This is a genomic window from Paenibacillus oceani (genome assembly GCF_014705615.1).
Classification (GTDB): Bacteria; Bacillota; Bacilli; order Paenibacillales; family NBRC-103111; genus Paenibacillus_AB; species Paenibacillus_AB oceani.
The window spans coordinates 1-57,671 of record NZ_JACXJA010000040.1; the positions used below are offsets into that span (position 1 = coordinate 1).

55 protein-coding genes and 2 pseudogenes (1 of these 57 running past the window's edge) are annotated in these 57,671 nt (G+C 55.9%); 17 read left to right on the forward strand and 40 right to left on the reverse strand.

Annotated elements, in window-relative coordinates:
* The 4 genes from IDH45_RS34295 to IDH45_RS25015 all read left to right on the forward strand — a co-directional run.
* Positions 1–243: hypothetical protein (locus IDH45_RS34295; protein ID WP_223836947.1), on the forward strand; the 243-nt coding region annotated here is incomplete at its 5' end.
* A 273-nt stretch (positions 244–516) separates the two neighbouring features.
* Complete coding sequence (locus IDH45_RS25005) at positions 517–675, forward strand: hypothetical protein (RefSeq protein WP_190930873.1); 159 nt, start codon at positions 517–519, stop codon at positions 673–675.
* Positions 676–1,491, forward strand: coding sequence for a phosphotransferase enzyme family protein (locus tag IDH45_RS25010; protein WP_190930874.1), 816 nt, complete (start codon positions 676–678; stop codon positions 1,489–1,491). It abuts the gene before it with no gap.
* Positions 1,492–1,702: 211 nt separating this feature from the next.
* Positions 1,703–2,473, forward strand: a complete 771-nt coding sequence (locus tag IDH45_RS25015; RefSeq protein WP_317891286.1) for a prohibitin family protein — start codon at positions 1,703–1,705, stop codon at positions 2,471–2,473.
* Between the two features lie 274 nt (positions 2,474–2,747).
* On the opposite strand, the gene IDH45_RS25020 is transcribed toward IDH45_RS25015, so the two are convergent.
* From IDH45_RS25020 to IDH45_RS25050, 7 genes are all read right to left on the reverse strand, one after another.
* A complete protein-coding gene (locus IDH45_RS25020) occupies positions 2,748–3,206 on the reverse strand; it encodes a hypothetical protein (protein WP_190930876.1) in 459 nt (152 codons plus the stop codon).
* Positions 3,207–3,299: 93 nt separating this feature from the next.
* The gene (locus tag IDH45_RS25025) at positions 3,300–3,965 is read right to left on the reverse strand and encodes an SGNH/GDSL hydrolase family protein (protein ID WP_190930877.1); all 666 of its coding nucleotides are present in this window, start codon (positions 3,963–3,965) and stop codon (positions 3,300–3,302) included.
* A 263-nt stretch (positions 3,966–4,228) separates the two neighbouring features.
* Positions 4,229–4,975 carry a 6-phosphogluconolactonase gene (locus IDH45_RS25030; RefSeq protein ID WP_190930878.1) on the reverse strand — a complete coding sequence of 249 codons (747 nt, stop codon included), beginning with the start codon at positions 4,973–4,975 and terminating at the stop codon, positions 4,229–4,231.
* Between the two features lie 48 nt (positions 4,976–5,023).
* Positions 5,024–6,256 carry a Gfo/Idh/MocA family protein gene (locus IDH45_RS25035; protein WP_190930879.1) on the reverse strand — a complete coding sequence of 411 codons (1,233 nt, stop codon included), beginning with the start codon at positions 6,254–6,256 and terminating at the stop codon, positions 5,024–5,026.
* A gap of 364 nt (positions 6,257–6,620) precedes the next feature.
* On the reverse strand, positions 6,621–7,451 hold the full coding sequence (locus IDH45_RS25040) for a carbohydrate ABC transporter permease (protein WP_190930880.1): 831 nt from the start codon (positions 7,449–7,451) through the stop codon (positions 6,621–6,623).
* Complete coding sequence (locus IDH45_RS25045; protein WP_190930881.1) at positions 7,444–8,325, reverse strand: carbohydrate ABC transporter permease; 882 nt, start codon at positions 8,323–8,325, stop codon at positions 7,444–7,446. The genes IDH45_RS25040 and IDH45_RS25045 overlap by 8 nt, the downstream gene beginning before the upstream one ends.
* Positions 8,326–8,450: 125 nt before the next feature.
* On the reverse strand, positions 8,451–9,755 hold the full coding sequence (locus IDH45_RS25050) for an ABC transporter substrate-binding protein (RefSeq protein ID WP_317891283.1): 1,305 nt from the start codon (positions 9,753–9,755) through the stop codon (positions 8,451–8,453).
* 482 nt (positions 9,756–10,237) lie between these two features.
* Here IDH45_RS25050 and IDH45_RS25055 point away from each other — a divergent pair, with 482 nt between their 5' ends.
* On the forward strand, positions 10,238–11,221 hold the full coding sequence (locus IDH45_RS25055) for a LacI family DNA-binding transcriptional regulator (RefSeq protein ID WP_190930883.1): 984 nt from the start codon (positions 10,238–10,240) through the stop codon (positions 11,219–11,221).
* 772 nt (positions 11,222–11,993) lie between these two features.
* Here IDH45_RS25055 and IDH45_RS25060 read toward each other — a convergent pair.
* The 3 genes from IDH45_RS25060 to IDH45_RS25070 form a co-directional block, all read right to left on the reverse strand.
* Positions 11,994–13,022, reverse strand: a complete 1,029-nt coding sequence (locus IDH45_RS25060; protein WP_190930884.1) for a LacI family DNA-binding transcriptional regulator — start codon at positions 13,020–13,022, stop codon at positions 11,994–11,996.
* A gap of 99 nt (positions 13,023–13,121) precedes the next feature.
* Positions 13,122–14,090, reverse strand: a complete 969-nt coding sequence (locus IDH45_RS25065; RefSeq protein WP_190930885.1) for an ROK family protein — start codon at positions 14,088–14,090, stop codon at positions 13,122–13,124.
* Between the two features lie 171 nt (positions 14,091–14,261).
* A complete protein-coding gene (locus tag IDH45_RS25070; RefSeq protein ID WP_190930886.1) occupies positions 14,262–14,819 on the reverse strand; it encodes a superoxide dismutase family protein in 558 nt (185 codons plus the stop codon).
* Between the two features lie 175 nt (positions 14,820–14,994).
* Here IDH45_RS25070 and IDH45_RS25075 point away from each other — a divergent pair, with 175 nt between their 5' ends.
* Positions 14,995–16,083 carry a YheC/YheD family endospore coat-associated protein gene (locus IDH45_RS25075; protein ID WP_190930887.1) on the forward strand — a complete coding sequence of 363 codons (1,089 nt, stop codon included), beginning with the start codon at positions 14,995–14,997 and terminating at the stop codon, positions 16,081–16,083.
* Positions 16,084–16,401: 318 nt separating this feature from the next.
* Here the strand turns inward: IDH45_RS25075 and IDH45_RS25080 are convergent, their stop codons facing one another.
* A complete protein-coding gene (locus IDH45_RS25080; protein ID WP_190930888.1) occupies positions 16,402–17,211 on the reverse strand; it encodes a YheC/YheD family protein in 810 nt (269 codons plus the stop codon).
* Between the two features lie 199 nt (positions 17,212–17,410).
* Positions 17,411–19,201 carry a peptidoglycan D,D-transpeptidase FtsI family protein gene (locus IDH45_RS25085; RefSeq protein WP_190930889.1) on the reverse strand — a complete coding sequence of 597 codons (1,791 nt, stop codon included), beginning with the start codon at positions 19,199–19,201 and terminating at the stop codon, positions 17,411–17,413.
* Positions 19,202–19,383: 182 nt separating this feature from the next.
* Between IDH45_RS25085 and IDH45_RS25090 the strand changes: the two genes are divergently transcribed.
* The gene (locus tag IDH45_RS25090) at positions 19,384–19,767 is read left to right on the forward strand and encodes a hypothetical protein (RefSeq protein ID WP_190930890.1); all 384 of its coding nucleotides are present in this window, start codon (positions 19,384–19,386) and stop codon (positions 19,765–19,767) included.
* A gap of 334 nt (positions 19,768–20,101) precedes the next feature.
* Here IDH45_RS25090 and IDH45_RS25095 read toward each other — a convergent pair whose 3' ends face one another.
* From IDH45_RS25095 to IDH45_RS25135, 9 genes are all read right to left on the reverse strand, one after another.
* On the reverse strand, positions 20,102–21,427 hold the full coding sequence (locus IDH45_RS25095; RefSeq protein ID WP_190930891.1) for a peptidase U32 family protein: 1,326 nt from the start codon (positions 21,425–21,427) through the stop codon (positions 20,102–20,104).
* A 52-nt stretch (positions 21,428–21,479) separates the two neighbouring features.
* Complete coding sequence (locus tag IDH45_RS25100; RefSeq protein ID WP_190930892.1) at positions 21,480–22,457, reverse strand: peptidase U32 family protein; 978 nt, start codon at positions 22,455–22,457, stop codon at positions 21,480–21,482.
* A gap of 10 nt (positions 22,458–22,467) precedes the next feature.
* Positions 22,468–23,517: an endolytic transglycosylase MltG gene (gene mltG / locus IDH45_RS25105; RefSeq protein ID WP_190930893.1), complete on the reverse strand. Its 1,050-nt coding sequence runs from the start codon at positions 23,515–23,517 to the stop codon at positions 22,468–22,470.
* A 106-nt stretch (positions 23,518–23,623) separates the two neighbouring features.
* Positions 23,624–23,938, reverse strand: a complete 315-nt coding sequence (locus IDH45_RS25110) for a DUF1292 domain-containing protein (protein WP_190930894.1) — start codon at positions 23,936–23,938, stop codon at positions 23,624–23,626.
* A complete protein-coding gene (locus tag IDH45_RS25115; protein WP_190930895.1) occupies positions 23,935–24,252 on the reverse strand; it encodes a DUF1292 domain-containing protein in 318 nt (105 codons plus the stop codon). The genes IDH45_RS25110 and IDH45_RS25115 overlap by 4 nt, the downstream gene beginning before the upstream one ends.
* A 10-nt stretch (positions 24,253–24,262) precedes the next feature.
* Positions 24,263–24,682, reverse strand: a complete 420-nt coding sequence (gene ruvX / locus IDH45_RS25120) for a Holliday junction resolvase RuvX (RefSeq protein WP_190930896.1) — start codon at positions 24,680–24,682, stop codon at positions 24,263–24,265.
* A gap of 139 nt (positions 24,683–24,821) precedes the next feature.
* The gene (locus IDH45_RS25125) at positions 24,822–25,082 is read right to left on the reverse strand and encodes an IreB family regulatory phosphoprotein (protein WP_110841271.1); all 261 of its coding nucleotides are present in this window, start codon (positions 25,080–25,082) and stop codon (positions 24,822–24,824) included.
* 172 nt (positions 25,083–25,254) lie between these two features.
* A complete protein-coding gene (gene alaS, locus IDH45_RS25130) occupies positions 25,255–27,885 on the reverse strand; it encodes an alanine--tRNA ligase (RefSeq protein ID WP_190930897.1) in 2,631 nt (876 codons plus the stop codon).
* A 469-nt stretch (positions 27,886–28,354) separates the two neighbouring features.
* Positions 28,355–29,188, reverse strand: coding sequence for a YitT family protein (locus tag IDH45_RS25135; RefSeq protein ID WP_223836951.1), 834 nt, complete (start codon positions 29,186–29,188; stop codon positions 28,355–28,357).
* Between the two features lie 354 nt (positions 29,189–29,542).
* Between IDH45_RS25135 and IDH45_RS34300 the strand changes: the two are divergent.
* Together IDH45_RS34300 and IDH45_RS34305 are read left to right on the forward strand one after the other, a co-directional pair.
* Positions 29,543–29,737, forward strand: a pseudogene (locus IDH45_RS34300) (YiaA/YiaB family inner membrane protein); the annotation flags it as partial.
* Between the two features lie 45 nt (positions 29,738–29,782).
* Positions 29,783–29,983, forward strand: a pseudogene (locus IDH45_RS34305) (YiaA/YiaB family inner membrane protein); the annotation flags it as partial.
* A gap of 155 nt (positions 29,984–30,138) precedes the next feature.
* On the opposite strand, the gene IDH45_RS25145 reads toward IDH45_RS34305, so the two are convergent.
* Both IDH45_RS25145 and IDH45_RS25150 read right to left on the reverse strand, forming a co-directional pair.
* Positions 30,139–31,131, reverse strand: a complete 993-nt coding sequence (locus IDH45_RS25145) for a Gfo/Idh/MocA family protein (RefSeq protein WP_190930899.1) — start codon at positions 31,129–31,131, stop codon at positions 30,139–30,141.
* On the reverse strand, positions 31,128–32,126 hold the full coding sequence (locus tag IDH45_RS25150) for a Gfo/Idh/MocA family protein (protein ID WP_190930900.1): 999 nt from the start codon (positions 32,124–32,126) through the stop codon (positions 31,128–31,130). Before IDH45_RS25150 ends, IDH45_RS25145 begins: the two co-directional genes overlap by 4 nt.
* A 173-nt stretch (positions 32,127–32,299) precedes the next feature.
* Here IDH45_RS25150 and IDH45_RS25155 point away from each other — a divergent pair, with 173 nt between their 5' ends.
* Positions 32,300–33,211: a helix-turn-helix domain-containing protein gene (locus IDH45_RS25155; RefSeq protein ID WP_190930901.1), complete on the forward strand. Its 912-nt coding sequence runs from the start codon at positions 32,300–32,302 to the stop codon at positions 33,209–33,211.
* Positions 33,212–33,255: 44 nt separating this feature from the next.
* On the opposite strand, the gene IDH45_RS25160 is transcribed toward IDH45_RS25155, so the two are convergent.
* From IDH45_RS25160 to IDH45_RS25170, 3 genes are all read right to left on the reverse strand, one after another.
* Entirely contained in the window at positions 33,256–33,597 is a 342-nt protein-coding gene (locus tag IDH45_RS25160) for a hypothetical protein (protein WP_190930902.1), read from the reverse strand.
* Positions 33,598–33,724: 127 nt separating this feature from the next.
* A complete protein-coding gene (locus IDH45_RS25165; protein ID WP_317891284.1) occupies positions 33,725–35,260 on the reverse strand; it encodes a flotillin family protein in 1,536 nt (511 codons plus the stop codon).
* A gap of 25 nt (positions 35,261–35,285) precedes the next feature.
* Positions 35,286–35,828 carry a protease gene (locus IDH45_RS25170; protein ID WP_190930903.1) on the reverse strand — a complete coding sequence of 181 codons (543 nt, stop codon included), beginning with the start codon at positions 35,826–35,828 and terminating at the stop codon, positions 35,286–35,288.
* Between the two features lie 256 nt (positions 35,829–36,084).
* Between IDH45_RS25170 and IDH45_RS25175 the strand changes: the two genes are divergently transcribed.
* The 3 genes from IDH45_RS25175 to IDH45_RS25185 are packed head-to-tail and all read left to right on the forward strand — an operon-like array spanning position 36,085 to position 38,281.
* Complete coding sequence (locus tag IDH45_RS25175; RefSeq protein ID WP_190930904.1) at positions 36,085–36,711, forward strand: YdcF family protein; 627 nt, start codon at positions 36,085–36,087, stop codon at positions 36,709–36,711.
* Between the two features lie 36 nt (positions 36,712–36,747).
* On the forward strand, positions 36,748–37,371 hold the full coding sequence (locus IDH45_RS25180; protein WP_190930905.1) for a GNAT family N-acetyltransferase: 624 nt from the start codon (positions 36,748–36,750) through the stop codon (positions 37,369–37,371).
* 10 nt (positions 37,372–37,381) lie between these two features.
* Positions 37,382–38,281: a carbon-nitrogen hydrolase family protein gene (locus tag IDH45_RS25185; RefSeq protein ID WP_190930906.1), complete on the forward strand. Its 900-nt coding sequence runs from the start codon at positions 37,382–37,384 to the stop codon at positions 38,279–38,281.
* Between the two features lie 47 nt (positions 38,282–38,328).
* On the opposite strand, the gene IDH45_RS25190 is transcribed toward IDH45_RS25185, so the two are convergent.
* The 5 genes from IDH45_RS25190 to cymR all read right to left on the reverse strand — a co-directional run bounded on the left by IDH45_RS25190 (position 38,329) and on the right by cymR (position 42,149).
* Positions 38,329–39,402 carry an AI-2E family transporter gene (locus IDH45_RS25190; protein WP_190930907.1) on the reverse strand — a complete coding sequence of 358 codons (1,074 nt, stop codon included), beginning with the start codon at positions 39,400–39,402 and terminating at the stop codon, positions 38,329–38,331.
* Positions 39,403–39,555: 153 nt separating this feature from the next.
* Complete coding sequence (locus tag IDH45_RS25195; protein WP_190930908.1) at positions 39,556–39,753, reverse strand: hypothetical protein; 198 nt, start codon at positions 39,751–39,753, stop codon at positions 39,556–39,558.
* A gap of 5 nt (positions 39,754–39,758) precedes the next feature.
* Positions 39,759–40,280 (reverse strand): PRC-barrel domain-containing protein, encoded by a 522-nt coding sequence (locus IDH45_RS25200; protein WP_190930909.1) that lies wholly within the window; start codon positions 40,278–40,280, stop codon positions 39,759–39,761.
* Positions 40,281–40,563: 283 nt separating this feature from the next.
* The gene (locus IDH45_RS25205; RefSeq protein WP_190930910.1) at positions 40,564–41,715 is read right to left on the reverse strand and encodes a cysteine desulfurase family protein; all 1,152 of its coding nucleotides are present in this window, start codon (positions 41,713–41,715) and stop codon (positions 40,564–40,566) included.
* A 14-nt stretch (positions 41,716–41,729) separates the two neighbouring features.
* Positions 41,730–42,149: a cysteine metabolism transcriptional regulator CymR gene (gene cymR / locus IDH45_RS25210; protein ID WP_190930911.1), complete on the reverse strand. Its 420-nt coding sequence runs from the start codon at positions 42,147–42,149 to the stop codon at positions 41,730–41,732.
* 560 nt (positions 42,150–42,709) lie between these two features.
* On the opposite strand from cymR, the gene mnmA reads away from it, so the two are divergent.
* Complete coding sequence (mnmA, locus tag IDH45_RS25215; RefSeq protein WP_190930912.1) at positions 42,710–43,807, forward strand: tRNA 2-thiouridine(34) synthase MnmA; 1,098 nt, start codon at positions 42,710–42,712, stop codon at positions 43,805–43,807.
* A 158-nt stretch (positions 43,808–43,965) separates the two neighbouring features.
* Here the strand turns inward: mnmA and IDH45_RS25220 are convergent, their stop codons facing one another.
* From IDH45_RS25220 to IDH45_RS25245, 6 genes are all read right to left on the reverse strand, one after another.
* On the reverse strand, positions 43,966–44,760 hold the full coding sequence (locus IDH45_RS25220; RefSeq protein WP_190930913.1) for an IclR family transcriptional regulator: 795 nt from the start codon (positions 44,758–44,760) through the stop codon (positions 43,966–43,968).
* Between the two features lie 316 nt (positions 44,761–45,076).
* The gene (locus IDH45_RS25225; protein WP_190930914.1) at positions 45,077–46,012 is read right to left on the reverse strand and encodes an aldo/keto reductase; all 936 of its coding nucleotides are present in this window, start codon (positions 46,010–46,012) and stop codon (positions 45,077–45,079) included.
* Between the two features lie 102 nt (positions 46,013–46,114).
* A complete protein-coding gene (locus IDH45_RS25230) occupies positions 46,115–46,897 on the reverse strand; it encodes an SDR family oxidoreductase (protein ID WP_190930915.1) in 783 nt (260 codons plus the stop codon).
* Positions 46,894–47,733, reverse strand: a complete 840-nt coding sequence (locus tag IDH45_RS25235; RefSeq protein ID WP_223836948.1) for an HpcH/HpaI aldolase family protein — start codon at positions 47,731–47,733, stop codon at positions 46,894–46,896. Before IDH45_RS25235 ends, IDH45_RS25230 begins: the two co-directional genes overlap by 4 nt.
* On the reverse strand, positions 47,721–48,827 hold the full coding sequence (locus IDH45_RS25240; RefSeq protein ID WP_190930916.1) for a Gfo/Idh/MocA family oxidoreductase: 1,107 nt from the start codon (positions 48,825–48,827) through the stop codon (positions 47,721–47,723). Before IDH45_RS25240 ends, IDH45_RS25235 begins: the two co-directional genes overlap by 13 nt.
* A 1,466-nt stretch (positions 48,828–50,293) precedes the next feature.
* On the reverse strand, positions 50,294–50,518 hold the full coding sequence (locus IDH45_RS25245) for a hypothetical protein (RefSeq protein WP_190930917.1): 225 nt from the start codon (positions 50,516–50,518) through the stop codon (positions 50,294–50,296).
* 184 nt (positions 50,519–50,702) lie between these two features.
* Here IDH45_RS25245 and IDH45_RS25250 point away from each other — a divergent pair, with 184 nt between their 5' ends.
* From IDH45_RS25250 to IDH45_RS25260, 3 genes are all read left to right on the forward strand, one after another.
* Positions 50,703–50,996 carry a phasin family protein gene (locus IDH45_RS25250; RefSeq protein WP_190930918.1) on the forward strand — a complete coding sequence of 98 codons (294 nt, stop codon included), beginning with the start codon at positions 50,703–50,705 and terminating at the stop codon, positions 50,994–50,996.
* A gap of 193 nt (positions 50,997–51,189) precedes the next feature.
* Positions 51,190–52,863 (forward strand): ABC1 kinase family protein, encoded by a 1,674-nt coding sequence (locus tag IDH45_RS25255; protein ID WP_190930919.1) that lies wholly within the window; start codon positions 51,190–51,192, stop codon positions 52,861–52,863.
* A 38-nt stretch (positions 52,864–52,901) separates the two neighbouring features.
* A complete protein-coding gene (locus IDH45_RS25260; protein ID WP_190930920.1) occupies positions 52,902–53,429 on the forward strand; it encodes a YhcH/YjgK/YiaL family protein in 528 nt (175 codons plus the stop codon).
* Between the two features lie 184 nt (positions 53,430–53,613).
* On the opposite strand, the gene IDH45_RS25265 is transcribed toward IDH45_RS25260, so the two are convergent.
* From IDH45_RS25265 to IDH45_RS25275, 3 genes are all read right to left on the reverse strand, one after another.
* On the reverse strand, positions 53,614–54,768 hold the full coding sequence (locus tag IDH45_RS25265; RefSeq protein WP_190930921.1) for an N-acetylglucosamine-6-phosphate deacetylase: 1,155 nt from the start codon (positions 54,766–54,768) through the stop codon (positions 53,614–53,616).
* A gap of 118 nt (positions 54,769–54,886) precedes the next feature.
* Complete coding sequence (locus IDH45_RS25270; protein WP_190930922.1) at positions 54,887–55,657, reverse strand: SDR family oxidoreductase; 771 nt, start codon at positions 55,655–55,657, stop codon at positions 54,887–54,889.
* An 890-nt stretch (positions 55,658–56,547) separates the two neighbouring features.
* Positions 56,548–57,671 carry the 3' portion of an NAD-dependent malic enzyme gene (locus IDH45_RS25275; RefSeq protein WP_317891285.1) on the reverse strand. It continues 292 nt past the right edge of the window, so 1,124 of the gene's 1,416 nt are visible here — the last part of the coding sequence; its start codon lies beyond the right edge, outside the window; it ends in the stop codon at positions 56,548–56,550.

Here is a 57,671-nt window from a genome sequence, read left to right on the forward strand (position 1 = left end):
ACCGGAGCTCCCCCGGCACAAATTCCGCAAAAACCGCTGTCGGCCGGAACCTTTGCCTTAGACCCCGGCGCTATTGCGCATTGCCGATTTAAGTTCACTTACATCTGGCAAAGGAACGGAGCCGAATACTGGATGTTTATTACGTTCGTCGGCCGTACCTCGATTTCCGGCTGGCGCTGGATGGGCGGCAGGTGGATGAGATTTTCCGTCGATCTCCATTCGATCGAAGCGTCCGCCTGCTGAGAGGACTATCCCTTCGCCTCCGAGTCGAGCCGTCCCTCGTCCCCGGCCTTTTGCCGGGATGCCGGTTGCCGGTTTTCGGCAACCACGCCCAATGCCTGCGTACCCGCAGGCATTCTCTTTTAACGGCACACGTTCGATGAGTATCCCGCTATGCAATCGGAGGGTATGCTGGTAAATCTTAACTATAGCCAAACTATCGAGTCCCTTTCCCACGCAAATCGTGTACGATTAGGGCTGTAGTCCTTCCTACTGGACGGAGAGGAAGAGGATGGAATGGTTATAGCCCCCGCAGCGCATACTGTGCTTCATAAGGACCGGCTGGCTCATGAAGCCGCCCGCTTGTACGAGATCGGGACTCCCCGTTCGAGCCGTTTTGTCAGCAACGGACTAAACGATACGTACTCGATCGCGACAAATACTGGCATCTATTAAGTGCGAATCTACAAATTCAACTGGCGCTCCGAATCCGACATTCGTTATGAGCTCGTATTGCTGCTTCATCTTCACCGGTTCGGCATTCCCGTTTCCATACCGCTGCCGAGACGGGACGGGGAATGGCTGACCGCGTTGGATGCGCCCGAAGGCAAACGCTACATGGCGTTGTTTACCGAAGCAGCCGGCAAGGAAAAGCGGGATGTGGAGGCGAGTGTCGCGTACGGAGCCGCCATAGCGGAACTGCACCGGGCGGCCGGTTTTTTTGCTCCACGCAGCGGCAGATTCGAGCTGGATTTGCACCATTTGCTCGACGAACCGCTTCAGCAGCTCCTGCCGTTTCTTTCACACCGACCGGAAGAACGCCGGTTTGTTCTGGATGCGGCCGACAAGCTCAAACGGCGGGTTGCAAGCCTGCAGGACGAGGGGCTGGACTCGGGAGTTTGCCACGGGGACCTGCACGGCTCCAACGTTCACTTTTCCGGGGACGGCGAACTTACGCACTTCGATTTCGACTGTTGCGGCATGGGCTGGCGCGCCTACGATCTGTCGGTCTTTTGGTGGGACAGGGTCCAGTCCAAGGTCGATAGCTTTGATCATGAACAGTGGAACGCTTTTCTAAATGCGTACTTGAGCAGCCGGCCTTTGAACCGGCCCGATCTCGAAGCAATCCCGGCGTTCGTTGCGATCCGGCATATTTGGCTTCTGGGGCTTCATACGGGGAACAGCGCGGTATGGGGAGCCTGGCAGGACGACGATTATTTCGACCGGAAGCTGAAATTCCTTCGCGCCTGGATGGAAACTCACGACCTCTAGCCACCGGACGCGGCAACCGCTGCAGCAGGCAAGCATCGAGCGACAACCGGCGGTGCTTGTTGTTTTTTTAAAAAAACTATTTTTCTTGAAACCAAAAACGTTTTTTTTCGTATGAAAAGGGTATGCCATTCTTCCTATACAGAAAGGGGTCCAAACATTGTCAGAACCGAGAGCTGTCCGTCCGCCGAATCCAAGTACCGTATCGAAAGGGATTATCGGACTTGTTATTGTAGTCCTTGTAGCCGTTCTCGCCATCCAGTCCTTCACAATCGTTCAAGCGGGACATCGCGGCGTCGTGCTGCAGTTGGGTGCCGTCCAGCCGAAAGTGCTGGAAGAGGGGTTGCATTTTAAAATTCCGTTCATCCAGACCGTCCTGCCGATCGAGGTTCGCGTTCAGAAAGCCGAGTCCAGTCAAGTATCGGCCAGCCGCGACTTGCAGACCGTTACGACTACGCTTGCCGTGAACTATCATCTGGACGGGGCGACAATTAATAACTTGTATCAGAATGTAGGGATGGAGTACAGAGCCCGGATCGTCGACCCGGCGATCGGAGAATCGCTCAAAGCGGTCACCGCTCAATATACAGCCGAAGAGCTGATCTCCAAACGCTCGGAAGTCAGCGCCAAGGTGAAGGAAGTTTTGGCGACCAAGCTGAGCTTGTACAATGTCGTTCTCGACGATATCAATATTACCGAATTCAAGTTCTCCGAAGAGTTCAACCGCGCGATCGAGCAGAAACAGATCGCCGAGCAGCAGGCGCTCAAGTCGAAGCTGGACCTCGACCGGATCAAGATCGAGAAGGAGCAGGAGATTACCCGCGCTCAGGCGCAAGCGGAAGCGCTGCGGCTGCAGAAGCAGGAAGTCACTCAAGAACTGATCGAATTGCGGCAGATCGAAGCCCAGTTGAAAGCAATCGAAAAGTGGGACGGCAAGCTGCCGAACGTAACCGGAGGCGCGACACCGTTCATCAACGTGCAGTAACACAGAATAAGACCGGAATGGGACTTTCGTTGTCCCTGTCCGGTCTTTTCATTTGATCGATCTAGCTGGAGAAGAACCGAACCGAATAAGAGCGGTTTGTACCCGTTATTTTGTTCGAAACCCGCTTGGATGGGGAAATAAGATCGGTTTGAGGCTGCATTATCCGCGAAACGGGTGCAGACCCGACCAACTGGTTGAAATAAGCGGTGCAAACCGCCTTTATTCGTTTCTGTTATCCCCATTTGCCAAAAATAGAAGGTACCAGAGACTGTTATTATGTTGAGCCTTCACTCTCATCCACGCTAACGATCAGGACGAGCCCGCACGACGGGCACTCCCTCGCATCCGATACGACCCGGTGTTCACAGCCGGGACACAGCTCATACGACTGCGACTGCGACTGGTCTTCCGCGCTCGCTGCCTGACCGCGGCTTGGATGAGAGGGCAAGCCTCCTTCGTCCGCTTCCCGCTCCGTGACTGGTTCAGCCTTTTGCTCCAGCCAGACATGAGGCGGCTGTCCATCCACTTCCGCAACAACCAGTTCGTCGGTAAAAATCCACTCGATGTTCCCTGCCTTGTCGCTTACGGCGGCTAGCGGAATCTCGCCCGTTTCCTCACGGGGAAACACGCTTCCTCCGAATACGCCGGGCAGCTGTGATTTGTAGGCTCCGTATCCGGTTCCGATCAGAACATATCTGATGCCGCTTCGTTTATGAACGACGATCGTCGCCATCCGATTCCCTCCTCCGGTTATTCGCAGGCCGTATGCGTCCAAGGCGGGTTCGATCATCTGCGGGATAAGGGCTTCCGGCCGCGATTCCTATAATCAGGCGTCGCCGCCTAAGCGTAGATGCAATGGCTCCAGCACTTTGCCGATACATTCGGCGAACAGATCCAGCCCGGCCGGCGTCGGATGAACGCCGTCGTCCGTCCCGCTGTTCTCTTCCGTGCGGAGCAGATCACCCAATGAACCGCCCTGCGCCAGATAACGTTCCCAGCGTCCGGCGACATCGGCGAGCGGCACCTCCAGCGAAGCGGCGACTTCGCGGACAATCCGATTGTACGAATCGATCCAGGCCTGCGCCCCTTCCGGGTTTGTGTACCATTCCTGCGGGTGACGCCGGTAATAATAACGCCCCGCGTCTCCTTCGACAATCGGGTTCATCGTACATAAAACAGGGATGACACGAAGCGCTTTTAACCGCTCTATGATCGTAATCAGATTGTCCCGATACGCTTCGGGCGGAACTTTCGCCGTGCCCGGCGCCGTGTGAACATGGTCGTTCATGCCGAACGCCACGATGCATACGTCATGCCGGTGCGCCAAGACGTCCCGCTCGAACCGGGCCAGCCCTTGCGCCGTCGTATTACCGGGTACGCCCGCATTGATCGTCTCGCACCCGAAGCGGACTTGCAGCTTATATAAGTACGTCTCCTGCTCCGCTACATATTGTCCTGCAGTTATGCTGTCCCCAAATGCGGCAAGTTTCATTTTTAATTCCCACCCTTTGACGATATTCGGTGTATGTGCGCGTGTTGGTTGTACGTTGCTCTGCACCCGCATCATACGCTCTTAAGCCGGCCTGCGTCAACATTAAATGTTGCTGCGCCGGCCATTTTCCGCCGGCTCTCCCATCCATAACGGGACCGCTCAAGGCCAGCCCGCGTCCGGATCGCTCGGCGCACACGGAAAACGGCGCCCGAAGGCGCCGCTCGTCATACAATAAGTTAAGAAGTAAAAAGTAGAGCTTTATTTTACGCTTTCAGTGCCGCCGCATCAATCATCGAGGCCGACTCGCGGTCCAGATACAACGTCCAGTCGGCATGTGTCTTCAGCATCGTGGAAGGGACGGTATTCGTCACATCGTTGTCCATCGTTTGCTTGATCGCATTAGCCTTCACTTTGTGCGGAACGCAGGAAATAATCGTTTTGGCCTGCATGATCTGATGCACGGTCATCGTGATCGCCTGCTTCGGCACGTCATCAACCGTCGCGAACCAGCCTTCTCCGACCTGCTGCCGCTTGCACGCTTCATCAAGGTCGACGACCATGTACGCTTCCTTCGTATCGAAATTGGCCGGAGGATCGTTGAAGGCGATATGGCTGTTCTCGCCGATCCCGATCAGCGCTACGTCGATCGGCTGTTTGCGGATCTCTTCGGTAAGCGCCGCGATATTCGCCGCTACGTCACCTTCGCCATTCACGTAATAAGCACGGCCGAGCGGGATCAGATCGGCGAACCGCTCCTTCAAATATTTGCGGAAGCTGGCGATGTGGCTCTCCGGCAATGCTACATATTCGTCCAGGTGAAACATTTCGATTTTGTCCCACTCGAGCTGTTCTTTAATAAACGCTTGGAAAAATCCGAACTGGGACGCTCCGGTGGACAAAACGATACGCGCCTTCCCGTTCGCCGTGATCGCGCGCCGTATGGCGTCCGCAGCCTGCACAGCCGCAGCCGCGCCCAGCTGTTCCGGGGTATCCGAAATATGAATGTTCATTGTGTCATCCTCCTCATGATTCTATAGTTGTCGTACCGGACTAAAGGTTCAGCCCCGCACGGTCTCTGTCTCTTTCAGCAAATCTTCGATGACGATCCGCTCTCCGCTCGCGATCGACAAGTTGGCGGCCGCTCCGATCAGAAGCGACATCGCTCCGGCTCTCGATCCTGCCATTTGACCGAGCGGGTCCGCCACGTCTCCGACGAAAATCATCCGGCGAAGCCGCGCGTCGCCTCCGCCGTGAGCGCCTCCCGCCTTACGGCTTTGAAGCGTCATCAGTTCGTTGCGGCGATTGTAGATCCGGATCGTATTGTTCGGCTCGTCGTGTCCCGGACCGCTGTGGCTGTCTTCCGCTTCGATCCGCCCTTTCGTGCCGACGAAGGTCGCTTTCCAGCCTTCATACGGGCTGTAGGCGTTAAGCGAGTACGTAAGCAGTGTGTTTTTCTTGTATTTGACATTCAGCGACATCGTGTCATAGATGTCGATATCTTCACCGAATACGCATTGATCGCGGAAATATCCGTCATGCTTCTCCGCTTCTTTATAGAACGAGTTCGTGAAAGAGTTGGCCGTGACGTCGTAATAAAAATCGCAGCTTTTCGTATGGTCGCAGGTCGAGCACGTGCGGCCGCGCTGCTCACGGGTTGCACCGTAGAACAACCGGGAGCCGTTCGCATACACTGTCTCGGGTTCGTCGTCCAGCCACCAGTTGACCATATCGAAATGATGAGTCGATTTGTGAATAAGCAGGCCGCCGCTGTTCTTCATCTGGCGGTGCCAACGCCGGAAATAATCAGCGCCGTGGCTCGTATCGAGCGACCAGTTCAGCGAGACGTGAAGAATGTCGCCGATCGTTCCTTCCTTGATGAGCTCCTTGATCCGAACGACGTAGGGCATGAACCGGCAGTTGAACGTAACGATGACCTTTCGGCCCGTCCGCTTCTCCGCCTCGAAGATCGCTCTCGTCTTCTCCGCATCCGTCGTCATCGGTTTCTCGGAGATCGCATCGCACCCGGCCTCCAGAGCCCGGATAATGTAATGATCGTGCAGATTGTCCGGCGTCGTCACGATAACGGCATCGGGCTTCACTTCCCGAATCATCGTATCAAAATCGCTGAATACCGGAATGTTACCCGATTGCTCGCTTAAAATGTTCGCCCGGATCGGATTGATGTCGCATACCCCGACGAGCTCCGCCGCACCCTTCAGTTCAGTCGCAAGCGGCTTGGCAAACATACCGAGCGCCCTTCCCCCGGCGCCGACGATGGCGTACTTTTTCATAAGTGTTCTCTCCCTTGTGGAAATTCGGCCTATAGCACTCGATTCCTGTGCCGGTTCCGACCGATATCGACTGTCTGTCACCACTGGCTCTCCCTGTATGCTGAACAGATATCGATTTACATACCCACCTGTAAAATCAATGAAAGGCAAAGAAAAAAACTACTTTATAGAAATCGATTACTGCCTCAGTTTACCATACCTTTTGCGATTTGCCAACGGGGAAAATTACGGACCCCGCCTCCAATTTAATACTGGCGCTGCGATGTCCGAGGATTGAACCGCCCTGTCCGAATAAGGGGAATCCGCTTTGCCTGAGGACAGCGGCGATTCAATCCCGCTTGCGTCTAGGTTGCTTGGCACCAAACTAACCTTTAAGCCCCGTGGAAGCGATCCCTTGAACGAACTGCTTCTGGGCGATCAAATAGACGATAACTACCGGGATCGTAACGATAACAGCGCCGGCCATCAGCAGAGCCGTGCTGACCTCGGTATCGTTTTTGAGATAAAGCAGTCCGACCGGCAGCGTATACAGCTTCTTATCCTGCAAATAAATGAGCGGGCCGAGCGTATTGTTCCAGGCGCCCATAAACGTAAACACGCCCAGTGCGGCAAGCGCCGGTTTGCACAGCGGAATGTAGATCCGCCAGAAAATGCCTAACGGGTTGTAGCCGTCGACGACCGCCGCTTCGTACAGCTCCTTCGGAAGTCCTTTAATAAACTGATGAAGCAAAAAGATGCCGAACGCTCCTCCGAGAAAACTCGGGATGATAAGCGGATAATACGAGTCCAGCATGCCGAACGTCTTCCAGATAAAGTAGCTCGGAATGAGCGTGACCTGGAACGGGATCATCAAGGTCGCCAGCATGGCGATATAAAGCGGTTTGCGCAGCTTGAAATCGAACATCGCGAGGCCGAATGCGATCAGCGCGCACGACAGCAGCGAACCGATCATCTCGATCGTAACAAGCAGCATGCTGTTGAATGTGTACCGGCCGAAGTTTACTTTCTCCCAGACGATTTTGTAATTTTCCCAGCTGATCGGATTCGGAATCAGCTGAGGCGGCAGCTGGCCTACCGCGCCGGTCGTCTTCAGCGAGGTGGACAACATCCAGATAAACGGAAACAGCATCGTCAGGGCGCCGACTACGAGTACAATGTAAGTGAACATTCTGCCGATTGAGCTGAAATTAATCATAGTGCACCCACCTTTTCTCAAAATATCTTTGGAAAAGCGTGATGCCCAAAATGATTACGAAGAGCGCCCAGGCAGCTGCCGAAGCCGGTCCCATTTTGAACAGCTGGAACGCATCCCGGTAGATGAGCATATTGGTTACCATATTCCGCTCCGGCACATTGCTCATCTGCGAGCCGAACATGCTGAGGAATACGTCAAACGCTTGGAAAGCTGCGATCGTAGACAAAATCATGACCATATAAATCATCGGAGAAACGAGCGGGAAAACGATCCGCGAGAAGTACATCCAGTTCGAAGCTCCGTCAATTTGCGACGCCTCCTTCATCTCCTTCGATATGTTCTGCATGCCAGCAAGCAGCAAAATCATCGATGAGCCTACCCCTTTCCAGACGTTGACAAGCGCGACGCTGCCGACGACGACCCACCAGTGCTTGCTGTCCAGCCATTTGACCGCAGGCAGATTGATCGTCTCGAGCAGCCAGTTTATCAGGCCGTACTTCGTATTAAACAGCCACGCCCACAGCACCCCGCCTGCGATCCAGGGCGTTACGACCGGCAGGAAGTAAAACAGCCTCAGCAGCGTCTGTCCACGAATCGCCTGGTTGAGCAAATGGGCGATAATAAGTGCGGCGATCGTTTGCAGCGGGACGAACACGAGCGCGAAATAAAATACGTTGCGAACGGAGATCCAGAACACCTTTTGCTCGAACAGCTGCTGCCAGTTTTGCAGTCCGACCCATTCCGGCGGGTTGAACAAGTCCCATTTGACAAACGAGACATAAGCCGAGAATACGACCGGGAACGCTACGAATACGAGAATATTGATCGTAAAGGGAAGCGTGAACAAATATCCCCAGTGACCTTGCTTGTGCATCCTAACACCACCCTTCTACCGAATGCGGCTCTCTTATGCGTATTGGCCGAAGCGACCCGGGAAAGCGGGCCGGCGATTCACCGCCCCGCCTCCTCCGGCCGTCCGGCACCCGGAATAGCCGCGAGTTACTTGTTGTTGTCCAGTACGGTTTGCACTTTTTCGTGAATCTGCTTGACGCCTTCCTCGGCGCTGATGTTGAAATTCACAACGATGTCGTTGATGATCGGCTGAGCCGCTCCGCGCCACTCGTTCCAGCTTGCGTTCTCGTCGAGCGTTACGCCGCCTTCGGCGATGCCGTCGGTGAACGCTTTTTTGTTAGCCGGCTTGCCGCTCATCTTCTCTACAGCCTGCATGGCCGATTTCTTAACCGGAAGCGCTGCGCCGCTGTTGGCCAGAATCGTTTGCGCTTCCTCGCCCAGATAGTACTTGAGGAACTCCCACGCCGCATCCTTCACTTCCTGCTTCGCCTTGGAGGAGATCAGCCACGAGTTCGTTACCATCGGCACGTAACGTTTGCCGTCTACCCCTTTCGGGATTTTGACTACGTCCCAATCGGCGTCCGGGAAGCTTTTGTTCATCGTCACCTGGTTGCTGTATTGCAGGAAGTACATGGCCGCTTTGCCTGTCGCGAACGTCTGTACCTCGCCGCCGTTCGCTTTCAGGAAGTCGTTGTTCGTAAAGTATCCTTGCTTAATCCCTTCCGCAAGCTGCTTCAGGCCGGTAATCGTCTTCGGATCGTTAAACATCGATTTCGTAAGCGTCGAATCTAGCGCTTGGCCTCCCGCCTGCTTGATCCACGGGAACCAGCCTTGCGTAATGCTCGACGATCCGATGAATCCGAAGGAAGCCGGTTTGCCGTCGCTGCCTGCTTTGGTCATCTTTTTGGAAGCCTCGATCAGATCGTTATAGGTCCAGTTGTCGGTCGGCAGCTGAACACCCGCATCCGTAAACGCTTTCTTGTTATACGCAAGCGCGATCGGGTTAATCCCGTGCGGAACGCCCCATACTTTCCCTTCCGGCGTCTTGGCCGCGAACAATCCCGGAATGTAGTCGGCCTCTTTCAGGTCGCGTTGAATGTAAGCCGAAAGATCCTGAGCGACTCCGCGTTTGCCGTAGCCCAGAATAACCGCGTTTTCTTGAAGCCATACGTCCGGAGTCGTGTTGCCGGCAATTTGCGTCGCGATTTTGGCGACAAAGTCTCCCCACGGTGCATCCTGAACTTCTACTTTAATATTAGGATTTTTGGCGATAAAGCCGTCGATAATTTCTTTTTTCGTTACGTCGTAGGCGCCGGGAAGTCCGATTTTGAGCGAAACCGTCTTGGCCGGACTTGTACCTCCGCCGTTATCCGGGTTTTCTGTTGAGGACGAGCAACCGGCAATTGAAAGCGCTAGCACAGAAGACAAAACAACGAACGATTTTTTGTTCACTTCAAACCCCTCCAAATGTTGTTGTATACTGCATGACCTGCATTATAATGCCGGCCATATAATCAAGAACAGCCGTATTGCTTCTATCCTCATAGGACTGTTCCTGTTACTGAGGTGTGTGCGCTTCCTGCATAAAACATAACATAGTTTATACATTTCGCGCCATAGTTATTAAGCATTTTTAATTGAAACCCTTTATACACCGCTGAATATCGAATATTTTGGAAATCATAGAAATCGATTTCTCATGAGCAGATTATAACATATGTTATACCCCTTTTAAAGGGGGCTTCTTTAAAAATCGTCGTGAAAACTCCTTTCGATATGCCATCATTTTCACCGAACATGCTGAAATCCGTTGGCAGAAGCAGGTTTTATCGACTTTTGATTGACTATGGACGCCGGTTGACCGATAATATGAAATAACATAACATCATTTATTTACCCAAAGCCTGGAATTTTAAACGGAATGAGGATTCTGCATGGTTACCCAAAAAGACATCGCCGATTTTGTAGGCGTTTCCCGGACTGCCGTTTCGCTCGTTTTGAACAACGCGCCGAACAGCACCGTCTCCGAGAAGACGAAGGAGCTTATCCTGAAGGCAGCCAAGGAGCTGGGCTACAAAGATACGGATGTCAAGCCTAAAATCTGTTATGTTTTTTATAGCCGCGACGCTAACGACCCCCGTTATTTCCAGCATTTGCGGGTGACGGAGGAAGCGGCTGCACGCTACGGTTACTCCATGTTGTTCATGAGCATCAAGCCGGACCCGAACGATCACCAGCGGCTTAAGGAGCTGGCCAGAAGCCAGGACACGGCAGGCATTCTGGTGTCGGGCTTACTGGACGATACGATTATTGAAATTCTCGAGGAAACGAAAGTCCCTCACGTTTATTACGGAAGCACGGACCGGACCGACATCAACGTGGTCACGACCGACTACTCCAAAGTATGCTACGAGGCGGTACGCCACCTGATCGAGCTCGGACACCGGAGAATCGCCTTTTTCTCCGGAAGTCTCCGGCTGCTTATCAACAAGCGGGAGCTTGCCGGCTACAGCAAAGCGCTTGAGGAAGCCGGCATCGAAGTCGATAAGGCGCTGATCCAATCCGGCGCGGAAGAAGATGGCGATGAGCTGTGCAGCCGGCTTCGTGAGCTGGATGTCTACTACACGGCAGCGTATTGTACGAACACCGTCATCCAATTCGGCGTGCTTCAGGGGCTGAAACGGCACGGCATCGCCGTACCGGGACAGATCAGCCTGATCGGTCATGGATATACCGAACTGGTTAAACTTAGTATTCCCCAATTAACAACAATGATTTTAAGCGGCGATCAAAAAGAAATTCCGGCTATCCGCCTCATCGAGATCATTCAGCGGAAAACGCCGGATCCGATTTATGAATGTTTGACTGATTTCGAGTTGTTCCCCGGAGGTACGACGGCAAGGTGTCCCGCCACGTGACCCTCCGGCAATTGTGTGAAACGGGGCTTTTTCACTAGTCATCATTTTGCGATTATTCGAGCCCCGCTTGGGGCGGGACGACATATTACTGGGTACGGTGCGGTATATTGTTGAAGGGCGTGACCGCATGTTACTGAGTGCGTGCAAATCAGAGCGGTTTGCATCTGCTATTGGGCCGGAGGCGGGCGGTTTTTTCGGAATAAGTGCGATTTGTACCTCTTAATTCGAGCAATTTGACGGAAAATCGTCATATGGAGGAATTTAGCAACTGGTAAACGCTCTTATTTTCAGGTATAACCCAATTTATTCGAAAATAAGGGGTACAAACCACTCTTACCGACAGAAGAAGCTTACTCTTGGGGCAGAGGGGATGAAACGGATTCCTGCGTATACGCAGGCTTTTGGCTTTCGGAGCAGGAGGATGGCGCGCATTCATCTGCACAAGATTTTGGCCTTTGGGGCAGGGGATGATGCGGACTTCTGCGTAACTGCAGTAAAAAGAAGCAAGTTGGCGTCATTTGGTCTACTATTGAGGCACGAGGTTGGACAGCCAACGTGTGACCGGTACCGCGCGCTGGGAGTCGCGCGTTAAGTTAACGGCCATATCGATCCTTGGCGTGCGGTGGCGCTCTTCCTGCAACAAAAGACCGTTTGGAGCGATATCGCTCCAAACGGTCTTTCTCTCGTCGGCTTGCCGACGGTTTCATCGCCCGCGTCTCCCCCCCGCCTGGCAAGCGGGGCGTCAGGCGCCTCCAGCGGTCCGACCCGAGAATCAGCCGCGCAGGTCGGCTACCGATTCGCGTTCAAGCAGCTTCGGCTGCAGCATAATGCCGATGTCCGGCTTTTTCCCGTCGATCAGCATATCCAGCAGCATGTTGCAGGCGAGCCGGCCCATCTCGTAAGTCGGCTGCAGCACCGTGGAGAGCGGCGGCGTAATCATTTGCCCGAAATCGATGCCGTCGAACCCCATGACGGACACATCGTCCGGAACTTTGAAACCTTGGCCGTTCAGCTCGTTGACGACGCCGAAGGCCGTCATATCGTTACAGGCGAATACCGCGCTAGGACGTTCGCCGCCGGCCAGCAATTTGCGCGTAAGCGCCTTGCCGTTCTCGAATTCGTAGGTGCCGCTGTACGTCTCGTTGCCGGCTTCGACTACTACCGGCTCCAGACCGGCTTCCTTCATCGCGGACGCGTAGCCGTCATAGATGCTGACCCGGCTCGGCCGGTCGAGCGGGGCCGTCACGTAAGCGATCTTCTTATGCCCTTTGGAGATCAGGTGACGGGTAGCCATGACTCCGCCTTTGCGGTAGTCGAAGTCGACCTGGCACACTTCCTCCATCTCCACCTTCTGGTCGAGGGCGACGACATTTAAGCCCATGTCGATAAAATGCTTCAGCTGCTTCTTGTCGCTCGAAATCGAAGAAATGACGAGGCCGCGGACTTGTTTCTCGAACATTGCCTGGATATACTTGTCCTCGAGAACCGGGTCCTGGAACGAGTTGCAGAGGAGCACCTGGTAATTATTTTTGCGGGCGATCTCCTCAACCCCCAAGATGACGGACGAATAAAAGGTATTGGTAATCGTCGGAATAATAACCCCGATCGTCATGCTCGTCTTCGTCTTGAGCTGTTTGCCGAGCATATTCGGGACGTAGTTCGCTTCTTTGGCGATACGCAATATTTTGGAGCGAAGCTCGGGACTGACCGGGTAGCTGCTGTTGCTGAGCACTCGCGATACGGTTGCAGAAGAAACTTCCGCCATTTTCGCAATATCGTGGATCGTTAACGACTTTTTCATATACACGCCTCAATTTCTACGGATAATCGGAATAATCGGGGAAATCGGTTACTTCAATTAAAGCGATTATTTCGCCTTCCGTCAAGTGAACCCGGCCCCTCACGATTCCAGGGCGTTCAGCGCGACCGACAAGCCGGCATAATCGCCGACCGATTCCCCCAGCGCGGCCGGAACGATCCGGCAAGCCTCAAGCGATAGAGGCAGCGCCTCCTTGCGCAGCTCCTCCAGCGCGTACGGCTCCAGCAGAGCCCGCTGACGCGCATAGATGCTGCCGATCACGATCGCTTCGGGATTAAGCAGATCGACCAGCACCGCCAGTCCCCGGCCGAGCTTGCGCCCAACGGTCTCGAACAAGCGGACCGCGAGCGGGTCTCCTTGCACCGCCGCTTCGCCGACCGATTTGGCCGTTATGTCGTCAAGGCTGGGAAGCGTAGGGCAGAAGGACGGAGGCTGCCCCCGCGAGATCGCGGCTTCCGCTTCCGCCCGCGCCAGCCGGGCGATGCCGCCGCCGCTGCAGAAGCCTTCGAACGAGCCGGCCTTGCCGTAGCCGACCGGACCGTCCGGGGCAACCCGGATATGTCCCGCTTCGCCCGCCATATCGCTCGCCCCCGCATACAAGCGGCCATTGAGAATAAGCCCGGCACCCAGCCCCGTACCAAACGTCAGGAAGATCATATGATTCATCCCTCGCCCCGCGCCCCATTTCCATTCGGCCAGCGCGCAGGCGTTGGCGTCGTTCTGCAGCGCTACGGGCGCGTCAAACCTATCCCTCAGCGGAGTGACGCAGTCGATCCGGTCCCATCCCGGCAGATTGGGCGGCGACAAGATAAACCCCGCCCGGCTGTCCAGTGGACCTCCGCAGCTGATGCCGATCGCTTCCGGGCCCTCTCCGCCCGTCCGGTCGATCAGCTCCGCCATCGCCTCCCCCAATCGTTCCATCGTCTCGCCCGGGGAAGCCGGGGTCGGAAAGCCGATTTTCCCTAAAATATCGATCCCCGCCTCCGTCTCCCTGCCGATACTGACGGCGCATTTCGTTCCGCCTATGTCCACTCCGCCCAATAAACGCATCGTTCGCTTCCTCTCCATCTATCGCTGATAGCGTTGCCTCTATTGCCAGTGTAACAGAAAAAAGACCGCATCGGCAGCGGCCTTCCACTTAAGTGCCAAAAATCGTAGTGGCATAGCGGCTGATATGCGGTCTAATTAGCCAAAGCCGTTTGCGACGATCGTCCCGCACAATCAGGGGATGATCCCGCATGCGACGCGCGCCCCCGAGTTTCCCGACGGGTCCGTTACCCCGTCGTCCGGCGCTTCGTGGATGACGATCGAGGTGCCGCCCTCTTTGAGCAGCGAATTCGGCTCGCCCTTCGTCAGCGTTACGCCGTCTGCAATCCAATCGGCCTTCGCCGTCCCGTCGGAAGCTACGTTTAAGTTCGGCAAATCGCCGGCGTGCGGCCCTTCCGGATTTTGCAGACCGTGCTTTTTGCCTCCGGGATTAAAGTGGGCTCCCGCGGTGGTAAAACCCGGAGCTTCGCAGCGCCCCGTCTCGTGAATATGATAGCCGTGCGGTCCGGGGGCAAGTCCTTTCACCTCGAGACGGATGCGCACGCCCTCTTTCTCCGGCGTGAGCAGCGCGGAGCCGATCGTTTTGCCTTTGGTGTTTATAATCGCAGCGCGAACAGCGTTGTCCGGTTCGCCGGAGTCAGTTCTCCCGGCCGCCTGCTTCGCTGCACAGCCTGTCCCTGCAGCTAGCAGAAACAGCCCGAGCGCCGGCAGCGCCCATTGATTTGTCCTCATCTGTCGACTCCTCCACGTGGCAACAAAATGGTGTTACGGTAATCCATTGTTCACGAATACGCCCGGACTTAAACCGCCTGGATTCAAAGCCTTCCGTGCCGCCCGTTATTCGCACCTTGGATCGCCGCCGGCATATGCTGATTGGGATCAAGCAAACGTTAGCGGGTGATACGCAATGAATCCACATCTTCTCGGCCTTATGACTCACAAAATCGGATCGCCGGGCCGGTTTTCCCGGCATGCCGACGCTGCGCTCGATGCCGGATTTTCCGGCGTTATTCTGTTTACTCCCGCAGGGGTGCATGTGGAGCGCGGTACGGTCACCGGATACGTCCGGCAAGGCCGGTCGCCTTGGCGAAAGCAGTCGGCCGCGCACCCGCCTGTGGCTATCGATCTGGGGTATTACACGACTCCCTTGACCAACCGGCAAGTATTCCGCGTCAAGAACCGTACCCGTATCCAATTTACGGGCCACGGACTCGGCAACAAATGGACCATCCAGAATCATCTGCTCGCATCCCCGCTTCTCGCTTCTCATCTGCTGCCTACGAAACCGATGGACTCGGTCGACGACGCGATCGCCTATGCCCGCGAGCATGAAGCAATCATGATCAAACCGATCAACGGCAAAGGTGGAATCGGCATTCTCAAATTATGCTGCACCGGGTCCGCTTATCGTCTGCATGAAAACCGCAAACCCGCCTTAAGCGGCGGTCCGGGCACGATCCGTGCCGCCCTGCGCCGGGCCAGGCGCAAAGGAGGGTACTTGCTCCAGCGCTGGATCGATATCCGCAATCCGGAGGGGCGGGTATTCGACGTCCGCGTACTCATGCAGAAAGACGGGACAGGACAATGGGAGACGTCCGGCATGGCCATACGCGAAGGATCGGCCAACAGCATTACGTCCAATCTCAAAAGCGGCGGGCGCGCCCACGAAGTCGCAGCTTACTTGAACCGGCTATTTCCGTCGGACAAGGCGGATGCCCTGATGGAGAAGCTGTGCGAGCTGTCGGTTTATATTCCGCCTTACCTGGAGGAACGCTACGGCAGAAGGTTAGCCGATCTGGGGCTTGATTTTGCGATAGACCGCTCGGGCTGCCTATGGCTGCTCGAAGTAAATATTAAGCCGGGCAAAGCCGTGATCCGTCAGGTCTACGGCGAGGAAGCCGCCCGGAGATGCTTTCTGATGCCGTTCCGGGAAGCAAGGCGGCTCGCTCTGTCCGCAACGGCGACGGGCGACGAACGCTCCGCTCTCCCGCTATAAGCCTTCCTGCTGACCCGGGAAGGTTTTATTACTATGCGGAGTGATACCGTTGATCCGACTTCCGGAAAAGCGGCTGTTTCCAAAGTCATCTTTCGATTTTATGAGCTTACCCGGAACCGTTTCCCTCGAGAAAAGGACCTCAGCCTCCACGTTGACGTGAAAGTTGAGGTCCTTTCGTTTGGAAGCCGGGACGTTCTATGCCACCCCATGCGGGCACTATTAGGACAGCCTTATTTGGAGCGACACACCTTCCGGGCTTTCCCACAGATCGTGTCCCTCCGGCGGAACCGTGCGGGCTTTCCGCCATGCAACGTTGTCTTAATGCGGCCTTGTATTCACTTCGAATATCCATAGCTTGCCGGAACGGTCGAACCCGTAATCGAAGCCGAGCTGTCCCACGCCGGGAAAATGCCGCTCGAGCAGCTGTGTGCTGATCCGGGTCACATTGCGCATCTCCTGCTTTTTGCGGCGGACGGCTGCTTTCGGCAATGAACGCCGGATGCCTTCCGTCGACGAAAGCATGGTTCCGCCACGGCACAAGTTGGTGACGAAAAATCCGGGGTTCGCGAGCCGCCCCACCATCGCCCGGGTCACCCATACGTGATTCTGCTTTACCACCTTGACCCGGTAATCGATCGGCCGTCCCCGGATGCTGGCGAGACTGATCCCGCGCTGCACCAGATAAGAACGCCGCCTGCGGATCGCTCCGATCGCGGCCATCATGCTGCGGAAGTTCCGGCATCTCGTCACTTTCCGTTTATGCCGGATCGTGTAGCCGGCTCCCGTCCTGATCACCATTATGACACCGACTCCGCCTGTGCCCACGACCGGCTTTAGCACAACCTTGCCGTACCGGGACAACATCGTAGACACGTTGGCAGGCGAAAAAAAACGGGTTTCGGGGATATGCTGCGAAACCCTCGGATCTTGCTGAAGGACAGAGTTTTTTACCCATTTGCTGGCTATTTGCCGCGAGATGACAGCCTTTTCCTCTTCACTGGCGGAAGCCGGCTGAACCGTCGCGGCAACGACCGCCGCCGTATTCTCCGTCTCGGCAGCGTTCTCCTCGGCCGGCGCCGGCGCCGCATGGATCGCTTCAGTTCCCTCCTCTTGTTGTGTTCGTTCCATCATGATCCCTCCTCTAAAAGTTTCTGACGAAGCCATCGTCACGTCCGATGTCGTCGAAGCCTTCGTTAGCGGAAGACGAGCCTATCCGATATGCCGCGGAATTCATCTGCAAAAGGCAGTACCGGTACGGATATCGCTATATCGTATGCCGGTGCCCGAATCCCTTCCTGTTCGTTTGCCCCCGGGCAAGCGCCGATTCTCATTGCCGCTCCAGCAGATCCATGATTTCCCGGAACGCCCGGATCGCGCGGTTTGCGCCGTTCTCCGGCTCGTTCAAAGCGACAACCGCCACCGCATATTTCGGGCGCTCGATCGGCCCGTAGCCGACAAACCATTGATGGACCGCGGCTTGTCCCGCCGCCGTCGTCTGGGCTGTACCCGACTTGCCGGCCACGTTCCATTTCGCCTGCTTCAGCGGCGTGCCCGTGCCGCTCAGAACGACCTGCCGCATCCAGGACGTTACCTTATCCGCTGTCCGCTTCGAGATGCCGTCCGCCAGCACCTCCGCATTCCGCTCCGGAAATGATTGCACAATCGCCCCTGTCCGAAAGCGGATGTCCCGGACGACTCTCGGGCTTTGAACTTCACCGCCATGGAGCAAGGTAACCACGAGATTCGCCGCCTGCAGCGGGGACACGAGCACGTCCCTTTGCCCGATCGCCGTCTGGACGCGTATCCCTTCATCTTCCGACGGCTTGCGCCCGTCGAATATTTGTCCCCGTTCTTCTCCGTCGAACTGACTCCAGCCGGACGCTCCCTTCCCTTCCGTATGCCAGCCGACCTGCAGCTCCAGTCCGAGCCGCTGCGCCGTCTCCTGCAGCTTTGCACCGCTGAGCCGCTGCATCACCTTGGCGAACACGACATTGCATGACTGCGCATAAGCCTCCTCGAACGTGAGGGTGCCATGGCCGCCGTGCAGCCAGCATTTCAAGCCGTATTTGCCGAAAGAGCCGCTGCATTCGAACGTTTCTCCGGGCTGGACGACTCCTTCCTCCAGTGCGGCGGCAGCCACTACCGTTTTGAACACCGAGCCCGGCGTGACCGCCTTCAGCGCCTTGTTCCCCCAACTGGCGTCCCCGCTAACGATCCGGTACGGATCGAAATCCGGACGGCTTGCCATCGCAATAACGTCGGCGTTGTCCGCATCGAGCACGACCGCGCTGCCGGAGGCGATCCCCGCTTTCTCCAAAATACGCTCAACGCCCTCCTGCACGTCCCGGTCGATCGTCGTACCAATCTGCAGCGGATAATACGGGTTATTCGGGCGGATGAGCCTGACGTCAAGCCCGGCCAGCGGCCGGTTCAAACCATCCGTGAACAAGCTGACCGACGTTTTGCCGGCGCCCTGGAGATACGTCTCCATCGTCTTCTCCAGCCCCGCTGCGCCGATCCGGCTCGACAAGGACAAGCTGCCGCGCGACAGCTGCTTCGCATACAGCGCTCCGATCCGCTCCGGATTTTCGCCGATAAAACCGATCAGATGTTTCGCCACCGCATCCGCCGGGTAACGCCGGACGGTGTGCATCACTTCGAGACCCGGAACGGGCAGCTTCGCGATCCGGTTTATTTGTCCGTCCGACAGCGGCACAGGCTGCCCCGTGACCGGATCGCTCCACATTTTCGGCACCGCCGGCCGGCTGTAAAATTCCCGCCATACCTCGCGATCCGCCCCCAGTATCGAAGGAATTCCGTTCAACGCCGCCTCGTTCTCCTCTTCCGTCCGTTTCACCGGAAATACGACGAGCGCCTTCACCTGTTCCCCGGTCAGCGGCCGGCCGCTGCGGTCGACAAAATGCCCGCGCCCGCTGTCCAGCTCGATTCCGTACTCGCGCTGGGCTACCGAATTGCCGATCAGATCGATTTCACGCCGCGAGAAACTACCCGCATCGATCACCTGAATCCAGCCGAGCCGGCCGATCAAAGCGGCCATCACCACTGTGATCGCGAGTAATCCGAACCATATTCTTCGCTGCTGCCGCATATTGTGCATCCCGACATCCGCCTTCTTTCGCTCTCTTCGTCGTTACGATCAAGTATCGACAAAGAGGCGGGCGGACAAACGGCATCCGGCGCGCTTCGATGAAATCACTTCTTTTTCTTCCCAAAGTCTGGAAATCTGGTATACTAACAGTAGTAGATTGGACTCCGATTAGTAGATCAGGGGGTATAGTGATGAGCGAGCAATTGCTTCAGAAGATTTTATCCGAGATGATGTCTATGAAGGACGACGTTAAGTCGATTAAGCATGAGCTGCAGACCGTGAAGGACGACGTATTGTCGATTAAAAACGAGCTGCAGACCGTGAAGAGCGACGTTTTGTCCGTTAAAGCCGAACTGCAGTCCGTCAAGAGCGAGATGAACAGCCGATTCGATACCGTAGAAGCGAAGCTTGCCGTGAACGAGCGGGAAATCGCCGATGTGAAACGCAAGCTGGGCTTCATCGAAGAACAGGCCGCGAGCACATCGGAGCTGCAATCCCCGCTGACCGAGCTGCAAAAACAAATCCAGGAGCACGACGCGGACATTAAGCTGATCAAGCGGGTACTTGCCAGTTAATCCGGAGAGCGAAAGCTCTCTTTATTTGTGTTGCATGGATTGCACGAACTCGGCTAAGGCGGTTTGCCCCTGTGCGGGTGCTGGCGCTTTAGTAAACTTAAAAATTCTTTAACGTTAACAAAGCCCCTTCGTCCCCACTTGGTTCGTGGTTACAGAGGGGCTTATACACCTGCGCCTGTACGATTCGGCCAACTGCCGCTCGGATACCGCACACTGTGGAACTGTTCCCGCACGTCAGGTCGGACCGCCTGCCCCGGCAAAGCCCGGCGATACCCGGTAAGCCCGGGAACCTGGAAGGCTCGTCAGGTTCGAGCTGACCCCGCCGGTCCGAAGGCTACTTCTTCTTCCCTACCTGCTTGCGCATCATATCCATCGGCTTGACCGGCTGATCGACTTGGAACTTCACCCGCTGCAGCGGATGACGGGCCGCGTCGAGCTCCCGGCCTTCCTCGTCGGTCAAGGTTCCGACCTTCATCTTGAAAAATGTCCCCCCGGGACCAAAAAATTCGACGTCCTGTCCCGGCTTGAAATGATTGCGCTGCTGCACGGTCGCCACTCCGGACGTTTCGTCGTAATCGACGACCAGACCGGCAAAATCGTAGTCGATCCGCTTGTCTTCCGGTCCGAAAATATGATCCTCATGCCCGGGAGCGTCATAGAAAAATCCCGTGTTCAGCGGCCGGTTCGCCGCTTTGTAAATTTCCTGCAGCCATTGCTCCTGCAGTTGATAATTGTCCGGATCGGCATAATACGCGTCGATCGCCTGCCGATACGCATTCACGACCGTCGCTACGTAATGGATACTCTTCATCCGTCCCTCGATCTTAAAGCTCTCGACGCCGGAGCGGATCATATCCGGGATATGCTCGATCATGCACAAATCTTTGGCGCTCATCATGAACGGATCTTCTCCCCGGAACAGCGGAGTGCCGGTCATCCCTTCCTTGAACCGGCCGACCGCCTCTTCCTCGGAGACGAGCTGTCCGATCTCCGCCTCGCCTTCCTCGAACAAATCGTACTTCCACCGGCACGACTGGCAGCAGCCGCCGCGGTTCGAATCCCGGTCGGTAAAATGATTGGACAACACGCACCGCCCTGAATACGAACTGCACATCGCCCCGTGGATAAAAGTCTCGATCTCGACGTCCACATTGCGCTTAATTTCGTGAATTTCTTCAAACGTCGTCTCCCGGGCGAGCACGACCCGGTGAACGCCTTCCTCCACCCAGAACTGCACCGCCTGCCAGTTCACGGTCGACTGCTGCGTGCTGAGATGGATCTCCAGCTTCGGCGCCACGCGCTTGCACGTCTCGATAATCGCCGGGTCGGCGACGATGATCGCGGCAATGCCGGCCTCCTGCAAATTCCGCAAATAATCCTCGATCCCCGCAATATCCTCGTTATGCGCATAGATGTTGGCGGCGACGAATACTTTCGCTCCGTAACGGTCGGCAAATTCGACGGCTTCCCGCATTTCCTCGAACGTAAAATTGTCCGCGTTTGACCGCAAACCGTACTTTTGTCCCCCGATATACACGGCGTCCGCGCCGTAGTGGATCGCGAACTTGAGCTTCTCGAGGCTGCCGCCGGGCGCGAGCAGCTCCGGCTTTTGCCCCGGCTTCAGCTTTGTTATAACATTCGGTTCCAGCACTACTTCCATTGGACGTCCACCTCGTTTTTGTATCGTGCCGGCTTTCGGCTTGCCTGATCGATCAATAGACTTGCTCCTTATAGAAAAATCCGAACGAAAGCTCCCGGTCGGGCTGCTGCAGCGCGCGCACCTCGTCCAGCCACTCTTCCTGGAAGACGTAACCTTCCGGGTCGGCCGCATAAGCGTCGATCGCCTTCCGGTAAGCGCGGACGACCGCTTCGTTATACGGGAGCGGCTTCAGCAGCCCCTCGATCCGGAAGCTGTCGATGCCGGCCTCCATAAGCTCGTGCAAGCTCTCCAGCATGCACAAGTCGTCCGAGCTCATCACATGCGTGCCGCTCCGGTCCTCGTACACCGGAAATTTCTCTTCCTTGCGCTCGTGCTCGATCAGAAACAGATTGCGCTCCGCATCCAGCGCTTCGCCCTCCGGACTGTGTCCCTGATGCTCCCAGTAGTTGGACAGCAGCGTCCGTTTGGAATGATAAATATTCGTCATGCCGTGCACTTGAACCTGCACCTCGGCCTGCACCTTCTGCGCCATCTCGACCACTTCGTCCATGTTGAGCTCGCGGGCCAAAAAGACGCGTCTCGCCCCTTTGGTTACCCAGTAGTTGGCGGTTTTATAATTTGTCGTCGTCATTTCCGTGCTCCAATGCAGCGGAATATTGACTCCCGCCTGTCTCCTCGCGATCAGCACGGCCGGGTCCCCGAATACGAGACCGTCTGCCCCGGCATCGGCAATACATTTCAAAAAGCCGGGCAGCTCCGGCAGCACATCGTTGTGCAATATGCCGTTGCAGACGACATAAGCCTTCGCTCCCTTATCGTGGGCGAGCCGGATCGCATCCGCGATCCGTTCCTCGGGAATATCTCCCGCCAGCCGCATGCCGAACCGCATATCCCCGATATGAACCGCATCGGCCCCCGCCTCAATCAATGCTGCAATCTCCTCCGGCGAGCCTGCGCTCACCAGCAGCTCCGGCTTGCGGAAACCCGCTTCCGTCCGCCCTTCCGGGCGTTGAGTTATTTCTTCGCTCATACCTTCAGGGTCACCTCTTCCTGCTCTCCGATATGTTTTTCAGATGCTGATCGTAAGTCTCAGCGAAGTTATGCTCCTGTGCGCCGTCATACTTCGTGACATAAAACATATATTTCGTATCTGCCGGATAAAGCGCCGCACGAATCGAGCTCAGGCTCGGACTTGCGATCGGCCCCGGCGGCAAAGCGGTTATTTTATAAGTATTATAAGGACTGTCTACGAGCAGATCTTTCTCGAACAGCCGTTCCTTCGGCTTATCGAGCGCATACTGCACGGTCGCATCGATCTGCAGCTTCATCCCGATCTTCATCCGGTTGTAGATGACGCTGGCGACGATCGGTCTTTCCTCTTCCAGCACGACTTCGCGTTCGATCATCGAGGCGACGGTCATTAGCTGATGGAACGTAAGTCCGCGCTCCTTCAGCTTGTCCGGCCAGTCCGGCGGTAAATCACCGAGCTTGCGTTCCAGCTCCGATGTGAGCCGCATCACGATATCTTTTGTCGTCAATTCCTTTTTCAGTTCATACGTTTCCGGGAACAAATAACCTTCCAGCCGGTAACGAATCCGGGCGTCCTCCGGAATATCGGCAATCCGCTTGACCGCGCTCAGCTCTGTGCCGCTCATCAAGTCGAGAAACGCTTGGCGGTCAAAGCCCGGATGCACGGCCAGCTTGTCCGCGATCTGCGGAACCGTCAGCCCTTCGGGAATCGTAACCCGCACCAGCTCTTCCTTGACCGTATCGCCGGCGTTCAGCTTGGCGATAATATCGTCCAGCGCCATCCCCGGCTTCATGTCGTACTCCCCCGCCTGGAACCGGCCGCCTTCTTTTTTGTAGATCAAGTAATAGCGAAACACTTTGGCGTCCCGAATCAGCCCGCTGCGTTCCAGCAGATTGGCGATCTGTCCGGAGCCGAGTCCCGCTTCCACCTGAATGCGTACTTCCTTATCCCCGGCTTCGACCGGCTTGAGCGCATTGGACACATACAGCGCCGTTCCCGCCCCGGCCAGGATAAGCACAAGCAGCATGCTGCCCAGTATGATCAGTGCAATTCGTTTCAATAGGTTCCTCTCCCATATGTCTTCCCGTTTCAGGCTATTTGATGTTTTACGCGAAAAAAAAGAGCGGTGTCACCCGCCCGGATCTCCAGTCTTCCGCTTGCCCGAATCAGGGCCGTTCTCCGCTTGGGAAAGTCATCTCGTCATACAGCTCCGATACGGTTTCCCATTCGTCGTCATCCTCGATCGTCTCCAGCTCGGGCTCGCCCTCGTCGGGCACGGAAACTTTAAATATGGCTATTTCCTTCTCTTTGCGGAGCTCATCCGACTGCAGGACCGCATACACCGTCCCGTTATACCGAAACTCCACTACAATCCGGTGGGCGACCGATTCGTCCTGCTCGTCGAACAGGACGATCTCATCCCCGTACGTATCGCGAAGCAGCCGAAGCTGTTCCGGCTGCCCATAATCTGCTGCGCTCATGATTGCTCCTCTTGCTCCATCTCGGCGACCAGCGTGTTGAACGTCTCTTCCACTTCGTCCCACTCCTGCTCGTTGTCGATCGTGTACAGCTGGAGATCGTCGCCGTCTTCTTCATAACGGAAGGCGTACACCTCATCCGTCTCTTCTCCGGAATCATCCGATTCGACAGGTACAACCATCATGTACTTGTTGCCTTGGAATTGGCCGGACTCGACCTCAAATTTCATGATCACCTCGAATTCTTCTTCGTTGCCTTCCTCGTCGGGGATGTAGATGATCTCCGGTTCTTCCATGTTCAGCTCTTCCTTGGCCATAACGCACACCTCACCTTTTCGAATTGGAGTCCAAATAGTTTTGTAAAATGATAGCTGCCGCCATCTTGTCGATAACCTGCTTGCGCTTCTTGCGGCTGACGTCGGCTTCGATCAAAGTCCGCTGCGCCGATACGGTTGATAACCGTTCGTCCCACATCGTGACGGGAAGCCCGAACGCTTCCTGTAAAACCTCGGAGAAAGCGATGCACAGCTCTCCGCGCGGCCCGATCGTGTTGTTCATGTTTTTCGGCAGACCTACGACGAACCCGGAGACGGCGTATTCGTCCGCCAACTGCCGCAGCCGGTTCAGATCGTCCTCCGGCTTCTTCCGCCGGATCACCTCGACGCCTTGCGCCGTCCAGCCGAATTCGTCGCTTACCGCAACGCCGATCGTCTTGTCGCCGTAATCGAGTCCCATAATTCGGCCCATACTGTACTCCCGTCGGTCGCATCGGCCGGATTCAGGCTTCCGGGCCGGGATGCGCAGCTTCGCGCCCCGCTATAAGCCGGGCACACCGCGCACCGCACATATGCACGGAAGCCGATGGAAAATGTCCACCGGCCGACGGTCATTTATGGTGCTGCAAATAGAAACGGACCAGCTCCTCGATCAGTTCGTCCCGTTCCCTTTTGCGGATCAGGCTTCTTGCGTTGTTGTGCCGGGGTATGAACGCAGGGTCGCCGGATAACAAATAACCGACGATTTGATTGATCGGATTGTACCCTTTCTCCTGCAAGGCGTCATACACGGCCAGAAGGACCTCCTTCGGCGATGTTTCCACGCCTTCGGCTTTGACATCGAACTTCATCGTTTTGTCCATCGGATTCATTACCAGAACACCCCCCCTTATTGCTGAAACGCATCACTCGGATACCTATTGTAAATATTTAGTATGCGCTCTACATCTATTTATTCGCCACCGTACTTAAAATTCCTGTCGGACCGGCTAAAAATTCACAGCTTGTTCGCATCTGACTCCGGCTGCGGGGCGCGTACGTCCGTTACTTCGCCGCCTGCTCGGCAACAAGCGATTCGACCGCCTGCAATGCCTCGTCCAGCTTGGAAGGGTCTTTGCCTCCAGCCTGGGCCATGTCCGGACGACCGCCTCCGCCGCCTCCGCAGCGGGAAGCCGCTTCCTTCACCAGCTTGCCGGCATGGAAGCCCTGCTGCACCAGATCCGGGGTAACGGCCGCTACGAGATTCACCTTGCCGTCGCTGACTGCGCCGACGACGATAACCGCAGAGCCGAGCTTTACCTTCATCTGGTCAACGATCGTGCGCAAGGAGTCCATGTCGCCTGCATCCACCTTGGCGGCGAGCAGCGTGACGCCTCCGACCTGCTTGGCGCTGTCTGTCAAAGAACCGGCTTCGATCGCGCTCAGCTTGCCGCGCAGCGACTCGTTCTCGCGGCCCAGCTCCTTGATCTGGCCGAGCATCGCTTCGACCCGCTTCGGCACGTCCGGCACATTCGACTTCAGCAGCGACGCCGCTTCCCGAAGCAGCTGAAGCTGGCCGTCCAGGTACAGATAAGCGCTACGTCCGGTTACCGCTTCGATCCGGCGGACACCCGAGCCTATGCCGCTTTCGCTGACGATCTTGAACAGGCCGATTTCGGCCGTATTCCGCACGTGGCAGCCCCCGCACAGCTCGATGCTGTATTCGCCGACTTGCACGACGCGGACGACGTCGCCGTATTTCTCGCCGAACAGCGCCATCGCGCCCATCGCTTTCGCTTCGGCAATCGGCTTGGACTCGATATCGACGGACGTTTGTCTCCAGATCTGCTCGTTCACCCGTTCTTCGATGCGGGTCAGCTCTTCGGCGCTGATGCTGCCGAAATGGGAGAAGTCGAAGCGCAGACGGTCCGGCTCGACCAGCGAGCCCGCCTGATTGACATGGTCGCCGAGCGTTTCCTTGAGCGCCTTGTGCAGCAGATGCGTCGCCGTATGATTTTTGACGATATCGTCGCGCTTGCCGGATTCGACTGCGGCCTGCACCGTATCTCCCTTGCGAAGCGTCCCGTTCGCGACTTTCACCGTATGGACGGTCTGGCCGTGCGGAGCTTTCCAAACGTCCTCGACGGAAGCCTCGAGCTGGGCGCCGGTAATCGTACCGCGGTCGCTGACTTGTCCGCCGCTCTCCGCATAAAACGGGGTGCGGTCGAGCAGCACCTGGCATACTTCGCCGCTGCCGGCCATGTCGACGAACGAATCGCCGCTTACAATTGCAATAATATTAGCACTTGTTACCAGATCAGTATATCCAACAAACTCGGTTTTAACCGTAAAATCGGTGAGCGGACCGCCCTGCACCTTCATGCTGTCCGTCTCCTGACGTGCCGAACGCGCACGACTGCGCTGAGCCTCCATCTCGCTGTCGAATCCGGCCCGGTCGACGGTAAAGCCGTTCTCCGCCGCGAAATCCTCGGTCAGGTCAAACGGGAAGCCGTACGTGTCGTACAGACGGAACGCGTCCTCGCCGCCGACTACCGTACCGCCTTCCTTCTTCAGCCCGGCGATAATCGACGATAGCATATCGAGACCGTCGGACAACGTCTCGTGGAAGCGCTCCTCCTCGTTCCGGATCACTTTCTCGATAAATTCCCGCTTCTCGACCACCTCGGGATAATAAGCGCCCATAATCTCGCCGACGACCGGCGTCAGCTCATACAGGAACGGCTTGTCGATGCCGAGCGACTTCCCGTAACGCACGGCGCGGCGCAGCAAGCGGCGGATAATGTAGCCGCGGCCTTCGTTGGAAGGAAGCACGCCGTCCCCTACGGAGAATACGACAGTACGGATATGGTCGGCGATGACCTTCAGCGCTATGTCATGCTCTTCATTCGTATGATACGTCACACCGGCGATGGCGCTCGTCTTCTGGATAATCGGCTGGAACAGATCGGTATCGAAGTTCGAGTCGACGTCCTGCAAAATCGAGGCGAACCGCTCGAGTCCCGCTCCGGTATCGATATTTTTGTTCGGCAGCGGCGTGTAGCTGCCGTCCTTGTTATGGTTGAACTGCGAGAATACGAGATTCCACACTTCGAGGAACCGCTCGTTCTCTCCGCCCGGCCAGCATTCGGGATCGTTCAGGTCGCCGTATTTGTCGCCGCGGTCATAGAAGATTTCCGTACAAGGACCGCAAGGGCCTTCGCCGATATCCCAGAAGTTTTCCTCCAGCTTGTAGATACGGTTTTCCGGAATGCCGATTTTTTTGTTCCAGAACTCGTAGGCTTCCGTATCTTCCGGATATACGGTTACGGACAATCGGTCCGGATCGAAGCCGATCCATTTCTTGTCGGTCAGAAACTCCCACGCCCAGGTGATCGTCTCTTCTTTGAAATAGTCCCCGATCGAGAAATTGCCGAGCATCTCGAACATCGTATGGTGGCGGCGCGTCTTGCCGACATTTTCGATATCGTTGGTACGGATACATTTTTGCGAGTTGGCGATCCGCGGATTTTCCGGTACGACCCTGCCGTCGAAATACGGCTTCAGTGGCGCCATCCCCGCATTGATCCAGAGCAGAGACGGGTCGTTGTGAGGCACAAGCGACGCGCTCGGCTCAATCTTATGTCCTTTCTCCGCAAAAAACTCCAGCCACTTCCCGCGTATTTCACTTGCTTTCATCGGGTTCCATGCCTCCATATTCGATAGTGGGGGTAAAAAAACAAAAATCGCCCCTGAAAATTCAGGGACGAGGTCTTCTCTCGCGGTACCACCCTGGTTATTGCAAGTGTCCGCTTCTGACCGTCCTTCGTAGATAACGCCTCCCTCCCGGGAAACGCCGCTCGAATCGGCCGCAGCGCAAACAGCCCGCAATCGCCTTGTGCCGGAAAATAACGGTTCCGTACCGGTGGAGTTCATCCACGCTCCGAAGTAGCGTTCGGCCATCCTTCTTCATAAAAGCTCTTGCAGCGCGCTGCCGGACACATGAGGAGCGTCCGACCCGGAGCTTTCTCTCTGGATCAAGGGCGATGGCTTACTCGTTTCGTCATGGCGTTAAGCGATATGCCGTTTTTTTGAACCGCATTCATCCCTTAATTTTATAGCCCCGCCCCTCGCTTGTCAAATGGTTCGCGGGTTTTGCCGCCCTGTGCTAGTGAATGTCCTTCTTCTTGAACTGCCCGCCCATGACGTCGTGAATATTGCCTACGGCAAGAAAAGCCCCCGAATCGATCTCCTCGACGATCGCTTTCAGCTTGGCCTCCTCCAGCCTCGTAATCACGCAGAAGATAACCTGCTTGTCGTCGCCGGTATAGGCGCCTTCCCCTCTTAAGTACGTAACTCCGCGACCAAGCCGGTCGAGCAGCGCATCCCCCAGCTCCCGGTACTTGTCGCTGATGATCCAGACCGACTTCGATTCGTCGAAACCGGCCATCACAATGTCGATCATCTTGAAGGCGATGTAATAAGCGATCAGCGAATACATCGCACGGTCCCAGCCGAAGACAAAGCCCGCGCTGCCGAGTATGAAAAAGTTAAAAAACATGACGATTTGCCCGACGGAAAACGGCGATCTTTTGTAAAGCAATATCGCTACGATCTCCGTACCGTCCAGCGACCCGCCGGCCCGGATGACGAGGCCGACGCCGATTCCAACGATGATCCCCCCGAACACGGCCGCCAGCAGCGGGTCCATCGTGAGAGGCTCCACCGGGTGCAGCAGCGTTGTCCCTGCCGACATCACAAGAACTCCGTACAAGGTCGATAAAGCAAACGTTTTCCCGATCGATTTGTAGCCGATAAACAGAAACGGCAAGTTCAGCAAAGTGAGAAACAGGCCAAGCGGCAGTCCCGTCAAATACTTGCTTATAATGGAAATGCCGACGACCCCGCCGTCGATAATGTTGTTCGGGACGAGAAAAATTTCAAGCCCTACCGATACGGACGCCGCACCGAGAAAAATAAGGATCGCCCTTTTGGCGATCAGCGCCTTGGAGCTTCTCCGATGCTGCTGCCGGATGGCGTCGATGACTCCGGATTCATGCGAAATGGACACGGCAAGAACTCCCTTCCTTGCTAACGCTCGTATAGCGGTCTTCTTTTTTTTTATTGTACCCACTTCTCCCGGATTTGCTTTTGCTTCGCTTACTCGGCACCCGACGCTTCGTTCCGGCTGCAGGCAGAAGCCCGGTACTATGGAAAGTTAGTACTTCTCGCTTGCGGCTTCACCGTCTAAGATTAGGATCAGGTGCTAGGACGTGATGCAACAGCAATGACGAGCGACAAAAAGCTTCAGGACCCTATCCGGCGCCCATCTTACAAATCGAGGTGTATTCGTATGATTAGAAGAAGAAATACAACCGCTTTCTCTTTTTTATCCTGGGCATCGTTCGCTTGTGCGTTTCTGGCTATGTTTATCGGTATCTATACATTAGAGGAACCGTTGTCCGTCAAAGGTTACTACGCAGTCGCCGCCTTATACTTGACGATGTCCGCTTTTGTCCTGCAAAAGACGATCCGGGACAACCAGGAAGATGCAGACGCGGGCAAGAAACGGAACTCCGGAGCGTTTACGTTTTTGTCCTGGGCCGCTTTCGCCACGGCGCTGATTGCCATGTTCGTCGGCATCTACAATTTGAATCAGCCGTTGTCCGTGCAAGGGTATTATGCGGTATGCGCCTTGTTTCTGACGATGTCCTCCTTCGTACTGCAGAAGACGGTACGGGACAACAAAGAGGACGACGACCTGATCGGTCCCGTGCACGCAGACGTTCAGGAATGACCGGACGTCCCTGCCGCCGATTCAATCATAACGGTGATTATAGTGCGATTCTCCCCCGCTGTCTATGAGGCTGACGACGGATGAAACGCAAAAAAAAGCCCGGTACCCCTCAGGGCGCCGGGCTATCGTGCTTTTTTCTTACAATTTCATTTCATTTAAGACAGCTTAACCGGCTGACCGCTCTTGACGGACTCGTATCCGGCCAGCGCAACCTCGGCGGAGCGAAGGCCGTCCTCGCCGCTGATCGGAGACGCCTTGCCTTCGATCAGAGCGTCTACGAACGACTTGACCATGTAGTGGTCCATCGAATCGCCCCAGTACAAATATTGCCCTCTGCCGACATCGTCGCTGTACAGCTCGGTTTTCTGAGCGAAGCTGTCTACCGAGATCGTACCCTTGGTGCCGATGATTTCCATCGTTACGTCACCCCAGGTCGGGAACGTCTTGGAACGCGACCAGCTTGTATCGAGTACGCCGAACGCGCCGTTGTCGAATTTGACATGGATCATTCCCGCGTCGTCTACCTTCAGTTCTTCATGGAACAGCGTTGCGGCATACGCGTACACTTCGTTCACTTTGGAGCCGGTGAACCAGTTCATCAAGTCCATCACGTGTACGGTATGATCGAGCAGCGCGCCGCCGCCGGAAAGCTCGGGCTCGACGAACCATCTGCCCGGCATCGAGCCGCGGTTCGTCCCTTTGATCGCGATAATCTCGCCGATCTCGCCACGGTCGACCGCTTGCTTGGCGTTAATCACCGCAGGCAAGTAGCGGCAAGGGAATGCGGTCATCAGCTGTACGCCGTTGTCGCTGCAAGCTGCGATCATCCGCTCCATCTCGGCAACGGAAATGCCAAGCGGCTTTTCGCAGATTACGTGTTTTTTGGCGTTCGCCGAATCAATTGTCTGTTGGGCGTGGAACGCGTTCTCGGAGCAGATGACAACCGCGTCCATATCAGAGATAGCCAGCAAATCTCGGTAATCTTCGTAATAAGCGATCCCGTGTTTGGTTACGACGCCTTCCACACGGCTTTTGACTTCGTCGGCGATACCGACGAGCTCTACTTCCGGCAAGGCGAGCAGCGCATGGAGATAGGAGAACGCATGTCCGTGCGCAAAGCTGATCATGCCCACTTTAAGCTTGCTCATCGCGATCCCTCCCCTTTATTGAACACTACGGCTTGACCGGTGCGGACCGATTCCATCACGGCAAGACCGATCTCAAGCGCCTTGTACGCATCCTGGGCCGTTACGATCGGCTCGCGGTTTTCGCGGATGCAATCGATATAGTGATGGATTTCCTTCTCGAACGGATTCGTGAAGCCCGGGCTTTGCGGGACTTCCACAAACGGTCCGCTTGCGTCTTTTGCAGCCGCTTTACGCACCTGCACCGATTTGGTTTGCGAGCTGTCGCTGCGGATAATCCCTTTGCTGCCCGCAATTTCAGCTGCGGTCGTGAACGGTCCCGGGTAGCCCCAGTGCGCTTCCACGTTCGCTACTGCGCCGCTCTCGAATACAAGCGTGGCGGAAGCGTAGTCCACATTGCCTTCGACGGTGCGAAGTCCGTATACCGAACGCACTTCGCCAAGCGACCAGCGGAAAAAGTCGAGGTCGTGAATCATTAGGTCGATGACGACGCCGCCGCTTTTCTCATCCTCGGCGAACCACGGACGGCGGTCTCCGGGATGTCCGCCGATCCGCTTCGCGTGAGCGACGCCGATCCGGCCGAGGGAACCGTCGTTGATTTTATTTCTCATCTGCACATACTCCGGGAAGAAACGGACGACATGTCCGATAAACAGCCGCACGCCGTTTTTCTCGCAGACGCTTATCATCTCCGCCGCGTCTTCCAGGTTCAGCGCGATCGGTTTTTCGCAAATAACGTGTTTGCCCGCATTAGCCGCACGAATCGAATACTCCTTGTGCAGATAGCTCGGCAAGGTGACGCTTACAACTTCGCAGCCCGACTTCTCGAGCATCTCGTCAAATGACGTATAGGCGGTCGCGCCTGTGCGCTTGGCCATGTTCTCCATGAGATCCGGCTGAATATCGCATACTCCGACTACGGTTACGCCGGGAACTTTCGCATAGCTGCTGGCATGGACGTTGCCTAGGCCGCCGCAGCCGACGATTGCTACTTTCATGGCTTTCCCTCTCCCCATTTCGTGTATAATGGATTCATAAGCAGTACAAGGCCAGACATTACTCTGACTTGTTCATGAACCAACAATACAATGTTTGGGATAGGACGTATATGCCGTCATTTGTCGGCTTTGTATCCAATTTTGTCATGTCCCGCAAAGCAGGTGCCGCCCCTATGGAAATTTATAAAGAGCCGATCCATTATCAGAATCCGGTGCTGTGCATCAAGGTATGGAAATTCGAGCAGCCGGGCCGCCCGAGACCGAAGCCGGCGGTTGCGGCTACCCAGGAGCAGCTTCAGAACGTGCGCTGGCACTATCATAAAGAAGTGGAGTTCATTCTCGTCCAGAAGGGCATCCACGAAATCCATACGCCGAACCGCCCGTATCTGCTCCATCCGGGCGACGTGGTGGTGATCGGATCGTCCCAACTGCACCGCGGCCGTCCCTATAGCGAGGAAGGGCTTGTCTATATCGTGCTCCACGTCGATCTGGAAGCTTACTTCGATCCGGCGATGATGAGATACTACCGACATTTCTCTGAAGTACACCACCCGCTGGAGGACTTGAACTATATGTTCCGGGAGAACGAGAACGTCCGCCGGGAGCTCGGGCGCATCATCGAACGGATTCATGACGAGATTATGGGCAAATCGACCGGTTATGAGATTGCGGCCAGCATGCATATCAAGCATCTGCTGCTGACGCTGCTGCGCGGGGATACGAGAGGACTGCTGCAGGCGCACGATCTGGTCGATCCGGGCGTCATGAAGCCGATTCTCGAACATGTGGACAACCATCTGTCGGAGAAAATCGATATGGAACGGGTTAGCCATCTCGCAGGAATGAGCTACTTTTACTTCTCCAAATATTTCAAAAAAGCGATGGGCTCCTCGTTTACGGATTACGTCAACCGGAAGCGGATCGCCAAGGCGGAACGGCTGCTCGTGACGAGCAGCCAGAATGTGACGGAAATTGCCCGGGCGGTCGGCATCGAGAACATGGCTCATTTTTATGAGCTGTTCAAACGGTTTAACGGCTGCACCCCCAAGCAGTATTTGCGCAAAATCGACAGCGGCGTCGAGTGACCAGCGGTTGCAAGCACGGCCGGCCGCTGTCGCGCAGAGGGACGTTATTCGTTCTCGTCTCCCTCTCCGCCGCCGCTGCCTTTGCTATTCTCTCCCGATTTTTTTGCGGATTCTTTTTCTTTTTTCTGCGCTTCCTTCTCGGCTTTCTCCAGCTTTTTCTGCTGTTCCTGCTCATATTGCTGCAGTTCCTTATACATCTGAAACTGTTTCTTAAGCTCCTGGTCGATAACGCTCGGCTGCTGGGTTTGCTGCTGCTTGCTTTGCTCCTCCTTGGCTTTTTTCTCTCCGCCGCATCCGGTTAATGCCGCAATCAGACCAATGCTGCCGGCGATTACCAGCACCTTGATCCCGGCTATCGCTTGAGCTGCTGCTCCGTTCCGCCTCATGTCGTGTCCCCTCCGCCCCGCCTTTTAGAGATTAGCTTTCCCACGCAGGCAGATTCGATTCGTTTGCGTGCGCATAATAAAAAGCCGCGACTGGATAGTCACGGCTTCTATGCACGTCAGGACGGTATTATTCGCGAGTCGGATCAGAATCCGACGGTTTGGCCGGCGCGGGGCCGACGGCTGCGCCACTCGCAACGCCGGCGCCTCCCGATAGCTTGCTGGTGAAGCCTTTGACCAACTTGTCGAGGTCGATGCCCGACACGCTCTTCAGCATCTCCGGTGCCGTCGCCATAAGCGAGGTCACATAGTTGCTCAAGCGTGCGGCGCCTTCCCCGTTGCCGGTGTCGACGACCGTCAGCTTGTCGATCGAGCTAATTGGCTGCGCCACTTTACCGGCGAGCTCCGGAAGCATTTTCACGATAATATCGAGAACCGCTGCTTCGCCGAACTTCTCGAACGCTTCAGCCAGCTTCTGCTTCGCTTCCGCCTCGGCCAGACCGCGCAGACGGATCACTTCCGCCTCAGCCGTCCCTTTCGCCCGTTCCGCATCGGCGATCGCCAAACCTTCGAGACGCTTCTGCTCGGCGTTCGCCCTCGCCTCCGCTTCGATCTTGTACTGCAGCGCATCGGCTTCGCGAATACGCTTCGCCTTATCCGCCTCGGCCGCCTGCTCGACGGCGTAACGGTCGGCGTCCGCCTTCTTTTTCACTTCCGCATCGTACTGCTTCTCGCGGCGCAAAATCTCTTTCGCCTCAAGGTCGATTTCCCGCTCTTTACGGACCAGTTCCACCTGCATCTGCTCTTCGACGACGCTTTGTTTCGAACGCGCTTCCTGGATGTGATAGGCTTGGTCGGCTTCGGCCTTGGCCATATCCTGGTCTTTCTTAAACGCGGCCGTCTTCAGCTCTTTCTCCTTGGCTGCTTCGGCAATGTTCGTATCCCGCAAAAGCTCAGCCTTCATCCCATCCTCTTCGGCTTTCGCCTTCTGAATCCGGGAATCCCGCACCGCCTGGGCTTCGGCAATCTCGGCGTCGCGCTTCACCGCGGCGATCCGCGGCTTCCCGAGCGAGTCCAGATAACCGTGCTTGTCGCGCACGTCCTTGATCGTGAACGAAACGATCTGCAGCCCCATCTTTTTCAAATCTTTTGCCGCTACGCCTTGAACCTCCTGGGCGAACTTGTCGCGGTTCCGGTACACTTCCTCGACCGTCATCGAGCCGAGAATGGAGCGGAGATGCCCTTCCAGCACTTCCTGCGCTTCTCCCTTCAGCGCCTCGGTCGGCTTGCCCATGAATTGCTCCGCCGCCGTAGCGACGTCTTCGACCACACTGCCGATCTTGATGATCGCCACCGCGTCCGTCATAACCGGCACGCCTTGTTCGGTATACACTTCCGGGGTGGATACGTCCAGCTTAAGCGACAGTAACGATAAGAACTCCGCTTTCTGGAAAATCGGCAGGATAAAAGCTCCGCCTCCGCGTACGATTTTGATTCGCCGTCCCGAATCGTCTGTGAGCACATTTTTGCTTCCCAAAAACGATCCCGTTACAATCATCGCCTCATCCGGGCTAACCGTCTTGTACCTGGCCCAAAACGCCAGCCCGAGCACGACAATTACGCCGATGACTATCGCCGGAATGACCAAAGCTTCTGAAAATTCCATCCAATCTCTCCTCTCTGATTACGGGTTATTCCCCATTGAGCGCATCGTCCAGCCGGGATACGAACAACGTATCGTCCCGGACCTCAACGACGACTACCCTTTCCCCGGCCGCAAGCGTATTCCCGTCGAAGCTGGCTGCGATCTGGTTGGTCCGTCCGGCGCCTACCTTTAGCAGCACTTCGCCGTATCCTCTGGGCGGGATCGGCACAAGCACTTCGCCGATAAGACCGGACAGCTCGCGGATCGAGAAAGCTGTGGAGTTTTCGCTGTTTTCCATCGGCCGGACATAAGCGACGAAGATCAGAATGCTCAGACCGATTGCGGCAGCCAGCGCGATAACGACTACCCATAGCGACCCGAGTGCGGTGTAATGAGCAAGTAAAAGTCCGGCCCCGCCAAATGAAGTAATCCAGCTAACGAGCACCATCGGGCGAATCTTCCACAAGCCGTCGATCGACAGGAAATCAAGCACCCCGTCGATCGCGTTGCTGATCAGGTCTCCGAAGATGACGGTTACTAGGGCGAACAAGGCTCCTCCAGCCAAACAAGCCCAAAACAGTTGCTCCACATCCGATCCCTCCCCGCGCCGGTGCCGTCTAACCATAGCTAGCTAAACAACACCTGTAGTTCTGCAAGCATTTCCCATATATTGATCGATGCTGTAAGTTCACTATGTATTACGTTGTTCAGCGACTCGAGTTTCACAATTTCGACACAAAATCGCTTTTTGTTGCAAAGGCCTCGCATAAGCATCCTCCCGGACTTTAGATCAGGGACGAATCCGGGTATAATAGACATACTTATGACAATGGCGGGGATATGAAATGAGGATACCAAAGCGTAAACGGAACCCGCTCCGATACATACTCCGGCTGCTGCTGTCGGTCGTGCTTGCGGTCGCGCTTTATTTCGGCGGGATGAGCTGGCTCATTCTGCATACTTGGAAAACGTCCGCAGGGGCAAACAGCGACACGGTGATCATCTTGGGAGCAGCCGTCTGGAATGGCAAGCCGAGTCCGGCCCTCAAAGAGCGGCTCGACGTCGCCGTCGCCCTCTGGAATGAGAAAAAAGCTGCACGCATCATAACAACGGGCGGAATCGGTCTGCCCGGCGAGCCGTCGGAAGCGGCGACAATGAAAAAATATTTAGTCCAGCAGGGTATTCCTGCTAGCGCCATCCTCGTAGAGGATCAGTCCCGCAGCACCTATGAAAATTTGCAAAACAGCCGCATACTGATGGACGAGCATAACCTGCGCACGGCGATTCTGGTCACGCACGGATTTCACGCGTTCCGCGCCGATATGATGGCGGAGATGCTCGGCATCCCGTCCACGGTCGAACCGGTGCAGCTCCGACCGCACAAGTTGGCCTACTATACGCTCCGCGAATGCGGCGGAGTCGCTTACCTGCTCGTCACCGACCCGCTAAGGTCGATCAAGGCATTATTCTAAGTTGTTTATTCTGCTTATATAGGGAGGCGTTTGCGGATGTCGATCTCGGTTCGCACTTATACGATAAACGATTATGAAGATTTGCTGACGGTCCAGCGCGAGGCGTTCCCTCCCCCCTTTCCGGAAGAGCTCTGGTGGAAACCCGAGCAGATCGCCGCTCATGCCGCCACGTACCCCGACGGTGCGATGGTAGCGATATGCGACGGCCAAATCGCCGGTTCATCAACATCGCTGCTCGTCCGATTTACCGGCGAGCCCCATACGTGGGAGGAAGTGTCCGATAACGGCTACATCCGCGGCAGCCACGATCCCGAAGGCGACAGCCTGTACGGAATCGACCTTTGCGTCAGACCGTCCTTCCGTTCGCGGGGCATTGCCGCGGCCTTGTACGAGGCGCGTAAAGCGCTTGTCGTCCGCTCCGGACTGAAACGGTTCATGGCCGGCTGCCGAATCCCCGGTTACCATGAAGTTGCGGATACGATAAGCGCCGAGGACTACGTCCGGCAAGTCACCGCAGGAGAGCGGAAGGATCTGGTCCTCTCGTTCATGATCCGCCAGGGGCTGAAACCTGTTCAAGTGCTGGACGGTTATCTGGAGGACGAAGAGTCTCTGAACAAAGCCGTGCTGGTTGAATGGAGAAACCCGCAGCTCACCGACTAGGAGGAACAACATGTTGCCAACAAACCGCATCGCGGCCGTCCAATACGGCCTGTCCAGACTTCGCTCCGGTGAAGCGTTCTGGGCGAATGTCCGCCGTTATATAACCAAAGCCGGCGACGAGCAGGCGAAGCTGATCGTATTTCCCGAATATTTGACCGGACACTTGCTATCCCTCGCCCCTGCGATGACCAACGCCGAGGCATGCGAATATTTGCACGCGCGGACGGACGAATATATGACCCGGTTCACGGATTTAAGCCGCGAGTACGGGATGATGATATTGGCGGGCACCCATATTCACCGGGAAGGATCGTCTGCCGCCCCCGGCCCGGAATCCAAGGCGTATTATAACGAAGCGTTCCTGTTTTTCCCCGACGGACGGATCGAGCGGCATAAAAAGAACCATTTGACGCCCGAGGAGCAGCGTGCCTGGCCTCTGCTGCCCGGCGACCAATATGAAGTTCACGATACCGAAATCGGCAAGATTGCGATTCAGATCTGCTATGACATCGAATTCCCCGAAGGCTCGCGCATTGTGGCGGATCGGGGAGCGGACATCATTCTTTGCCCTTCCTATACGGATGCGGCGGCGGGATATTGGCGGGTGCGCAACTGCAGCCAGGCGAGAGCGATCGAAAATCAGCTGTACGTCGCGTTAAGCGGACTGGCCGGCAGCATGGCCGGCGTCGAACAGGTCGATGTCGGCTTCTCGCGTGCAGGCGTATTCGCTCCGTGTGACAGACCGTTTCCTCCGGACGGCATATTGGCGGTCGGCTCCGGCAACCGCGGCGGTCTCGTCTACGGCGATGCCGATCTCGGTCTGCTGACGGAAAACCGGACCCAGGGGGGCGTGGCTCCGTTCCGGGACCGCCGTCCTGAGCTGTATGCCGCATATGCGCGCCGCACCTGATTGCAGCAGCAACAGCAGCCGACACCGCATAAGGGCGTTACGCGAAGCTACGTCGTGGGCTTGCGCTGCACGTAATAAATAAAGATGTGCTGAACGATTACCTTCAGGACGGCAAATACCGGGACGGCCAATATAAGGCCGATAATCCCGGCGAGCTTGCCTCCGACGAGCAGCGCGAAGATGATCAGCAGCGGATGGAGATGCAGCGTGCGCCCTACGACTTGCGGGGATATTACATTTCCTTCCAGTATTTGCACAATAAAATTGACCAGGACGACGAACAGCACCATTTTCAGCGATACGGTGGAGGCCATAATGATCGCCGGCGCCGCACCGAAAAAAGGGCCGAGATACGGAATAATGTTAAATACCGCCACGATGCTGGCCAGCAGCAGCGCGTACGGCATTCCGATCAGCCAATAGCCGAGATAAGCGAACAGACCTACGAGCAGGCAGACGAGAAACTGGCCCCGTATGTAATTACCCAGAGCGGTATCGATATCGATCACCAGCTTGATCGCGTTTTTGCGGTGGGTGCGCGGGACGGTGGCGAGTACGGTTTTCTCGATCAGTTGATAATCCTTGAGGATATAAAAGGCCAGGAACGGGACGATAAAAGCGACCATCAGCGTATTGATCGTGCTGCCGATGCCATTGACCAGGTTCGATATAAATGTCGACAGCGCATCCTCCGCTTTTAACAGCGCGTTGTTGATGCCGTTGCGGACGCTCTCGGGCACCAGACGGTTTTCGTTCAAGCCGTCGAACAACCCTTGCGCACGGACGGTCAGCTCCGGCATATGCTCGTTCAGCTCGCCAAGCTGCTTGACGAACATCGGGGTCAGATTCATCACGACGACGACGACAGATGTAATAAACACGGCGTAGATGAGTAAAACTGCGGCTGTACGCGGCACTTTTCGTTCGTTCAGCAGCCGGACGATCGGATTCAGGACGTAAGAGATAATCAACGCTATGACAAACGGTGCAAGCACCGCTTTTAAAAACCCGAATGCGGTCGACAGGATCGGTTTGATCTGCTGCAGCAAAAACAAAATGACCAGTCCAAGCAGCACGTATACCAATGTGACGAATGTCCGGCTCTTCATAAACTTATCCACCGCTGGCGCCTCCTTTCCTCGTTACAGTATATGTACAACCCCGGGCACTTCATTCAAAAGAAAAAACCGCCCGATGGGCGGCCGAAGGCTATATAAATGCAGGAAACCCGTCCGGAAAGGACGGGCTGTTTCTGCGCGGCTTGCAGCCGGCGATTAGTTAGCGTGAACTTCAGGCATTTCTTCCTCGAAGAACAAGTCGTCCAGCGAACTCAATGTGCCGTCTTCCTCTACCTGGTAGACGGACATTTTGTCTCCGTTTACCGTTAATTCGATAAAGCAGCTCCAGCAATAAAACTGATGGGAGCCGATTTTCCCTATATCCTTTGAATTGCAGTTCGGACATCTCAGCATTATACTCACCCTATTTCATGAAATGATGGCGTTTCTTGTGCGACGCAGCCGACCGGCACCATCACAGCGTCTTCCCCGATCGTAGCCGATTGCGGAGAAGGCAGCCACTTGCGCCCTTCTTTGATGTCGGATATGAAACCGTCGGACAACTCATAACCTACTATCTTTTTATCCATTTTATCTCCAAAGTAAACATCTTCCACCAAACCGAGATTTTCCCCGTCCAGCGTGATGACCGGCAGGCCCTTTAATTTGAAGCCGCCGTCCAGCAAAGCGACCCATTCGGACCCGGAGTCGTCCATACTGCGGACAGCCTGCTCGTCCTTCACGGTGACGGCGTCCGTCCCGATCGATACGATGTCTTCCCATCCGATGTAGCGGGGAGAAGCAAACCAATTTTTCGATTCCAGCAGTACACCTTGAAGATTCCAATCGCGATCGATCAGGAAATCTTTTGCTATGCCTAATTGCTTGCCCGCTTCGATATCGAGTACGGGAAGCCCCATGATGTCTTTTGCTCTTCTCAAGGTGGTGCCCTCCTGAAAATGAAAGCTGGCTTCGTCACCATCCACTAAGCTTTACCTAAAGGGGACCAGGCGGTCCCCTCCTGCGGCAAAACCGGTTAAAAGCATACCTATATCATGCACGCACCTTCGGAATTTCATTCCATAAAGTGCAGGTTGTCCTAGGCTACCCGTATTCTAAGCTGCAGTCGAGAACGTCTATTCCTGATGTCGGTCATTGTATCGGAGCGGCACAGTCAATCGCCGCCTTCCCACCTCCTAGCATACTATACGGGGATCAGTTGCCTTACAAACTATTACGAATTCGCCGCGAAATAGTTGCAACTTTTATCGCTGCGGCGCGGATTTGTTCAATATTTTGCGAGAATCCGAAGCTAAACCGGATTGCGGAACGTTTGACTTCTTCCGGAAGGCGCATCGCGCGAAGGACGTGCGAAAGCTCCAGGGAGCCTGACGTGCAGGCCGAACCGCTAGCTGCCGCGATCCCTTCCAGATCCAGGCTCATCAGCATCGTTTCGGTATCGGCACCGGGGAAGCTTACATTAAGAATGTGGGGCAATCGTTCAGTAGCGTGGCCGTTTACAATAAAGCCGTCGTTCCCGAGCTCCGAACGCAAAATTTCGATCATTTGCGCCCGCAAGCGGCTGACGTGTTGGAAGTTGCTCTCCTGCTCCCGCACCGCAATCTCCACCGCTTTGGCAAAGCCGGCGATGCCGGCTACGTTTTCCGTGCCCGCCCGCCGTTTGCGCTCCTGAGAGCCGCCTACCAGCAGAGGGGCGATCGTCGTCCGCTTGGACACGTACAGCGCGCCTACCCCTTTGGGGCCATAAATTTTGTGGGCGGTGAAACTCATCAGATCGACCGGCAGATCGGACAGGTCCAGCGGCATCAGCCCTAGCGCCTGCACCGCATCGACATGGAATACGATCCCCCGCTCGCGGGCGGTCATCCCGATCTCGCGAATTGGCTGAAGCGTTCCGACTTCGTTATTGCCATACATGATGCTGATCAGAAACGTATCGGGCCTGATCGCCGCAATTAGCTCCTCCAGACGGATCTGTCCGGATTCGTCGACCGGTATATACGTTACCTCGTAACCTTTACGCTCAAGCTGTTCGCAGGCGTGCAGGACAGCTTGATGCTCAACCTGTGAAGTGATAATATGTTTGCGGTTCGTCCCGTACTGCTCGGCCGCCCCGAACAGCGCCGTATTGTCGCTTTCGGTGCCGCCGCCTGTAAATAACAGCTCGGCAGGCGAGCAGACGAGCTGCCTTGCGATCGAATCGCGGGAACGGCTTATGGCGATCCGGCTCTCCCGGCCGAAGGAATGAAGGCTGGAAGGGTTGCCGAACGTTTCCTTATAATAAGGAAGCATCGCTTCCAGCACTTCCGGCCGAACCGGAGTTGTAGCTGCATGATCGAGATAAATCGGACTCATCGACGGTCACCCGATCAAATATAAAACATGTAATTTTCGTTTTTGCCTTCGTCCTGGAACGTAATCAAGCTGGCAAGCGTGGTCGAATCCAGCACTTCGGCGATGCTGTTTTTGATCCGAATCCACAAATCCCGCTTAGCCGGATCGTCCTCATCCGTAAAATCGACGGGGCTGATCGGCCCCTCCAACACGCGAATGATATCGCCCGCCGTTATTTCATCCGGCATCCGCGACAAATTGTACCCTCCGTATGCGCCCCGGATGCTTTTCACCAATCCGGCGTTGCGAAGCGGCGCGATCAGTTGCTCCAGGTAATGCTCGGACAGCTGATGCTTCTCCGCTATACTTTTCAAAGATGTAGGTCCCTCGCCGAATCTGGTGGCCAGTTCCATCATGATGGTGAGCCCGTATCGGCCTTTTGTCGATATTTTCAAGGTGACACCTCATTCGTCGGTTGTTAGTCCCCTGCTTATTCGGCAATCCGGATGATACGTCTTTCCGTGCCTTTCGTAAGGAAACGTGCTTAGCCCAGCAACTATGTAAATAACAGCTGCAAGAAGGAAATTGCTTCCGAATTATAGCATAGCCAATAATTGGACTGGATTTACGTGTTCATCTAAAGAAAAAGAGGAAAAACGAGAATCGTCGTCACTCCAGGAAGAACGACCGGGGAAATGCGGCGCTGCGCCGCCGGTTCAGGAAGCGGATTAATGCTTCTACTGACCAAATCTTTGGAAAAAACTTGCATTTTGTTACGAATATCATTTATATGTTAACATATAAAGAACGGTTATGGTATCGAAAACCTTGACATCTTCATGAAAAGTTTTTAATTTCGATCGAATTTGTCGGTAAACGAAACGCTCATCTAAGGCAAACCGTCATCCCTCTTCGAATTAAACACTTTTGTATGGTAATATAGGAGAACAACCGGGTGACTGCGGTTCCTCGATCGCAGTGTGCCTATTTGCTTATAGAAAGAGGTAGGGGCAACATGGCTACGAATCATGCGAATACTAGAGTCGTCGTCGGCATGTCCGGCGGAGTCGATTCGTCCGTTACGGCGCTGCTGCTGAAGCAGCAAGGCTATGACGTGATCGGAATCTTTATGAAAAACTGGGACGACACCGACGAGTTCGGCCACTGCACCGCAGAAGAAGACGCCGAGGACGTGCGTCGTGTATGCGCCCAGATCGATATTCCGTTTTATACGGTCAACTTCGAGAAGCAGTATTCGGAGAAAGTGTTCCAATATTTCCTCGATGAGTACCGCAAAGGCCGGACGCCCAATCCCGACGTCATGTGCAACCGGGAAATCAAGTTCGGCGAATTTCTGCAAAAAGCGATCTCGCTCGGCGCCGACTATTTGGCCACCGGGCATTACGCGAGGGTGGAGCGCAAGGACGGAGCGTACCGGCTGCTCCGGGGCGTCGATGCGAATAAGGATCAGACGTACTTTCTGAACGCGCTGAATCAGGAGCAGCTCGCCAAGGCGATGTTCCCGATCGGGCATCTGCCGAAGCCGAAAGTGCGGGAAATCGCGCTTGAGGCCGGGCTCGCCACCGCCAAGAAAAAGGACAGCACCGGCGTATGCTTCATCGGGGAACGGAACTTCAAGGAGTTTCTGAGCCAATACTTGCCGGCGAAGCCGGGGGAGATCCGCACGTACGACGACGAGGTGAAAGGCCGCCACGACGGTCTGATGTATTACACGCTCGGGCAGCGGCAAGGACTCGGCATCGGCGGATCGGGCACGGGCGAGCCCTGGTTCGTAGCGGGCAAAGACCTCGAGAGCAACGCACTGTACGTCGTGCAGGGCGAGACCGACCCGCATCTGTACACGAAGGGGCTCACCGCGACCGACCTGAACTGGATTCATCCGGTCCTCCCGGACGCTCCGCTCGCCTGCACCGCGAAGTTCCGGTACCGTCAGCCCGATCAGGGCGTGACGGTCCGCTTCCTGGGCGAAGGCCGCTGCGAGGTCGAGTTCGACAAACCGCAGAAGGCGGTTACGCCGGGACAAGCCGTCGTTTTCTACGATGGGGATGTGTGCTTGGGCGGAGCTGTCATCGATCGGACGTACGGAATATAGGAAACTAGACAAGCGACCCGGCCTGCTAAGGCGGAGTCGCTTGTTTGTTGTTGGCGGACGGGCCGCTGCGTCAGAGCCGATCCGGAGTCTGAATTCGACGTGCTGGCAATCTCCAACACCTCTGTTCGCTCGTACCCGCATCCAAGGGTCGGCCTGTCCTAGTTATCGAAATATCCGATACGCCGGGACAGCTGGGAAGCCAGACTTTTAACCGTAATGCCGAGCTCGTTAATTTTCTCCTCTGCGACACCATACCCGCTCGTGCTGATGGCGGCGATCACATCGCCGTCTTTATTGCGGATCGGCGCGGCGAAGCAGCGGATTCCGTAGCTCGATTCCTCGTTGTCGACCGCGAAGCCTACTTGACGTACCCGCTCCAGCTCTTTGCGGAATGCGTCCATGGACGTAATCGTATGATCCGTCAGCTTCTCGAACTTGCACCCTTCCATCACCTTGTCCAGCTGCTGCTCAGGCAGCCACGCCGTCAAGCATTTGCCTAGCGCCGTATTATAGACGGGTCTGCGCTGCCCGATCGCTCCAAACAAATATTTCATATGATCCGGCTCTACATTAACCAGATACAGCACAGAGTCTTTCTCGAGAATGGCCAAATGAGCGGTAGACCCGATCCGGTCCACCAGCTCGATCAGCACTTTCTTCCCTTCGTCGACCAGATTCGTCGAATTCGTAAATACCGATCCCAGCTCGAACGCCTTCGGCCCGATCATATATTTATCGGTATTTTTGAGCTGCTGCAAATAACCGTGCGTCAGCAGCGTCAGCATCAGCCGGTGCACCACGCTTTTGTTCAGCTCCAGCTTGCGGGCGATCTCGCTGACGCCGAGCGGGCGGCGGTCCTCGATGAAGCATTGCAAAATCATCAGCGTCCGGTCAACGGACTGGATCATAAAGTAAGGGGCGTCTTTTTGCGGTTTTTTCGGTTCCGTGTCCATATCGCATAGTCTCCTTAGTCTCGTACCGGCATCGTTTCATGATACAGATCACTTTTGATACGCTACAGCTTGTACCAAAGCTCATTTCTGTACCGCTTCAAATGCCGTTCGTACCGTCTCTTATTGCGTTACATTATATTATATCAAAAAACCGCCCGCAAAGGGTAGTCTTCCTGGAAAGAGACGGACGTTACTTCGTGTTGCGGCAATTGACCTAAAAAACGGACTGCCCCGCTGCTGCTTGCACGCTGGAACAATCCGTCTTCTTTCGTATGGTTACCCGAACCTTGCCGTACGCGCTCATCAGCCTTCCGGCCTACTTCCTCCATACGGGTGGAGTGACCACGTATTCCGGAACGCTGCGGAACCGCTCCGCGATCTCCTCCCGCAAACGGCCGGGCAGCGCCGGACCTTCGATCAGCTCGAGATTCGCTTTGACCTGCTCTGCCGTCTCGGCTCCGATGACGAGACTGTCCACTCCCTCCAAGTCACGGATGTAGGAGACGGCCATTTGCGCAATCGATACGCTGTAATTTTCGGAAAGGTCCTGCAGCAACCGGACCAGGCTCTTGGCTTCGTGCAGATGATCCGGCACTTCGTCTTCCTTCATATAAAGAAGTCCTTGCAAAAACACGCTGCGCACATAAACCGTCTTCCCCGCTCCGGCAAGTCTTCCCAAGCAGCCGTTCACAACCGGACGGTGGTCCAGAACGCTCATCGGCAGCTGGATCGCTTCATAAGCGGGATGGTCCAGATACACCGACAAATAACGGTACTCTTCCTCCGTATTGGTAGCGACGGATATGCCCGCCCGGCCGATTAGCCCTTCGCTCAGCATCGTCTGGAAAGCGGCCGTCACTTGATCGCCGAAGTGCTCCATGATCCGGGTATTGTGCAGCATCACGACCGGGATCGAATTCATCCGCAGGCGGGAAAGCGATTGTTCGATACAGCTTCGCATCTCCCGTCCAATTTGTTCGCCGCTTGCTCCGGGCTCGGGATTCAGATGGATTTTCGTGACGATCGTAGGACGTTTTCCTTCAAAAAAACGACCCAGCACGTCTTCCGACTGCCCATAAGCAGCTGCCGTATCGTAGCAGACGACGCCGCCCTCCCAGGCTTCCCGCAAAATCCCGAAGCTGCGCTCCTCCGAAGGCATTCCTTCGCGGTTATGAATACCATACGGCAGGCCGAGCTGCACCGTGCCGAGAGTCAGCTTCGGTTGGCCGGTCGCGCGTTTTGTTTCCCCCATCGTGATTCTCCTTTTTGTTCGCCAGCGGGCTGCGGCTTCTCTCCGTGTCTGACTGCGTCTAACAGCCGCCAAACGCTTCTCTCTTCCTCTTCCAATCCGGCGTTATTTCGCCGTATATCCTCCGTCTACCGGCAGGTTGGCGCCCGTTATATAGGCAGATGCATCCGAAGCGAGAAAAACGACGCTGCCCATCAAGTCGGTCTTCCCCGCCATCCGGCCCAGCATCGTCCGCTCGCTGTACCGCTCGATAAACGCGTCCGGCGTACGGTGCGAAGCGAGCCCGCCCGGGCTGATGCAGTTGCAGCGGACATTGCTCGGACCATAATAGCTGGCCGCAAAGCGAGTGAAGTTAACCATCCCGCCTTTGTGGAAAAAGTAGTCCGGTACGAAGCCGTGGAAGCCCATATCTTTATAAAGCGAAGCGTCTGCGCCGACCATCCCCTGAATCGAGCCGATATTAATAATCGAACCCGAGCCCTGTTCGGCCATCCGGTCCCCGAAGGCACGGGTAATGGCGAACAGCCCCGTCGCATTAATCCGCATGCTTTGGTCGAACGTCTCCAGCGGATCGTTCCAGTGCCCCATCGTACGGGCTACCGCATTGTTTACGAGAATATCGATCCGCCCGTGGTCTGCGAGCAGTTTGTCTCTCAGCTCCAGGATCGACTTCTCCTGCTCCTGGTCGAGACAGTAGGCGGAGATGCTCACGCCATCCTCCGCGAAGCTTTCCTTCAGCTCCGGCAGCCGTTCGCGGTCGCGCGAGGTCATGCTCGTAGCCGCTCCCGCCTGAGCGAGCGCCAGCGCGATTTGCCGGCCGTACAGTCCGGCCCCGCCGGTAACCAGCGCCACTTTCCCTTCCAGCGAAAACGATTGCAGAACGCTCATGTGGTTGCCTCCTTCGACAATCCGGCGTACACGCTTGCGACGTTGTCCACCTTCTGGTTGCGAAGCTCTCCCATGATCGACTTGTAATATTGCATCAGGGCGACTACATCCGCGCCGATGCTGATGAAACGGTACCCCATAGCTATCAGCTCGGCGGAGTTGCCCGTAGAGCCGACCGTCCCGGCAATTTTGCCGTGCTTCACAGCGAGCTCGGCGATCCGCTTGCGCGTCTCCAGCAGCAGCGGATGGTTCATCTGGCCGGGCGCCCCGATCGATTGGCTGAAGTCGCCGGGTCCGAAGAAGATGATGTCCAGCCCCGGCAGGGCGATAATTTCTTCAAGCTCTCCCAGAGGCTCCACATCTTCAATCTGCAAAAGGTTAAACCGCTGCTCGTTCGCCTGCTTCAAATAATCGGCAAGCCCAAGGGCGCAGTAGCCTCCGTCGGCATTGCCACCGTCGACTGGTCGCAGCCCGAGCGGATGGAACTTCGTGCTGCGGATCACCTCTCTCGCATCGGCTGCGCTCATAATGTGCGGCACCATAATCCCGGCCGCATCCATCTCCAGCGGACGGATGTAATCGCTGTAGCCGCCGCGGGCTACCCGCACGAGCGTATCGACGCCGTGCGCCTTCGCTGCGAGAATTTGCTTCTCGATCACCGACCAGTCGTTCGGCACATGCTCCATGTCGGTCCAGATGCAGTCGAAGCCGCTCATCGCCGCAATTTCCGCCGCCCGGGCATCCCCCAGATTAAGCTTCGTCGCATATACGACTTCTCCTGCCCTCAGCTTTTGCAGCACCCGGCTAGGGCGCATCGAAAAGGTCATTTCCGGCATCGTTTACCCTCCTGTAAATCGTGTAAGTCAGGACCGATTTCCGACAACGCGATTTCGCGTCCGTCCTGCTCGCGGCTTCGAATGCCGGCTATAATCATCTTCATCAGTTCGGCGGTTTCCGAGAACGGAAACGGACGTATTCCCGTCCGTAAGTAATCGATAAAGCTTTGCAACTGCGCCTTGAACGAATAAAACGTATCCTGAAACGGGACAAACGCATGCTCCGCCGTACCGCACAGCTGTAGCAGCCCGAACGATCCGTACATGTCGGCGTGTGCCGCTACGACGATATCGGCTCCGCTGACGTGCTTGATATGCACGACATTCCGCTCCGCCGTACCGGTATTGCGCACTGAGACGAAGCCCGGGCCGAAGATCGGATAGATCGCCTCCAAGGCGTGAATGCCGTACCGTTCCCACGATTTCGGAGTCGTGATGGTCGCGAACCGGACTTTGCCCAGATTGTGCGTCGATTTCCGGTACGGTGCGAATTCCTTGCTGTAGCGCATACTGCTGGAGGACAAGATCGGCTTCCCTTGCCCGATCCAGCTTGCGAATGTACGCAAGTCGTGCTCGTTGTCCACAAGCGGCTTATCGACGAAGACGGGAATTCCCGCTTCGACGAACGGACGGCACCGCTCGACATGCTCATGCCCTTTGTCCGTAGCGACGATAACCGCATCCACCTTGCCGATGACGTCTTCCGGCCGGCTTGCCACGTTCGGAATAAGCGACGCTTTCGCGACGCGTACCGCATCCTCCGGGTCGTCCGTCCAGATATGCGTCACTTGCGCTCCCCCGATCCGAAGCGAATGCTTCGACTTTTTATCCAGATAAGCGGGGATTCCCGGAAATGGACACCGCTTCATCTCCTCCGGATCGTACCCGTTAAAGATCGCGCTCCACGAATACGGGTGTCCGTTGCCGTCGACCATCCCTAACATGGCAAGCCGTATGGGCGCTTGCCGGACGAGCGGCCGGCTGGCGTTCTTATCGATCTTATCCTTTGTCGTCTTATTGATCGTTTCTCTTGAAGTTCTATCGATCGTTTCCCCTGAAGTCCTATCGGTTTCAGTCCTATCCGCTTCTGTCATATCCGTTTCCTCTCCTGGATGAACAGTCTTTAACGTCTCTTATTATGAGACTATGTATCCATTATTAACCACAATATCATTATATCCGACTTTGGAAGGGCTGTAAATCTTCATTTACGCCTCATTTCCTGACGGCTCCTCATCCATCGGACACATTCGCCGGATAACGCTGTCTTTTCCGTTTTTGCAGCAATGTCGCGATATTTCATGTTTTCATTTTTATAAAAAGAAGTTAGCTTGAAGACTTAGATGCATCGTAGCACAATTAGAGACATCGTTGCATCTATTTCGAGGGAAATTCAATAACGAAGCAAAGAAGCCAGGAAGATGGCAGATCCAAGCAATGGCAGCCGGAGAGAGCCGCTTACTCTGCTCGGCCCAACCGCACGGCCGCTACCTTGTATTCGGCGGTTGGAACCGGGCGAGTCGGCCTCTTGGCCGAATTCAGGCCGTTCGCTAATCCAATAGCGGTCGGGCAATGCAGTAGGGATGGGCTGCTCTCTAGGGTCCCGCAGGTCACATTCGTTTCGCCGAAAACGTAATGCGTACGGGCTCTATGACAAAATAAAAGTCTTTCGCACCCTCCCTCTATTTTCGGCAAATGGGGACGATTGGGACGAATAGGGGTGGTTTGCACCCCTTATTTCAGCCAACGGGTCGGGACTGCACCCTTTCACCGATATTAGTAGCTCCAAACCTCTCTTATTACGGGGCCAAGCGGATTTTCGAACAAAATAAAAGCTGCAAACCGCTCTTACCTGCTTCTTATCCGCCTCTTACCACTCATTTCCACGCATTTCCGCTACTATCCACTGCTATCCACTGCTATCCACTGCTATCCGCTCCGCTCTTATCCGGTTCCCCTCTTGCCCATAAGCAGGCAAGCAAGACCGAGCTGCCCCGCCACGATGAACGGCCTTGCGGAACCTGTCTCCATTAAGAAAAGCCGTCCGGAAAAGCGTCCGGACGGTCCTTTGACGTGTAAAACCCATACGTTTGTACGTTGGAAGGGAATGGGTACCTTCGCCCCAGCCGCTCGGCCTCAGTCGTGTTGTCTGCATGCGGTGGGTCGCTAACGAACCCAGCACTCGTTATCAGTGCCGAATGCGGACGTTTGAAGCTGTAACGAACTCTTGTATGGTTATTCCCTGCAAATCGGATCGTTTTTTCCACTTCCGGTTCGATAACGATCCTCGGATTCGTTACGTCTGGAATAACGTTGTTTTTCAGCCATAAGCACGATCCGATTCGTTAGTCATCGGACCTGCTGCTTCGAAGCTTACAAGCTTGCTCCCCACCTTCCGGAGAATTTGTTTACCCGAAGGAAGCAGCTTCCCTCCCTTCCTTCTCCTTTCGGCAAAAAAAAGAATCCCGTCCAGGCACGGAACGACCGTCCGAGCCCTTGGCGGGATTTATCATTGTTAGTTATCCGCGTCCGCATACGGCAGCGGTATGGCTGCAAGGCGTCACAAGTGGAACAAGGAAGAAGTGGAAATCAAATAATACAGCATTCTGCCCAAGAAGAGCAGCAGGACGATGCCGATCATCGCTGCCGTCGGAGCGAGACAGACGAATAAAATCATCGAAGCGCCCGCTTCGCCCTTTAACGTATCTCTGAACACGATTTTCCATATGAAGTATAAAGCGACGAGCGTCATGCCCAATAAAATTTTGGCCGCCAAAGGCGTCATCGTAAAGCCTCCCTTCATTCTATAGGGGATGTGTCAATTATACGATATTACTGGTTATTTTTGTATGATTAATTTACATTTTTTCTAACCGTTCCTTCGCCCTCAGGACAAGGAAATAGTTTACAGCGATCGGGGGCATACTATCCGCATCTATCGACATTACAACCAAAGGAGAAAGATCGCTATGAGAGAGATGCTGAACAAAGCCGTTTCCCTGGGGTTCGGCCTCGCAGCCGCAAGCAAGGAGCAGATCGAAAAGCTGGCCGAAGAATGGGTCAAAAAAGGCGAGCTGAGCCGGGCCGAATCGAAGGAATTCGTCGAGGAATTGGTGAAGAAAGGCGAGGAAGCGCGGGATAAAGCCGACTCGATGATTCGTGACCGCGTCCAATCGATGCTCGGAGAAGACCGATATGCCACCAAAGAGGAGCTGGAACGGCTGGAGCGCAGGCTTGACGCGCTGGAGCTTAAGCTGTCTTAAGACCGGGCGGGCTTATCCGTAAAGTGATGGATATTAATCCACACAGCAGCATCGGGCAATTCTGCGGCCGGACGAGCCTGAGCAGCGCGGGCTGCTCGGTCAAGGCCAATTCCGCGGTCGGACGAGCCCGGACGGAGCGGGCTGCTCCTGTGCGCCCTACGGCTCGTTTTAGTTTATCGGAAGGAGGGAACGCATGGACGTAGGGAAAAAGCTTAGGCATCTGCACCGGTACCAGGAAATCGCCAGGGCGTTCGTTCGCAACGGCTTCGGTTATGTGGCCAAAGAGCTGGGGCTGCCGGAAACGCTGCCGTATCTCCGCCGGAAGACTCAGGAGCCGTCGCCCGGCAAAACGCTCTCGGAGCGAATCCGGCTGTTTCTCGAAGAGCTCGGGCCGACCTTCGTGAAGCTGGGGCAGATCGCCAGCACCCGTCCCGACCTGATACCTCCCGAGCTGATCGTCGAGCTGGAACGGCTGCAGGACCGGGTCGCTCCGTTTCCGTTCGAGCAGGCGGCCCATATTATCGAGGAAGAGCTCGGAGCCTCGCTCTCCCGGCTTTTTGCAGAATTCGAGGAAACCCCTATGGCCGCCGCTTCGATCGGTCAAGTATACCGGGCCTTACTGCCGGACGGCGCCGCCGTAGCAGTCAAAGTGCAGCGCCCCAATATCCGGACGGCCATCGAGACCGACCTCGACATCCTGATGGAGCTTGCCAAGCTGGCGGAGCACCGGATGGAGTGGGCCCGTTCCTACCGGCTCGCGGATATGGTGGAGGAGATGGCCAAAGCTTTGCTGAAGGAGCTCGATTACGAAGCCGAGGCGCGCAATACGGAGAAATGTGCGGCGATATGCAGCAAGCTGCGTTATATCCGGATTCCCGGCGTGTACCGCAAACTTTCCTCCAAAAAAGTGCTGACGATGGAATTCGTCGACGGCATCAAGCTGTCCGACCAGCAGCGTCTGCTGGAAGCGGGCTGCGACCGGAAACTGCTTGCGGAGCGGTATGCGACGGCGATTCTGCATCAAGTACTGATCGACGGCTTCTTCCACGGCGATCCACACCCGGGTAACGTATTGGCGCTGCCGGACGGCAAGCTGGCGCTCCTCGACTTCGGCATGGTCGGCAAGCTGTCCCCGGAGATGAAGCACCATTTCGCCTCGTTTGTCATCGCCCTGCGCAATCAGAGCACAAGCGGCGTCATTCGGGCGATTTTCCGGATGGGACTCGTGCCGGACGAGACCGATCTGCAAGAGCTGCGGGCCGATGTCGACGAGATGCGCGACAAATATTACAAAGTGCCGCTGAAGGAGGTCAGCATGGGCGAAGCCGTCAACGACTTGTTCGCCCTGGCGCTCCGGCACAATATCCGCATCCCGGCGGATTTGACGCTGCTCGGCAAAACGTTTCTGACGATGGAGGGCGTCGTCACCGCGCTCGACCCGTCGTTCAGCATCTTCGATGTCGCCGAGCCGTTCGGACGCCGCCTCCTGCTGGAGCGGTTCGATCCCCGCCGTGCAGCCTCCGCCTGGCTGCGCCACATTCCCGATTATGTGGACATGCTGAACGAGCTGCCGATGAGGCTGCGCGACCTGATGACGCTTGCGCGCAAGGGCAAGATCGGGCTTGAGGTTACCGCCCCCGACCTGGAATGGATGATGAAGAAGATGGACCGGATCGTCAACCGGATCTCGTTCAGCATCGTCCTGCTGTCGTTCTGCATCATCATGGTCGGTCTGATGATCGCTTTGTCGATGGGCAACCCGGACACGGTGCTGTGGAAAATTCCGGTTATCGAGATTGGCTTCGGGTTTGCTCTGATCATGTTCGGCTGGTTGTTCATCGCAATCTTCCGTTCCGGCCGGTTTTAGCCGAAAACAACTTTACAACTCGGGCGGTTCCAACTACAATGAACTTCGACAACACGAAGCCGTTCATCAGGTACGGACAGATCAGCCGCATGATTGTAAAAGGAGAGATTGCCATGATACTAGATTCAGTTGCCCGGCTCGGCTCGTACAAAGCGATCAGCCCCCGGTTCCAGCAAGCGATCGACTTTCTGAACGCCAACGATCTGCACACGCTGGAGCTCGGCAAATATGAGATCGACGGCCCGCACTTGTTCGCCATCGTACAGGAGTACGAGACGAAACGGAAGGAAGACAGCATCTGGGAAGCGCACCGCAAATACGCGGATATCCAGATCGTAGTCGAGGGCGAGGAACTGCTCGGACATGCCCCAATCGAGACGGCGGAAGAAACGACCGCTTACAAGGAAGATTCCGATTATGCGCTGTATTCCGCGAACGGCAATTACTTCAAGCTGGATGCCGGCTACTTCGCATTTTTTGCGCCGCATGACGTCCATAGCCCTTGTGTAGCGGTCGATGAACCGAGCAAGGTCCGGAAAGTCGTCATCAAAGTGGCGATGGACTAATCTCCGTCTCCGCAGCCGTGAGCAGCCGGGTTCTCTCAAGCCCGGCTGTCCCGACCCCAACGCGGACGCTCCCTACCTGATTGCAGGTACGCGGGCGTCCGCTTTTGTCGTTTTCTGAATCGCAGACCAGATCGTTTTCCCATCACGTGCATGAGCACCTCGGTTCCCCTGCCAGGAAGTCGAATTATTGCACAATCACGCCACGCAGCATCACCCGGTCGACCTCGATCGCTTCCGATACGATCACAAGATTGGCCAGCTTGCCTTTCTCCAGGCTTCCCATCTCGCGGTCCAGCTTCAGCACTTTGGCGGGATTCAGCGAAGCCATAATGAACGCATCCACCAAGCCCGCGCCGGTATGGCGCATCATATTCCGGACCGCCCGGTCCATCGTCAGCTTGCTGCCGGACAGACCCACTCCTTCGATAAACCGGACGTCCTCGTATTCGCCGCCATCCGTTCCCGGCAGTCCGGCCTCGTCGATCGCATCGGTAATAATGATGACACGGTCCGTCCCCTTGGTCTTATGGATCAGTTTGCACATCAGCGGTCTCACATGAATGCCGTGCGCATCGGGAATGACTTCCGCGTAAATATCGTCATGAACGAGCACCGCCTCGTCCACACCGACCTCCCGCGTCCCCTCGAAACGGGAGGGCGACGGCGTCGTGCCCGAAGCGTTCGTACAGTGGCAGCCGATCTGCAGCCCTTTGCGGACGAACGAGAAGATCGTCTCCGCATCGGCTTCGGAGTGGCCGACGGATAAGCTGATGCCGTACTGCGCGGCAGCGTCCGCAAAATCGGCTTGTCCCGGAAGCTCCGGAGCGAGCGTCCATACTTTGATCGTATCGCCCGCGATCGCCAGCAGCTCTCCGTATTCTTCGGGATCTACCGGGCGGATCGGCGAAGTAATCGCCCCGTACTTCGGATTGATGAACGGGCCTTCCATATGAATGCCGACGATCGCCGAGCTGTAGGGCCGTTCCCCGACCTGCATAATGTTGCGGACCCCCTGCGCCATCTCTTCACGGCTCTGGTTGTAAACCAGCGTCGGCAGAATGCCGGTCGTGCCGTGCTTCAGATGGGACAGCGCGAACAAATAAGGCTCTTCCCACGACCAAAAGCCGCCTCCCCCATGGCAGTGAATGTCGATAAATCCAGGGCCGACATATTGATTGCCGGCATCGATCAGCGCCGCTCCCTCCGGTAGGGTGACAGTTGCTCTCGGCCCGCAATCGGCGATCCGGCCGTTCTCGATCAGCACGACCCCATTGTCCACGATGGAACGGGGCGTAACCAGTCTGGCGTTGACTATGGCTTGAATGCGACTCTCGTTCATACAGCGAATTTCTCCTTTATTGGACGGTTTAAGTATGATCGTTTTTGGAGAGGCTCCTGACCTTTCAAAAGCCCCGAACGTGATCCTTATGTGAAAAGACGCTGGATTCCCCGCCCGATTACCAGGCGGTCCAGCCGCCATCGACGACGATATTCGCTCCGGTCATGTAGCTCGACGCGTCGGAGGCGAGAAAGACGACCGGTCCGGCAATCTCTTCCGCCGTTCCGCCCCGGCCGAGCATCGTCTTCTTGGCGAGCTTCTCCAGAAAAGGCTCGTTTTGCTGGGTATGCGGATTCGGGAAAGGCCCGGGCGTCACGCTGTTGACGCGAATCCCTTTGCCGGCCAGATGCGCCGCACAGTAGCGGGTGAACTGAAGTACAGCCGCTTTGCCCGCCCCATAGTTGGCCGGATTGTTCGCGCCGCTGTCCCCGTAGATGGAAGGGTCCGGCGATACGACGCCGTACATGGAGGCAAAATTGATTATATTGCCGCGCCCCACCTTCTCCATATAAGGGATCACCTCGCGCGTACAGCGGAACACCGTGCCGGCCGCTCCGTCCAACCCCTTCCGCCAATCCTCGTCGCTCATCCGCTCCACGGTGCCGAGCGTCCCGTAACCCGCGCCGTAAGTCGCGCAATTGACCAACACGTCGATCCGGCCGAATGCGGCGTCCGCTTCCCGGAACAGGCTACGAATCGAGTCGGTGTCTGACACGTCGCACGGGATGGCGTGCATCCGTTCATGCTCCAGCTCCCGCTTCTGCAGATCGGCCACAACTACCGTCGCCCCGAATTCCGCAAGCGCCCTTGCAACCGAACTTCCCAAATATCCGTTGCCACCCGTAACGACAGTTGTTTTGCCGTCTAATGCAAATAGTTTCTCGAACATTCGCTCCGCTCCTTTAGGGGGCCGTACATCGGCCCTGAACAACCGTGCTCGATCCGCAATGTGATCAAAAAGTTTTTCCGGACTGGCTTTTGTCTCTCATTATGTTACATTGTATCAATAACTTCTTTTTAAGTTTTATTATATCCCACATTAAATGGGCTGTAAATCTTCCGCCGCCCGTTGACACCGACCAGGTAGACCTCATTCGTTTGTTTGTTTGTTTGTTTGCAGCCCTAATCTGTTTCTAATTGATGTCGACGTCTCTTATTATGTTACGGAGTATTCAAATCGAGTGCACCTTTACTATACCTTCTAAATGCCGGATTGTAAATATATCCAAACCGAACTTTTGCCGTATTTAATGAATGATTTTATGAATGAATCAGACCCTGGAAGTTAGCGGAGAACCAACACTTGATCGTGGTTAGCGGAAAGCCCTCGCGGATCTTGTATTGAAATTGCACACTTGCACTTGTACTTGCACTTGCAGCCAGCTTACGAACTCAGCCACCCTTATTACGCCAATATGCTGCAATTTGAAAAGGTAATGAATTCCAGAGACGTTATTTCCTCCTCTCGAGCACATTTCTACGTCGTTATTACTCCATAAGAGCGCTGGAGTTCGTTAGATAAGCAAACAAGGGTGGTTACCGTAATAAGAGCGATGGGGTTCGTTAGCTCGATGACTTCGGCGGGGAATGGGAAAGTCAGCACCTAGTGTGATTTTGCTCGACGTATGCCGCATTCTCACACCTAACGTGACTTCGGCCGAATCGGATGCCTCATTCACACCCAACACAATAAAAGCTCCCCGACCATTGTAGTCGGGAAGCCTTTTTCCATGCTGTACCATTTTCTTCAAACCCGACGCTTAGTCTTCCAGCCGGCCGTTAGTTGTCCTCGCGGAACTCGGGAGGGATTCTCCGTGCTACGTTCGTCTCGATCGCCGCCTGGATGACCGCTTTGCGGATAAGCGGCACGATCTTGTCGTTGAAGATGCTCGGAATGATGTATTGGTCGTTCAGCTCTTTGTCGCTGACTGCGGAAGCGATCGCCCAAGCCGCGGCCAGCTTCATTTCCTCATTAATGACCGTGGCCCGGCAGTCCAGCGCTCCCCGGAACATGCCCGGGAAACAAAGGACGTTGTTGATCTGGTTCGGATAATCGCTCCGACCCGTCGCCAGAACCCGCACATGCGGCTCGGCCAGCTCCGGCTCGATCTCCGGCTCGGGGTTCGCCATCGTAAAGACGATCGGGTCGCGGCCCATCTTTTGGATATCCTCGACCTTCAGCACCCCTTTGCGGGAAACGCCGATAAAAACGTCCGCTCCTTCGATCACGTCCGACAGAGCGCCTCGCTTCATCTGCGGATTCGTTCGCTCCGCGACCCAGGTCCACATCGGATTCGGATAAGACTCTCCCCGGCACAAAGCCCCTTCGCGGTCAACCGCGATCACATCCCGGACGCCCGCCGCCAGCAGCATCTTGAGGATCGCCGCTCCGGCCGCCCCGATCCCCGTCACGACGACGCGGATGCCGTCCACCGGCTTGCCGACGATTTTGAGCGCATTCAACAGCCCGGCCAGGACAACGACGGCCGTACCATGCTGATCGTCATGGAAGACGGGGATATCCAGCTCCCGCTTCAACCGTTCCTCGATCTCGAAACAGCGCGGCGACGAAATATCTTCCAGATTGATGCCGCCGAACGCCGGAGACAGCAGCTTGATCGTACGGATGAGCTCCTCCGTGTCTTTGGAGGCGAGCGAGATCGGGAAGGCGTCGACTCCGGCAAGCTGCTTGAACAGCATCGCCTTGCCCTCCATGACCGGCATCGCCGCTTCCGGACCGATGTCCCCGAGGCCGAGCACAGCCGTTCCGTCGGTGACGACCGCTACCGTATTGCGCTTGATCGTCAGCGAAAACGCGCTGGACGGATTGTCGTGAATCGCCATGCACACTTTCGCTACACCCGGCGTATACACTTTGGACAAATCTTCCCGCGTCTTGATCG

Coding starts and splice junctions, on each gene's coding strand:
- IDH45_RS25005 (WP_190930873.1), top strand. CDS start 517: ATGGTTATAGCCCCCGCAGCGCATACTGTGCTTCATAAGGACCGGCTG.
- IDH45_RS25020 (WP_190930876.1), bottom strand. CDS start 3,206: ATGGCGACGATCGTCGTTCATAAACGAAGCGGCATCAGATATGTTCTG.
- IDH45_RS25025 (WP_190930877.1), bottom strand. CDS start 3,965: ATGAAACTTGCCGCATTTGGGGACAGCATAACTGCAGGACAATATGTA.
- IDH45_RS25030 (WP_190930878.1), bottom strand. CDS start 4,975: ATGAACATTCATATTTCGGATACCCCGGAACAGCTGGGCGCGGCTGCG.
- IDH45_RS25035 (WP_190930879.1), bottom strand. CDS start 6,256: ATGAAAAAGTACGCCATCGTCGGCGCCGGGGGAAGGGCGCTCGGTATG.
- IDH45_RS25040 (WP_190930880.1), bottom strand. CDS start 7,451: ATGATTAATTTCAGCTCAATCGGCAGAATGTTCACTTACATTGTACTC.
- IDH45_RS25045 (WP_190930881.1), bottom strand. CDS start 8,325: ATGCACAAGCAAGGTCACTGGGGATATTTGTTCACGCTTCCCTTTACG.
- IDH45_RS25055 (WP_190930883.1), top strand. CDS start 10,238: ATGGTTACCCAAAAAGACATCGCCGATTTTGTAGGCGTTTCCCGGACT.
- IDH45_RS25060 (WP_190930884.1), bottom strand. CDS start 13,022: ATGAAAAAGTCGTTAACGATCCACGATATTGCGAAAATGGCGGAAGTT.
- IDH45_RS25065 (WP_190930885.1), bottom strand. CDS start 14,090: ATGCGTTTATTGGGCGGAGTGGACATAGGCGGAACGAAATGCGCCGTC.
- IDH45_RS25070 (WP_190930886.1), bottom strand. CDS start 14,819: ATGAGGACAAATCAATGGGCGCTGCCGGCGCTCGGGCTGTTTCTGCTA.
- IDH45_RS25075 (WP_190930887.1), top strand. CDS start 14,995: ATGAATCCACATCTTCTCGGCCTTATGACTCACAAAATCGGATCGCCG.
- IDH45_RS25080 (WP_190930888.1), bottom strand. CDS start 17,211: ATGGAACGAACACAACAAGAGGAGGGAACTGAAGCGATCCATGCGGCG.
- IDH45_RS25085 (WP_190930889.1), bottom strand. CDS start 19,201: ATGCACAATATGCGGCAGCAGCGAAGAATATGGTTCGGATTACTCGCG.
- IDH45_RS25090 (WP_190930890.1), top strand. CDS start 19,384: ATGAGCGAGCAATTGCTTCAGAAGATTTTATCCGAGATGATGTCTATG.
- IDH45_RS25095 (WP_190930891.1), bottom strand. CDS start 21,427: ATGGAAGTAGTGCTGGAACCGAATGTTATAACAAAGCTGAAGCCGGGG.
- IDH45_RS25100 (WP_190930892.1), bottom strand. CDS start 22,457: ATGAGCGAAGAAATAACTCAACGCCCGGAAGGGCGGACGGAAGCGGGT.
- IDH45_RS25110 (WP_190930894.1), bottom strand. CDS start 23,938: ATGAGCGCAGCAGATTATGGGCAGCCGGAACAGCTTCGGCTGCTTCGC.
- IDH45_RS25115 (WP_190930895.1), bottom strand. CDS start 24,252: ATGGCCAAGGAAGAGCTGAACATGGAAGAACCGGAGATCATCTACATC.
- ruvX (WP_190930896.1), bottom strand. CDS start 24,682: ATGGGCCGAATTATGGGACTCGATTACGGCGACAAGACGATCGGCGTT.
- IDH45_RS25125 (WP_110841271.1), bottom strand. CDS start 25,082: ATGAATCCGATGGACAAAACGATGAAGTTCGATGTCAAAGCCGAAGGC.
- alaS (WP_190930897.1), bottom strand. CDS start 27,885: ATGAAAGCAAGTGAAATACGCGGGAAGTGGCTGGAGTTTTTTGCGGAG.
- IDH45_RS25145 (WP_190930899.1), bottom strand. CDS start 31,131: ATGAGCAAGCTTAAAGTGGGCATGATCAGCTTTGCGCACGGACATGCG.
- IDH45_RS25150 (WP_190930900.1), bottom strand. CDS start 32,126: ATGAAAGTAGCAATCGTCGGCTGCGGCGGCCTAGGCAACGTCCATGCC.
- IDH45_RS25155 (WP_190930901.1), top strand. CDS start 32,300: ATGGAAATTTATAAAGAGCCGATCCATTATCAGAATCCGGTGCTGTGC.
- IDH45_RS25160 (WP_190930902.1), bottom strand. CDS start 33,597: ATGAGGCGGAACGGAGCAGCAGCTCAAGCGATAGCCGGGATCAAGGTG.
- IDH45_RS25165 (WP_317891284.1), bottom strand. CDS start 35,260: ATGGAATTTTCAGAAGCTTTGGTCATTCCGGCGATAGTCATCGGCGTA.
- IDH45_RS25175 (WP_190930904.1), top strand. CDS start 36,085: ATGAGGATACCAAAGCGTAAACGGAACCCGCTCCGATACATACTCCGG.
- IDH45_RS25180 (WP_190930905.1), top strand. CDS start 36,748: ATGTCGATCTCGGTTCGCACTTATACGATAAACGATTATGAAGATTTG.
- IDH45_RS25185 (WP_190930906.1), top strand. CDS start 37,382: ATGTTGCCAACAAACCGCATCGCGGCCGTCCAATACGGCCTGTCCAGA.
- IDH45_RS25195 (WP_190930908.1), bottom strand. CDS start 39,753: ATGCTGAGATGTCCGAACTGCAATTCAAAGGATATAGGGAAAATCGGC.
- IDH45_RS25205 (WP_190930910.1), bottom strand. CDS start 41,715: ATGAGTCCGATTTATCTCGATCATGCAGCTACAACTCCGGTTCGGCCG.
- mnmA (WP_190930912.1), top strand. CDS start 42,710: ATGGCTACGAATCATGCGAATACTAGAGTCGTCGTCGGCATGTCCGGC.
- IDH45_RS25220 (WP_190930913.1), bottom strand. CDS start 44,760: ATGGACACGGAACCGAAAAAACCGCAAAAAGACGCCCCTTACTTTATG.
- IDH45_RS25225 (WP_190930914.1), bottom strand. CDS start 46,012: ATGGGGGAAACAAAACGCGCGACCGGCCAACCGAAGCTGACTCTCGGC.
- IDH45_RS25230 (WP_190930915.1), bottom strand. CDS start 46,897: ATGAGCGTTCTGCAATCGTTTTCGCTGGAAGGGAAAGTGGCGCTGGTT.
- IDH45_RS25235 (WP_223836948.1), bottom strand. CDS start 47,733: ATGCCGGAAATGACCTTTTCGATGCGCCCTAGCCGGGTGCTGCAAAAG.
- IDH45_RS25240 (WP_190930916.1), bottom strand. CDS start 48,827: ATGACAGAAGCGGATAGGACTGAAACCGATAGGACTTCAGGGGAAACG.
- IDH45_RS25245 (WP_190930917.1), bottom strand. CDS start 50,518: ATGACGCCTTTGGCGGCCAAAATTTTATTGGGCATGACGCTCGTCGCT.
- IDH45_RS25250 (WP_190930918.1), top strand. CDS start 50,703: ATGAGAGAGATGCTGAACAAAGCCGTTTCCCTGGGGTTCGGCCTCGCA.
- IDH45_RS25255 (WP_190930919.1), top strand. CDS start 51,190: ATGGACGTAGGGAAAAAGCTTAGGCATCTGCACCGGTACCAGGAAATC.
- IDH45_RS25260 (WP_190930920.1), top strand. CDS start 52,902: ATGAACTTCGACAACACGAAGCCGTTCATCAGGTACGGACAGATCAGC.
- IDH45_RS25265 (WP_190930921.1), bottom strand. CDS start 54,768: ATGAACGAGAGTCGCATTCAAGCCATAGTCAACGCCAGACTGGTTACG.
- IDH45_RS25270 (WP_190930922.1), bottom strand. CDS start 55,657: ATGTTCGAGAAACTATTTGCATTAGACGGCAAAACAACTGTCGTTACG.